The organism is Stenotrophomonas sp. AR029 (assembly GCF_047520695.2).
Taxonomy (GTDB): domain Bacteria; phylum Pseudomonadota; class Gammaproteobacteria; order Xanthomonadales; family Xanthomonadaceae; genus Stenotrophomonas; species Stenotrophomonas sepilia.
In genome coordinates this window covers 80,286-129,683 of record NZ_JAXBQQ020000002.1, presented here as the reverse complement: position 1 = coordinate 129,683, position 49,398 = coordinate 80,286, and the positions used below count along the sequence as shown (strand labels likewise).

The 49,398-nt window shown below is 66.7% G+C and carries 42 protein-coding genes; 25 read left to right on the top strand and 17 right to left on the bottom strand.

Features of this window, described 5'->3' with window-relative positions; translation table 11 throughout:
• Positions 1 to 53 precede the first annotated feature (53 nt).
• The 3 genes from ACM0PB_RS07025 to ACM0PB_RS07015 all read right to left on the bottom strand — a co-directional run bounded on the left by ACM0PB_RS07025 (position 54) and on the right by ACM0PB_RS07015 (position 3,944).
• Complete coding sequence (locus tag ACM0PB_RS07025; protein WP_005416205.1) at positions 54 to 2,123, bottom strand: EAL domain-containing response regulator; 2,070 nt, start codon at positions 2,121 to 2,123, stop codon at positions 54 to 56.
• A gap of 91 nt (positions 2,124 to 2,214) precedes the next feature.
• On the bottom strand, positions 2,215 to 3,399 hold the full coding sequence (locus ACM0PB_RS07020; protein ID WP_111129542.1) for a BaiN/RdsA family NAD(P)/FAD-dependent oxidoreductase: 1,185 nt from the start codon (positions 3,397 to 3,399) through the stop codon (positions 2,215 to 2,217).
• Positions 3,396 to 3,944, bottom strand: a complete 549-nt coding sequence (locus ACM0PB_RS07015) for a YaeQ family protein (protein WP_005416207.1) — start codon at positions 3,942 to 3,944, stop codon at positions 3,396 to 3,398. Before ACM0PB_RS07015 ends, ACM0PB_RS07020 begins: the two co-directional genes overlap by 4 nt.
• Positions 3,945 to 4,068: 124 nt before the next feature.
• Here ACM0PB_RS07015 and ACM0PB_RS07010 point away from each other — a divergent pair, with 124 nt between their 5' ends.
• Positions 4,069 to 4,938 carry a pseudouridine synthase gene (locus tag ACM0PB_RS07010; protein ID WP_171955981.1) on the top strand — a complete coding sequence of 290 codons (870 nt, stop codon included), beginning with the start codon at positions 4,069 to 4,071 and terminating at the stop codon, positions 4,936 to 4,938.
• A 13-nt stretch (positions 4,939 to 4,951) separates the two neighbouring features.
• Here the strand turns inward: ACM0PB_RS07010 and ACM0PB_RS07005 are convergent, their stop codons facing one another.
• Positions 4,952 to 5,440, bottom strand: coding sequence for a YaiI/YqxD family protein (locus ACM0PB_RS07005; protein WP_065185179.1), 489 nt, complete (start codon positions 5,438 to 5,440; stop codon positions 4,952 to 4,954).
• A gap of 302 nt (positions 5,441 to 5,742) precedes the next feature.
• Here ACM0PB_RS07005 and ACM0PB_RS07000 point away from each other — a divergent pair, with 302 nt between their 5' ends.
• From ACM0PB_RS07000 to ACM0PB_RS06985, 4 genes are all read left to right on the top strand, one after another.
• Complete coding sequence (locus ACM0PB_RS07000; RefSeq protein ID WP_005416210.1) at positions 5,743 to 5,952, top strand: cold-shock protein; 210 nt, start codon at positions 5,743 to 5,745, stop codon at positions 5,950 to 5,952.
• Positions 5,953 to 6,139: 187 nt separating this feature from the next.
• On the top strand, positions 6,140 to 6,829 hold the full coding sequence (locus tag ACM0PB_RS06995; RefSeq protein WP_065195926.1) for a glutathione S-transferase family protein: 690 nt from the start codon (positions 6,140 to 6,142) through the stop codon (positions 6,827 to 6,829).
• Positions 6,830 to 6,861: 32 nt separating this feature from the next.
• A complete protein-coding gene (locus tag ACM0PB_RS06990; RefSeq protein ID WP_065185178.1) occupies positions 6,862 to 8,427 on the top strand; it encodes a protein adenylyltransferase SelO in 1,566 nt (521 codons plus the stop codon).
• A gap of 381 nt (positions 8,428 to 8,808) precedes the next feature.
• On the top strand, positions 8,809 to 9,345 hold the full coding sequence (locus ACM0PB_RS06985) for an adenine phosphoribosyltransferase (protein WP_065185177.1): 537 nt from the start codon (positions 8,809 to 8,811) through the stop codon (positions 9,343 to 9,345).
• A gap of 92 nt (positions 9,346 to 9,437) precedes the next feature.
• Here ACM0PB_RS06985 and dbpA read toward each other — a convergent pair whose 3' ends face one another.
• Positions 9,438 to 10,814, bottom strand: coding sequence for an ATP-dependent RNA helicase DbpA (gene dbpA, locus ACM0PB_RS06980; RefSeq protein WP_065185176.1), 1,377 nt, complete (start codon positions 10,812 to 10,814; stop codon positions 9,438 to 9,440).
• A gap of 102 nt (positions 10,815 to 10,916) precedes the next feature.
• On the bottom strand, positions 10,917 to 11,996 hold the full coding sequence (locus tag ACM0PB_RS06975) for a YeiH family protein (RefSeq protein ID WP_414604761.1): 1,080 nt from the start codon (positions 11,994 to 11,996) through the stop codon (positions 10,917 to 10,919).
• A gap of 102 nt (positions 11,997 to 12,098) precedes the next feature.
• Here ACM0PB_RS06975 and ACM0PB_RS06970 point away from each other — a divergent pair, with 102 nt between their 5' ends.
• Both ACM0PB_RS06970 and ACM0PB_RS06965 read left to right on the top strand, forming a co-directional pair.
• Complete coding sequence (locus ACM0PB_RS06970) at positions 12,099 to 12,974, top strand: LysR substrate-binding domain-containing protein (protein WP_164093415.1); 876 nt, start codon at positions 12,099 to 12,101, stop codon at positions 12,972 to 12,974.
• Positions 12,975 to 13,384: 410 nt separating this feature from the next.
• Positions 13,385 to 15,259, top strand: a complete 1,875-nt coding sequence (locus ACM0PB_RS06965) for an ATP-binding cassette domain-containing protein (protein ID WP_095377734.1) — start codon at positions 13,385 to 13,387, stop codon at positions 15,257 to 15,259.
• Positions 15,260 to 15,420: 161 nt separating this feature from the next.
• Here ACM0PB_RS06965 and ACM0PB_RS06960 read toward each other — a convergent pair whose 3' ends face one another.
• Positions 15,421 to 15,882, bottom strand: a complete 462-nt coding sequence (locus tag ACM0PB_RS06960) for a c-type cytochrome (RefSeq protein WP_005416218.1) — start codon at positions 15,880 to 15,882, stop codon at positions 15,421 to 15,423.
• A gap of 9 nt (positions 15,883 to 15,891) precedes the next feature.
• On the bottom strand, positions 15,892 to 16,275 hold the full coding sequence (locus ACM0PB_RS06955; protein ID WP_061477913.1) for a c-type cytochrome: 384 nt from the start codon (positions 16,273 to 16,275) through the stop codon (positions 15,892 to 15,894).
• 205 nt (positions 16,276 to 16,480) lie between these two features.
• Between ACM0PB_RS06955 and ACM0PB_RS06950 the strand changes: the two genes are divergently transcribed.
• Genes ACM0PB_RS06950 through ACM0PB_RS06940 form a run of 3 tightly spaced genes read left to right on the top strand, consistent with a single transcriptional unit; the run spans position 16,481 to position 24,227 of the window.
• Complete coding sequence (locus ACM0PB_RS06950; protein WP_049411461.1) at positions 16,481 to 17,626, top strand: efflux RND transporter periplasmic adaptor subunit; 1,146 nt, start codon at positions 16,481 to 16,483, stop codon at positions 17,624 to 17,626.
• The gene (locus ACM0PB_RS06945) at positions 17,623 to 21,144 is read left to right on the top strand and encodes an efflux RND transporter permease subunit (RefSeq protein WP_414604760.1); all 3,522 of its coding nucleotides are present in this window, start codon (positions 17,623 to 17,625) and stop codon (positions 21,142 to 21,144) included. The genes ACM0PB_RS06950 and ACM0PB_RS06945 overlap by 4 nt, the downstream gene beginning before the upstream one ends.
• Entirely contained in the window at positions 21,141 to 24,227 is a 3,087-nt protein-coding gene (locus ACM0PB_RS06940; RefSeq protein ID WP_065185171.1) for an efflux RND transporter permease subunit, read from the top strand. Before ACM0PB_RS06945 ends, ACM0PB_RS06940 begins: the two co-directional genes overlap by 4 nt.
• Positions 24,228 to 24,479: 252 nt before the next feature.
• Here the strand turns inward: ACM0PB_RS06940 and ACM0PB_RS06935 are convergent, their stop codons facing one another.
• The 6 genes from ACM0PB_RS06935 to ykgO form a co-directional block, all read right to left on the bottom strand.
• Positions 24,480 to 25,700 carry a TraB/GumN family protein gene (locus ACM0PB_RS06935; protein WP_414604759.1) on the bottom strand — a complete coding sequence of 407 codons (1,221 nt, stop codon included), beginning with the start codon at positions 25,698 to 25,700 and terminating at the stop codon, positions 24,480 to 24,482.
• A 4-nt stretch (positions 25,701 to 25,704) separates the two neighbouring features.
• Complete coding sequence (locus ACM0PB_RS06930; RefSeq protein WP_005416225.1) at positions 25,705 to 26,235, bottom strand: GNAT family N-acetyltransferase; 531 nt, start codon at positions 26,233 to 26,235, stop codon at positions 25,705 to 25,707.
• A gap of 14 nt (positions 26,236 to 26,249) precedes the next feature.
• A complete protein-coding gene (locus tag ACM0PB_RS06925; RefSeq protein WP_005416226.1) occupies positions 26,250 to 27,137 on the bottom strand; it encodes a carbon-nitrogen hydrolase in 888 nt (295 codons plus the stop codon).
• 162 nt (positions 27,138 to 27,299) lie between these two features.
• Positions 27,300 to 28,337, bottom strand: coding sequence for an agmatine deiminase family protein (locus ACM0PB_RS06920; protein WP_005416227.1), 1,038 nt, complete (start codon positions 28,335 to 28,337; stop codon positions 27,300 to 27,302).
• A 39-nt stretch (positions 28,338 to 28,376) separates the two neighbouring features.
• The gene (locus ACM0PB_RS06915; protein ID WP_227837998.1) at positions 28,377 to 28,676 is read right to left on the bottom strand and encodes a hypothetical protein; all 300 of its coding nucleotides are present in this window, start codon (positions 28,674 to 28,676) and stop codon (positions 28,377 to 28,379) included.
• Between the two features lie 175 nt (positions 28,677 to 28,851).
• Positions 28,852 to 28,977 (bottom strand): type B 50S ribosomal protein L36, encoded by a 126-nt coding sequence (gene ykgO, locus ACM0PB_RS06910; RefSeq protein WP_005409283.1) that lies wholly within the window; start codon positions 28,975 to 28,977, stop codon positions 28,852 to 28,854.
• 197 nt (positions 28,978 to 29,174) lie between these two features.
• Here ykgO and cmk point away from each other — a divergent pair, with 197 nt between their 5' ends.
• The 8 genes from cmk (at position 29,175) to galU (ending at position 37,461) form a co-directional block, all read left to right on the top strand.
• Positions 29,175 to 29,852, top strand: a complete 678-nt coding sequence (gene cmk / locus ACM0PB_RS06905) for a (d)CMP kinase (protein WP_049411481.1) — start codon at positions 29,175 to 29,177, stop codon at positions 29,850 to 29,852.
• A gap of 198 nt (positions 29,853 to 30,050) precedes the next feature.
• Complete coding sequence (gene rpsA / locus ACM0PB_RS06900) at positions 30,051 to 31,736, top strand: 30S ribosomal protein S1 (protein WP_005416230.1); 1,686 nt, start codon at positions 30,051 to 30,053, stop codon at positions 31,734 to 31,736.
• A gap of 87 nt (positions 31,737 to 31,823) precedes the next feature.
• Positions 31,824 to 32,129, top strand: a complete 306-nt coding sequence (locus tag ACM0PB_RS06895; protein WP_005409286.1) for an integration host factor subunit beta — start codon at positions 31,824 to 31,826, stop codon at positions 32,127 to 32,129.
• Between the two features lie 77 nt (positions 32,130 to 32,206).
• A complete protein-coding gene (locus tag ACM0PB_RS06890) occupies positions 32,207 to 32,491 on the top strand; it encodes a lipopolysaccharide assembly protein LapA domain-containing protein (protein WP_005416231.1) in 285 nt (94 codons plus the stop codon).
• A gap of 6 nt (positions 32,492 to 32,497) precedes the next feature.
• Entirely contained in the window at positions 32,498 to 33,676 is a 1,179-nt protein-coding gene (lapB, locus tag ACM0PB_RS06885; RefSeq protein ID WP_005416232.1) for a lipopolysaccharide assembly protein LapB, read from the top strand.
• 3 nt (positions 33,677 to 33,679) lie between these two features.
• A complete protein-coding gene (locus ACM0PB_RS06880) occupies positions 33,680 to 34,669 on the top strand; it encodes an MraY family glycosyltransferase (protein ID WP_032954119.1) in 990 nt (329 codons plus the stop codon).
• Positions 34,670 to 34,672: 3 nt separating this feature from the next.
• On the top strand, positions 34,673 to 36,586 hold the full coding sequence (locus ACM0PB_RS06875) for a polysaccharide biosynthesis protein (RefSeq protein ID WP_032954120.1): 1,914 nt from the start codon (positions 34,673 to 34,675) through the stop codon (positions 36,584 to 36,586).
• Positions 36,583 to 37,461, top strand: a complete 879-nt coding sequence (gene galU, locus ACM0PB_RS06870; protein ID WP_032954121.1) for a UTP--glucose-1-phosphate uridylyltransferase GalU — start codon at positions 36,583 to 36,585, stop codon at positions 37,459 to 37,461. Before ACM0PB_RS06875 ends, galU begins: the two co-directional genes overlap by 4 nt.
• 477 nt (positions 37,462 to 37,938) lie before the next feature.
• On the opposite strand, the gene ACM0PB_RS06865 is transcribed toward galU, so the two are convergent.
• The 3 genes from ACM0PB_RS06865 to ACM0PB_RS06855 all read right to left on the bottom strand — a co-directional run bounded on the left by ACM0PB_RS06865 (position 37,939) and on the right by ACM0PB_RS06855 (position 42,282).
• Positions 37,939 to 39,147 carry an acetyl-CoA C-acyltransferase gene (locus ACM0PB_RS06865; protein WP_005409292.1) on the bottom strand — a complete coding sequence of 403 codons (1,209 nt, stop codon included), beginning with the start codon at positions 39,145 to 39,147 and terminating at the stop codon, positions 37,939 to 37,941.
• 69 nt (positions 39,148 to 39,216) lie between these two features.
• Positions 39,217 to 41,589, bottom strand: coding sequence for a 3-hydroxyacyl-CoA dehydrogenase/enoyl-CoA hydratase family protein (locus tag ACM0PB_RS06860; protein ID WP_414604920.1), 2,373 nt, complete (start codon positions 41,587 to 41,589; stop codon positions 39,217 to 39,219).
• A gap of 39 nt (positions 41,590 to 41,628) precedes the next feature.
• Positions 41,629 to 42,282 (bottom strand): TetR/AcrR family transcriptional regulator, encoded by a 654-nt coding sequence (locus tag ACM0PB_RS06855; protein WP_005409294.1) that lies wholly within the window; start codon positions 42,280 to 42,282, stop codon positions 41,629 to 41,631.
• Positions 42,283 to 42,651: 369 nt separating this feature from the next.
• On the opposite strand from ACM0PB_RS06855, the gene ndk reads away from it, so the two are divergent.
• The 7 genes from ndk to der all read left to right on the top strand — a co-directional run bounded on the left by ndk (position 42,652) and on the right by der (position 49,281).
• Positions 42,652 to 43,077, top strand: a complete 426-nt coding sequence (gene ndk, locus ACM0PB_RS06850) for a nucleoside-diphosphate kinase (RefSeq protein WP_005409295.1) — start codon at positions 42,652 to 42,654, stop codon at positions 43,075 to 43,077.
• Positions 43,078 to 43,087: 10 nt separating this feature from the next.
• Positions 43,088 to 44,293, top strand: a complete 1,206-nt coding sequence (rlmN, locus tag ACM0PB_RS06845) for a dual-specificity RNA methyltransferase RlmN (RefSeq protein WP_005409296.1) — start codon at positions 43,088 to 43,090, stop codon at positions 44,291 to 44,293.
• Positions 44,280 to 45,065 carry a type IV pilus biogenesis/stability protein PilW gene (gene pilW / locus ACM0PB_RS06840; protein ID WP_111201352.1) on the top strand — a complete coding sequence of 262 codons (786 nt, stop codon included), beginning with the start codon at positions 44,280 to 44,282 and terminating at the stop codon, positions 45,063 to 45,065. Before rlmN ends, pilW begins: the two co-directional genes overlap by 14 nt.
• 18 nt (positions 45,066 to 45,083) lie before the next feature.
• Positions 45,084 to 45,953: a RodZ domain-containing protein gene (locus ACM0PB_RS06835; protein WP_088496168.1), complete on the top strand. Its 870-nt coding sequence runs from the start codon at positions 45,084 to 45,086 to the stop codon at positions 45,951 to 45,953.
• A 65-nt stretch (positions 45,954 to 46,018) separates the two neighbouring features.
• On the top strand, positions 46,019 to 46,657 hold the full coding sequence (locus ACM0PB_RS06830) for a YfgM family protein (protein ID WP_014036903.1): 639 nt from the start codon (positions 46,019 to 46,021) through the stop codon (positions 46,655 to 46,657).
• Positions 46,657 to 47,865: an outer membrane protein assembly factor BamB gene (gene bamB, locus ACM0PB_RS06825; protein ID WP_005416243.1), complete on the top strand. Its 1,209-nt coding sequence runs from the start codon at positions 46,657 to 46,659 to the stop codon at positions 47,863 to 47,865. The genes ACM0PB_RS06830 and bamB overlap by 1 nt, the downstream gene beginning before the upstream one ends.
• Positions 47,866 to 47,883: 18 nt before the next feature.
• On the top strand, positions 47,884 to 49,281 hold the full coding sequence (gene der / locus ACM0PB_RS06820; protein WP_005413118.1) for a ribosome biogenesis GTPase Der: 1,398 nt from the start codon (positions 47,884 to 47,886) through the stop codon (positions 49,279 to 49,281).
• The last annotated feature ends 117 nt before the right edge of the window (positions 49,282 to 49,398 follow it).

The following is a 49,398-nucleotide window of genomic DNA, read 5'->3' as shown; positions in this document are numbered from 1 at the left end:
CCGGCAACCCCGGGTACCTGAGGCTGCCGGCCAGCGGCCGGCACTACCCTCGGTTACCCGAATTCGAACCCCATCTCCGGCAACGCCGGGCCGACAAAGTCGCCCTGCACGTAATCCACGCCGGCACTGAACAGCAGCGTCATCGAGTTGGCATCGCTGACGAATTCGGCGATGGTGCGGATGCCCGCTTCCTGAGCACGCGCAGTGATCTGGCTGATGCGGTCGATGTTCTCGCGGGTGGCAGCCAGGTCGCTGGTGAAGCCCCGGTCCAGCTTGAGGAACTGCGGCTGGAAGTGGGCCAGCAGCTGGAACGAGTCCAGCCCGGAACCGAACTGCTCCAGGCCGATGCGGCAGCCCAGTGGCGCCACTTCGGCAAGGAATTGCTGTGCACTGCGCAGGTGGGTGAACACCTTCGCTTCCGGTGCATGCAGCCACAGCCGTTCGCCGGGCACGCCCTGTGCCTGCAGTTCGCGGTGCAGGGTGGCGATCATCTGTGGGTCATCGAACGATTCCGGCGTGACCTTCACCAGCACCTGGGTGGCATGACCCGCACGTGCGCGTTCGCCCAGCACCGCGATCGCCTGCGAAACCACCCAGCGGTTGATGTCGGCCAGCAGGCCGTGTTCCTCGGCGATGCCCAGGAACGCGGTCGGGCTCAGCAGCTCGCCGTTGTTTTCCAGGCGCAGATAGGCTTCGTACAGTTCCAGTGGTTCGCCCTGCAGGTTCAGCACCGGCTGGTAGTGAAGCTGGAAACCGTCGCCGGCCAGCGCCTCGCGGATGCGCGCCACCCAGCGCTGCACACGCTCTTCCTCGACACGGTCGGCGGCAGCCGGGTCGAAGATGCGGCAGGTGTTACCCAGCTCGGCTGCAGCCTGGGTGCATTCGCTGGCGCGCGCCAGCACCTGGCCGATGCTGGCGATCTTCTCACCGACCTGTACGCCACCGATGCTGACCGTCACCGTGGCCGAGCGTGCGCCGATGCTGAAGACGTGCGCGGCGTAGGCTTCTCGGATGCGCTCGGCCAGCGCCACGGTCTGTGCGTAGGGTCCGGCCTGCAGCACGGCGAAATTGTGTTCGCCGAAACGGGCCAGTTGCGCGTCCTCGCCAACCACTTCGGCCAGCAGGGCGGCGAGGGCGCCGATCAGGGTATCGGCCGAGGCCAGGCCGATATCCGGCAGCAGGCGCGCGTAGTGGTCCGGCTCGATCAGCAGCAGGCCGAACTGGCCCTCGCTGCGCCCGGCCTGGGCCACCGCGCTTTCCAGCTGCAGCATGAAGGTCGGGCGATTGAGCAGGCCGGTGACCTGGTCGCGCTGGCGCAGGTCCTCGACCTCGCGTGCCAGCTCGGGGTCGAACTCCATGCGGCGGCGGAGCACCACCTGCAGGCAGGACTCGCCTTCGTAGGTGGCCGCCGCAAATTCCATCGTCGCCGGGAACGCACTGCCGTCCTGGTGGCGCGCGTCGAGCTGGTACTGCGGCGGCGGCGCCTCGCCACGGCTGAGGCCCTTCAGCAGCTGCTTGAAGCCCTCCACGTGTTGGGCAGCGACCATGTCCAGCAGCGAAATGCCTTCGATGTCGTCGAATTGCTCGTAGCCGAACATCTCCAGGTAGGCGTCGTTGGCGCGGATGTGCATGCCTTCATGCACGTAGGCGATGGGGTCGCGCGAGGAGGCGATCAGCGCGTCGCAGCGGCGCTCGGTCTCGCGCATCTGCGCCTCGATGCGGCGCAGGCCGCGGCGTGCCTGCAGGTCGACCCACTGGTCGCGGACCACGGCGAGCAGGTGCTCGGGGCGCTGGCGCAGGGCGAGGGCACGGATGCCATGGCTGCTGGCCTGCACCAGTTCGTCCTCGTCGATGCGCTCGGCCAGCAGCACCAGCGGGATGTCCTTGCCGCTGGCGGCGATGTGCTGGGCTGCCAGCTGCAGCGGAATGCCCTGCGACGGCGAGGCCAGCACCAGGTCGATGGCCTGGCTGGTCAGCACCTGGGCCAGCTCGGCCGCATCCTGCGGGCGCCACGGGCGTACCGCGATGCCGCTGTTGCGCAGGGTGCTGACGATGGCTTCGGCATTCTCGCCGCTGTCATCGACGATCAGCAGGCGGATGGTGATGTCGTTCGCGTTCTGCATGCACTGCTCCCCAATCTGCGAATCTAGATACACGATGCGCGGCGAACCGTCCATGCGCGTACCCCTTGCGCGCATGGAACGGCGAAGTGGTTCACACCACGCCGCCCGCTGCGTGGCCGCTGGCCCAGGCCCATTGGAAGTTGTAGCCGCCCAGCCAGCCGGTCACGTCCAGCACCTCGCCAACGAAGTGCAGGCCGGGGACGCGCTTGGATTCCATCGTTGAGGATGACACTTCGGCGGTGTCCACGCCGCCCAGGGTGACCTCGGCGGTGCGGTAGCCTTCGGTGCCGCTGGCCACCAGCGGGAATGCGCCCAGCAGCTGCGCAGCCTGGCGCAGCACCGGCTCGTCCAGCTGGCGCACGGGGCGGTTGGGCAGCCAGTGCTCGCACAGCCGCTGTGCCAGCCGCTTCGGCAGTACCTCGCCCAGCACCGTGCGCAGCTCGGCGGCGGGGCGGTCGCGCTTCATCTGGCGCAGCCACTCGCCGGCATCCTGGCCCGGCAACAGGTCCAGCTCCAGCGCATCGCCGGGCCGCCAGAACGAAGAGATCTGCAGGATGGCCGGACCGCTCACGCCACGGTGGGTCAGCAGCATGAAGTTCTGGAAGCTCTTGCCGTTGCAGCGCGCTTCGATCGGTAGCGCCACGCCGCTGAGGTCGGCCAACCGTTCCTGGTGCTTGCCGCTGAGGGTCAGCGGCACCAGCCCGGCGCGGGTCGGCAGCACCTGGTGGCCGAACTGGCGGGCCACTTCATAGCCAAAGCCGCTGGCCCCCATGCTGGGAATCGACAGGCCGCCGGTGGCAACCACCAGCGAGGCGCAATGGAACAGCCCGTGCGTGGTGTGCACGCGGAAACCATCGCTGCCATGCTCGATGCGCTGCACGCTGCAGTCGGTACGGATCTGCACGCCGGCCGCCTGGCATTCGTCCACCAGCATCTTCACGATCTGCTTGGAGGAGACATCGCAGAACAGCTGCCCCAGTTCCTTTTCGTGATACGCGATGCCGTGCTTGTGCACCAACTCGATGAAGTGCCAGGGCGTGTAGCGGGCCAGCGCCGACTTGCAGAAGTGCGGGTTGGCCGACAGGAAGTTGGCCGGGGTGGTGCCGGTGTTGGTGAAGTTGCAGCGGCCACCGCCGGACATCAGGATCTTCTTGCCGACCTTGTTGGCATGGTCGATCACCTGCACCTGGCGGCCGCGCTGGCCAGCCGTGATCGCGGTCATGAGCCCGGCTGCGCCGGCGCCGATGACCACCACGTCACAACGGATCGTGTTCATGCCTTGGCGCGCTTGCGCCAGGTCGGGATCACGTCGAGCTGCATCTGATCGTTGAGCAGCTGCACTTCACCGTCCTGGATCAGCACGCTCCAGCGCATCGCGCGCTGGATCTGCTGGCCCCACAGCTCTACGAAGGCACCGTCGAGATCGACCACCGAAAGATTGTCGAAGCGCGCCAGGCCCTTGCCCTGCTTGCCCCACCAGATCTCCGAGGCGTTGCCGCCATAGTTGACCACCTGCACCTGGCGGCTGCGGTTGCTGGCCTTGCGGATGCGCGATTCGTCCGGATGGCCCAGGTCGATCCACTGCAGGATGTCGCCGGTGTAGTCGTGTTCCCACAGGTCGGGTTCGTCATCGGTGCTCAGGCCGCGGCCGAACTCCAGGCGGTCGCCGGCGTTCAGCGCGAAGGCGAGCAGGCGCACCATCAGGCGCTCGTCGGTCTCGGACGGATGCTGGGCCAGGGTCAGGTTGTGGGTCGCGTAGTAGCCGCGATCCATGTCGCTGATCTGCAGTTCGGCCTTGCGGATGGTGGCGGTAAGAGCCATGGGGGGTCCGTGGACTAAAGACGACAATGATAGAGGTTTGCTCCGGGGGTGTCCGTGGCCGGGCTGTCTGCGCAGCGTCAACGGTGGCACGCTTGCGTTCTTTCCCGTGGCCGGAGTGGACGCCATGACCTTGCCCAGCCGACTGCAGTTGCCGCCCGGGCCCTGGGCCACCCTGCTGGATGGCCTGTGTGCACGTTTCCCGCGCATCGCGCCCGCGCAATGGCAGGATCGCTTCGCGCGTGGCCGTGTGCTGGATGCGCAGGGCAGGGCGCTCACTGCGGACACGCCCTGGCAGGTCGGGCGGGAGATCCAGTACTTCCGCGAGGTGGCCGACGAACCGGTGATTCCCTTTGTCGAGACCATCGTCCATCTGGATGCGCACCTGCTGGTGGCCGACAAGCCGCATTTCCTGCCGGTGACACCTGCGGGTGGGCATGTGCGCGAGACGCTGCTGGCGCGGCTGGTCGCCCGCACCGGCAATGCCGATCTGGTACCGCTGCACCGGCTGGATCGGCTGACGGCCGGGCTGGTGATGTTCTCGACCCAGCGAGCGTCGCGCGATGCTTACCAGCGCCTGTTCCGTGATCGGCGCATCGAGAAGGCCTATGAGGCCCTGGCACCGGCGCTGCCGGGGCTGGCGTTTCCGTTGCAGCGGGACAGCCGGTTGGTGCCGGGCGAGCCGTTCTTCCGCATGTCCGAAGTGCCCGGTGAGCCCAATGCGCGCAGCCGGATCGAGCTGATCGAGGCCGAAGGGGCGATCTGGCGCTACCGGCTGCTGCCGGAGACCGGCCGCAAGCATCAGTTGCGCGTGCACATGGCCATGCTGGGGGCGCCGATCTTGGGTGACGACCTGTACCCGCAGCTTCGGCAACGGCCACTGAATGTGGCCGAGTCACCGCTGCAGCTGCTGGCGCGGGGCCTGGCCTTCGACGACCCGTTGAGTGGCGCACGACGGATGTTCAGCAGCGGCCGCAGCCTGAGCCTTCCGGCATAGGGCGGCCAGGCGCTCAGCGGGCCGGGCGTCGCGCCAGCCAGCGGTCCAGCTCGGCGGCGAACAGCTGCCGGTCGCGGGGCCCCAGGGGCGGCGGTCCGCCGGTCTGGACCCCGGCGCCGCGCAGTTCCTCCATGAAATTGCGCATCGACAGCCGCTCGGCCATGTTGTTCGGGGTGTACAGCTGGCCGCGCGGGTTCAGCGCCACGGCCCTCTTCTCCAGCACCAGCGCAGCCAGCGGGATGTCCTGGGTGACGACCAGGTCTCCGGCGGCGACCCGCTCGACGATGGCGCTGTCGGCCACGTCCAGGCCCTGCGGTACCTGGATCGAGCGCAGCCAGCGCGACGGCGGGGTGCGGATCCACTGGTTGGCGACCAGGGTCAGCTCGATCCCGACCCGTTCGGCGGCCCGGAACAGGATGTCGCGAATGACGGTGGGGCAGGCGTCCGCGTCCACCCAGATGCGGGGAGACGCGTGTTCAGCGGGGATTTCAGCTTCAGTCATTTACCCAGTGTAGGGTAGGAAAAACCTGAATGGGGGCTCGGGGTTAGCCGCGATTGGCTGCCAACCCTTGTCACGCCTAGCGGGTGACGTGTTCCCATGAACGTCGGGACTATCGCTTTTTGCAGAAAACACGCGTATCGTGCGACCCACTGTGTTTGCTAGGGTCACCGTGAATCGTGGCCTGGTGCAGTTGATCTCACGATCCGCTCATCGATCCGCTTTACCAACGCCTGCAACTCAGTCTCGGCCCCGATACCCGGTGGCTGCGATTTTTTTCAACATGTGTTTCAGGAGTTAGTAAAATGTCTGAACGTCAGACCGGCACCGTCAAGTGGTTCAACGACGCCAAGGGCTTCGGCTTCATCACCCCGGAAAGCGGCCCGGACCTGTTCGTGCACTTCCGCGCGATCCAGGGCACCGGCTTCAAGACCCTGCAGGAAGGCCAGAAGGTTACCTTCATCGCCGTCCAGGGTCAGAAGGGTATGCAGGCTGACCAGGTGCAGGCGGTCTAATCCGTCTGCTACCGTTGGGTAGCCAGAACGCCGGAGGCGAGAGCTTCCGGCGTTTTTTATTGCCCGCTGTTTTTTGTAGAAATCGAGCCACGCTCGACTGTTCTCAAGGACAGTGGAGCAGGGCTCGACTCTACAAAGGGCATGCAGCCGGCGCGGTAGGATGGCGGCCTTCCCAAGGATCGTCCCCATGCGCATCGTTCATCACCTGGAAAACTCCCGTTCCCTGCGCGTGCTGTGGATGCTGGAGGAGTTGGGGCTGGACTACGAACTGCGCCGCTATCCGCGCGATCCGAAGACGCTGCTGGCGCCGCCGGAACTGCGCAACGTGCATCCGCTCGGCAAGTCGCCGGTGCTGCAGGATGGCGAGCTGGTACTGGCCGAGTCCGGGGCGATCCTCGACTATCTCGCTGACCGTTACGACACGCAGCGCCAGCTGTCGCCGTCACCGATGCCGGCCGACGGCACCGAACGCATCGCGTACCGCTACTGGCTGCACTATGCCGAAGGCTCGGCGATGCCGCCGCTGCTGCTGACCCTGGTGATGGGCCGCATCCGTAATGCGACCATGCCATTCTTCGCACGCCCGATTGCACGCAGCATTGCCGACAAGGCCGAGCGGGGCTTCGTTGGGCCGCAGCGGCGCCTGCACCTGGACTGGATGGAGCGCCGCCTGGCCGAAAGCCCATGGTTTGCCGGCGAGCGCTTCAGTGCGGCCGACATCCAGATGAGCTTCCCGATCCAGGCTGCTGCCGCGCGCGGTGGCGGTCTCGACGGCAAGCCGGCACTGCGTGGCTTCCTCAAGCGCATCAGCGAGCGGCCTGCTTACCAGCGCGCCGAGGCCCACGGTGGCCATCTGCAGGCGCTCAGCGGCAATTGAGGCCGGCGGCGGTCGCCCCCACCTCCAGAGTCATGGATACCGACAGCCCCCGTTTCGACAACCGCCTGCTGCATGCCCTGCCGGGTGACCCCGAATCCGGCCCGCGCAGGCGCGAAGTGCTGGGTGCCGCCTGGTCGCCCGTGATGCCGACCCCGGTGACGGCGCCCACGCTGTTGGCCTGGGCGCCGGACGTCGCCGAAATGCTTGGCTTCAGTACCGCTGAAGTCGAAAGCGAAGGTTTCGCGCAGGTGTTCGGCGGCAATACGCTGTACGCCGGCATGCAGCCGTGGGCAGCCAACTACGGTGGCCATCAGTTCGGTCACTGGGCCGGCCAGCTCGGCGATGGGCGTGCGATCTCACTGGGCGAGCTGGTGGCACCCGATGGCCGCCACTGGGAGCTGCAGCTGAAGGGGGCCGGGCCGACGCCTTACTCGCGCGGTGCCGATGGACGGGCAGTGCTGCGCTCGTCGATCCGCGAGTTCCTGTGCAGCGAAGCGATGCACCACCTGGGCGTGCCGACCACGCGCGCGTTGTCGCTGGTCGGTACCGGCGAGGAGGTGGTGCGCGACATGTTCTATGACGGCCACCCGCGTGCCGAGCCTGGTGCCATCGTGTGCCGGGTCTCGCCGTCGTTCCTGCGTTTCGGTTCGTTCGAGCTGCCGGCCTCGCGTGGCGAGACTGCCTTGCTGCAACAGCTGGTGGACACCTGCATCGCCCGTGATTTCCCCGGGCTGGAGGGGCAGGGCGAGGCACGGTACGGCGACTGGTTCGCGCAGATCGCGGTGCGCACCGCCGAGATGATCGCGCACTGGATGCGTGTCGGCTTCGTACATGGCGTGATGAACACCGACAACCTGTCCGTGCTCGGTCTCACACTGGATTACGGCCCCTATGGCTGGGTCGAGGATTTCGATCCGGACTGGACGCCGAACACCACCGACGCCCAGGGGCGCCGCTACCGCTTCGGCACCCAGCCGCAGGTGGCGTACTGGAACCTGAGCCGATTGGCCCAGGCGCTGTCGCCGCTGTTCGCCGATGTCGCACCGCTGCAGGCGGGCCTGGCGGCCTTCCAGTCCACCTTCGTGGCCTGCACGCGTCGCGATGCCGCGGCAAAGCTGGGGCTGGCCGCGGCCGACGATGACGACCTGCAGCTCTACCAGCGCTGGCAGCAGCTGATGCAGGAGGGTGCCATGGACATGACCCTGGCCTGGCGCGCACTGATGCGCATCGACCCGTCGGCAGCGGACGCTACGGTTCTGGACGCGGTGTACTACGACGAGGCGCGGCGACAGGCAGTGCAGGCACCGTTGCAGCACTGGCTGCAGGACTACGCGGAGCGCCTGCGCAGCGATCCGCTGCCGGCCAGCGAACGCGTGGCGAAGATGACGGCGGCCAACCCGCTGTACGTGCTGCGCAACTGGTTGGCGCAGGAAGCGATCGACCGCGCAGAGCAGGGTGACCTCGGCGGTGTGCATGCGCTGCAGGACGTGCTGCGAGACCCATACACCGAGCGCGCAGGGCTCGAGCACTTCGCTGGCAAGCGCCCGGCGTGGGCCGACAACCGCGCCGGTTGCTCGATGCTGTCCTGCAGTTCCTGAGGGTGGGTTTCGGCAGGGCTGCGCCCTGCACCCGCAGAGGCAAGGGCCGAATCCAAAGCCAAAGCCAAAGCCAAAGCCAAAGCGGCTCTGGATTGTTGATGGTCTGGCGGGGCGGTGTGGGGCTGCAGGACACGCCGTAAACCCCCAAACCGGCCCAGCCGCCAGCGGCTGGGCCGGGCCCCGGAGGGGTACTTGCAGCGTCCCCTGCAACCGGACCCACCCCGCCATCCCACAGAATGCACGCTGTTGCTGTTGCCGTTGAGGTTGCCGGCCAGCGGCCGGCACTACCGCAGGTGCAGGGCGCAGCCCTGCCGACACCCCCAACAGGCAGGCGGCGCCCGGAACGGGTACCCTATGCCGCCATCAGATAGCCAATGTGACATGACCGACGCCATCGTCGCTCCGCAGTGGGCCTCCCGCCTGCGCGACATCGCCGACTTCCCCAAGCCCGGCATCCTGTTCAAGGACATCATGCCGCTGCTCGCCCACGGCGAGGACTTCCGCGGCGCGATCACCGCGATGGCCGACCGTTGGCGCGACCAGAAGCTGGACGCGGTGGTCGGCATCGAATCGCGTGGTTTCATCCTCGGCGCCGCGATGGCGCTGGAGCTGGGCGTCGGCTTCGTGCCGGTGCGCAAGCCGGGCAAGCTGCCGGGCCAGGTGCTGCGCGAGGAATACACGCTGGAGTACCGCAGCGACTGCATCGAAGTGCACGCCGACGCGTTGCCGTCCGGTGCCCGCGTCGCGATCATCGATGACGTGCTGGCCACCGGCGGCACGCTGGTCGCTGCGTTGTCGCTGGTGCGCCGCCTGGGTGTTGAAGTGGTCGGCGCCGGTGTGCTGGTCGAGCTCGATGGCCTGGGCGGCCGGGCCCGCTGGGAGGCGGGCTTGCCACTGCACACCGAACTGGTGTTCTGATCGAAGGGTGAATGCCAACCAAGGTTGGCATCTACCAGAGCGAAGAGCCGGGAGCCGGTCGTTGCCAACCGTGGTTGGCAACCCGGCTTCAATCACATCATCCGCACGCGGAAGCGACGGCCCTTGATCTTGCCGGCTTCCAGCCTGGCGACGGCCTTGTTGGCCTGTTCACGCGCGATCGCCACGTAGGAGCGGGTCGGGAAGATCGCGATCTTGCCGATGAACTTGCTCGACAGGCCGGCATCGCCGGTCAGTGCGCCGAGGATGTCGCCCGGGCGCAGCTTGTCGGTCTTGCCGCCGTCAATCCGCAGGGTGCGCATCGCCGCCTGCGGCAACTCGGCCGGGCGCGAGGTCGCCAGTGGCGTCTTCTGCCAGTCCAGCGGTTGCCCCAGCTGCGCTTCGATGGCTTCGGCGCGGGTCTTTTCGCGGCCAGCCACCAGGCTGATCGCCAGGCCGCTGGCACCGGCACGACCGGTACGGCCCACGCGATGCTGGTAGCTCTCCACGTCGGTCGGCAGTTCGTAGTTGATCACCGCCGCCAGCTCTTCCACGTCCAGTCCGCGCGCGGCGACGTCGCTGGCGACCAGCACGTTGCAGCTGCGGTTGGCCAGCCGCAACAGCACTTCCTCACGGTCGCGCTGCTCCATGTCGCCGTGCAGGGCGAGTGCGGAGAAGCCGAACTGCTGCAGCGAGTTGGCCACTTCGTCCACGTCCTTGCGGGTGTTGCAGAACACCACCGCCGATTCCGGCGCGTACTTCAGCAGCAGGCCGGCCAGCGCCTTCTGGCGATGCACCGGTTCCACCTCGCAGAACAGGTGGCGGATGGCCGGTGCCTGGTCGGCACCTTCCACGGTCACCTCCACCGCGTCGCGCAGCAGGTCACGCGCCATGGCGCGGATGCTGTCGGGGAAGGTGGCGGAGAACAGCAGGCTCTGGCGATCCCTGTGGGTGCGGCCGGCGATCTCGCGGATCGGCTCCTCGAAGCCCATGTCGAGCATGCGGTCGGCCTCGTCCAGCACCAGCGTGCGCACCGCGCCCAGGTTCAGCGCGCGCTTGCGTGCCAGCTCCTGCACGCGGCCGGGCGTACCCACCACCACGTGCGGGTCGTGGCCTTCCAGCGAGGCCAGCTGCGGGCCCAGCGGCACGCCGCCTACCAGCAGCAACAGCTTCAGGTTGGGAATGCCGGTGGCCAGCTTGCGGATCTGCTTGCCGACCTGGTCGGCGAGTTCGCGGGTCGGGCACAGGACCAGCGCCTGCACGCGGATCAGGCTGGGGTCGACGGCCTGCAGCAGGCCCAGCCCGAAGGCGGCGGTCTTGCCGCTGCCGGTCGGCGCCTGTGCGATCACATCGTGGCCATCGAGGATGGCCGGCAGGCTCTGCGCCTGCACGGGGGTGAGGGTGGTGTAGCCGAGGGCGTCCAGGCCGGGCTGCAGGGCCGGGCTCAGCGGCAGGGTCGAGAAGTCAGTCATGGCGCATTGTACCTGCCTGCGCGGCAGCGCCCGTCCTGGGCCGCCATCCACGCATGGCGTGGATCTACGGGTGGGTGCCGACCGTTGGTCGGCACGCCCTGCTCAGCCCAGCACCGCCAACACACCCTGGTGGATCGCCAGGCCACCGAACAGCAGCCAGGCGAACAGGATCAGCGCCAGCAGCAGTGGCTTCAGGCCGGCCTGGCGCAGCGCCGAGACATGGGTGGTCAGGCCCAGCGCGGCCATCGCCATCGCCAGCAGCACGGTATCCAACTGCACCAGCCCGGCCTGCAGGCTGGCCGGCAGCAGGTGCAGCGAATTGAAACCGGCCACTGCCACGAAACCGAACGCGAACCACGGCACTACGATGCGCGCCTTGCTGCCGTCGGCGCCGGCCTTGCCGCTACGCGCCAGCCACAACGACAACACGACCAGGAACGGCGCCAGCAGCATCACCCGCACCATCTTGGTGATCACCGCAGTATCGGCGGCGGCTTCGCTGACCGTGCGGCCGGCGGCCACCACCTGCGCCACTTCGTGCACCGTCGCACCAGTGAACAGGCCGTACTGCCGCGCGTCCATCGCCAGCCAGCCGTGCGACTGCACCAGCGCATACAGCGGCGGGTACAGGAACATCGCCAGCGTGCCGAACACCACGACGGTAGAAACCGCGACAGTGACCTGCGCAGCGCGGCCACGCACCACCGGTTCGGCGGCCATCACCGCTGCCGCACCGCAGATCGCGCTCCCGGCGCCGATCAGCATTGCCGCCTCGCGTTCCATCTTGAACACACGTACGCCCAGCCAGCAGGCCAGGCCGAAGGTGCTGGCGACCACCAGCACGTCCATCAGCACGCCGCTGACGCCGACATGGCCGATGTCCTGGAAGGTCAGGCGCAGGCCGTACAGCACGATGCCGGCGCGCAGCAGCCAGTGCTTGGAGAAGCCGACACCGGCCGCGCTGCTCGGTGCCAGCCGCGGGTACAGGGTGTTGCCGACCACGATGCCGGCCACGATGGCGACGGTCAGTGCACTCAGGCCATGCGCCTGCAACCAGGGAAGCTCGGCCAGGTACAGCGATGCCGCCGTGATCAGGCCCACCAGCAGAAGGCCGGGCAGGCGCGGCTGCCAGCGTTGGCGCAGGGCGGGCAGGGACCAGGAGGAGAGAGCGGGGGCGTTCATGGCAGGGGTAGGGCTGTAGTGACGGGGCAAGCGTGTGCCTTCGTCCCTGACCTGTAAAACGAATAATATGGGTGAAACCTACCTATCAAGCGGGTAAATGCCATGCGCCTGACCTTGCGCCAGCTGCAAGTCTTCGTCGCCATCGCCGACCACGGCAGCACCACCGCCGCCGGCCAGGCCATCGCGCTCTCGCAGTCGGCCAGCAGCGCCGCCCTGCAGGAACTGGAGGCGCACTTCGGTACGCCGCTGTTCGACCGCATCGGCCGTCGCCTGGCGCTGAACGGGCACGGCCGCGCACTGCTGGAGCCGGCGCGCACCCTGCTGGTCAATGCCGCTGATCTGGAGCGGCAGCTGGCCGCCGGCGGAGACCCGTCGCAAGGGGCACCGCTGCGGTTGGTACTGGCCGCCAGTACCACCATCGGCAACTACCTGCTGCCGCAGCGCATCGCTGAGCTGCTGCGGCAGGCGCCGCAGGCCGAAGTCGACCTGCGCATCGACAACAGTGCTGGCGTAGTCGCCGCTGTGCAGCGCCTGGACGTCGACGCCGGCCTGATCGAAGGCCCGTGCCATGAGCGCGGTTTGCAGGTCACGGCATGGCAGCAGGATCCGCTGGTGATCGTCGGCGCCGCCGACGCCCCCCCGCGCTGGTCGTTGGACGAACTGCGCCGCGCCCGCTGGCTGCTGCGCGAACCCGGCTCCGGCACCCGCGAGGCAGTGGAACAGGCGCTGTTGCCGCACCTGCGCGGCTTCGCCCAGACCCTGCAGCTGGGCAATACCGAAGCGATCAAGCAGGCTGCGATCGCCGGCCTCGGATTGGCCTGCCTTTCGCGTCACGCGCTGGAAGAGCCGCTGGCGCTGGGCCGCCTGCGCGTGCTCGAGACGCCGCTGCCCGCCCTTCAGCGCACCCTGTGGCTGGTGCGCCACCCGGGCAAGCAATGGCTGCCGGGGTTGCAGGCGTTGCTGGGGGAGGTGGAGTAGCAGGGATCGGTCTTGCACTGCACGAATTCCACGAAGGAGTCAGAGCCCGTTGCGCAGCAACGGGATCCGACCCCGACAGATCGACAGGCCTTGCAGCGCTCATCCACGCGTGGCCTGGATCTGCCGTGTCGACCAAGGTCGACACCCACCCGCGCAGAATGCCGTTCCGACAGATCGCGGGAAACTGTCAGAGGCGGGGCGGTGTGGGTCTGCAGGACCGTTGGCGCCATGGATGGCGCCATCGAGCCCCCAAGGAGGGGTTTACGGCGTGTCCTGCAGACCCGCACCGCCCCGGCATCCCACAGGAAACCAGCTTTTGACGTTGCCGTTGAGGTTGCCGGCCAGCGGCCGGCACTACCGCGGGTGCCGGGTGCAACCCGGCCGACGCCCCCAACCCGTACAATATCCGGATGCCTCTGATTACTCTGCAGAACGTCGACTTCAGCGTCGGCGGCCCGTTGTTGCTGGAGAAGGCCGAACTGTCGATCGAGCCGGGCGAACGCATCGCCCTGATCGGCCGCAACGGCGCCGGCAAATCCACCCTGCTCAAGCTGCTGTCCGGCGATCACAAGCCCGATGACGGGGAAGTCCGCGTACAGCAGGGCGTGCGCGTCACCCGCCTGGAGCAGGAAGTGCCACATGGCGCCGCCGGCTCGGTGTTCGACGTCGTCGCCGATGGCCTCGGTGAACTGGGCCAGTGGCTGGCCGAATTCCATCACCTGAGCCACGCCGAAGTATTTGATGGCGAAGCACTGGGCAACGTGCAGGCCAAGATCGACGCCGCCAACGGCTGGGGCCTCGATCAGCGCGTCAGCGAAACCCTGACCAAGCTCGACCTGGACGGCGAGGCCGAGTTCGGCCGCCTGTCCGGCGGCATGAAGCGCCGCGTGCTGCTCGCCCGCGCGCTGGTGTCCAGCCCCGACGTGCTGCTGCTGGACGAACCGACCAACCACCTCGATATCGAAGCCATCGACTGGCTCGAAGCGTTCCTGAAGGGTTGGAGCGGCAGCGTGGTGTTCGTTACCCATGACCGCCGCTTCCTGCGTGCACTGGCCACCCGCATCGTCGAGATCGACCGTGGCCAGGTCACCAGCTGGCCGGGCGACTGGGCCAACTACGAGCGTCGCCGGGAGGAACGCCTCAACGCGCAGGCGCAGGAAAACGCGCGCTTCGACAAGCTGCTGGCGCAGGAAGAAGTCTGGATCCGCCAAGGCATCAAGGCGCGCCGCACCCGCGATGAGGGCCGCGTGCGCCGCCTGAAGGCGATGCGCGTGGAGCGTTCGCAGCGCCGTGATCTCAGCGGCAACGTCAAGATGGAAGCCGCACAGGGCATCAGCTCTGGCAAGAAGGTCATCGACGTCAAGGATATTTCGTTCGCCTTCGGTGAGCGCACCATGGTCCGCGACTTCACCACCACCATCATGCGCGGCGACCGCATCGGCCTGATCGGCCCCAACGGCAGCGGCAAGACGACGCTGCTGAAGCTGCTGCTGGGCGAGCTGCAGCCGGCCAAGGGCGAAGTCAACGCCGGCACCAACCTGCAGATCGCCTATTTCGACCAGTACCGCGCGGTGCTGCGCGAAGACTGGAGCGCGATCGAGAACGTGGCCGAAGGCCGCGATTTCCTCGAGTTCAACGGCAAGCGCAAGCACGTGCATGCCTACCTGCAGGACTTCATGTTCACCCCGGAACGCGCACGTGCGCCGATCACCCGCCTGTCCGGTGGCGAGCGCAACCGCCTGCTGCTGGCCAAGCTGTTCGCGCAGCCGTCCAACCTGCTGGTGATGGACGAACCGACCAACGACCTGGACGTGGAAACCCTGGAGCTGCTGGAAGAGCTGCTGGGCGAGTACACCGGCACCCTGCTGCTGGTCAGCCATGACCGTGACTTCATCGACAACGTGGTGACCTCCACGCTGGTGATGGAAGGCGACGGCGTGATCGGCGAGTACGTCGGTGGCTACAGCGACTGGCAGCGTTATGCGGCCAGCATCGCGGCGCCTGCCTCGGTCCCCGCAGCCAAGCCGCCGGCCGCCGCCCCGGCCGCTGCACCCCCGGCTGCCCCCAAGCGCAAGCTGGCCTACAAGGAAGCACGCGAGCTGGAGCAGCTGCCGAAGACCATCGAGAAGCTGGAAGGCGACGTCGAAGGGTTGACCTCGGCGATGAACGACCCGGCGTTCTATACCCGCAGCAGTGCGGAAGTGACCGCGCACACCCAGCAGCTGGCCAAGGTGCAGGCCGAGCTGGATGCCGCGTACGCGCGCTGGGAAGAGCTGGAAGGCTGAGTTCGCCGGGTTCGTGCGGACCAGCGGTCCGCACCTACCGACGCCGATGCCTGGTAGATCCACGCCATGCGTGGATATGCGGATCTGTGCGGACCAACGGTCCGCACCCACCAATCAACGGTCCGTGCGGACCAGGGTCCGCCCCCACCGGGGGGCGTCGGTCATTTGACCCCGTGCAGATCCCGCAACTGGCTCGGCCGGCTGCCGAAATACGCGGCCAGATCGGCGATGTCCTGATCACTCAGGTCCTTCGCCTGCGGCGTCATCAGCGCATGCTGGCGGTCGCCGGCGCGGTAGGCCTGCAGCGCATGCGCCAGATAGTCGCCGTACTGGCCACCCAGTTTCGGATAGGTCGGATCGATCGGCGCATTGCCGTCGGCCCCATGGCAGTCGATGCAGCTCTGGTTGGTGGCCTTGCCCTTCACCTTGGCGCGGGCTTCACCGGCGGCCTCGCGGCCTGCCGGCAGGCCGGCGGAGGACGAAGAGCCGTGTTCGCCGCTGGCATGGCCCGGGTCGGCGGCGGATTTCTCGCTGTTTTCCACCTGCGACTGCGAACAGGCCGCCAGCAGCAGGGCAACGGACAGGGCGATGGCGTGACGCATCGGATGCGCGGCTTTCGACATGGGCGGGCCTTACTTGACGGTGGACAGGTAAACAGAGAGATCGGCGATCTCCTGTTCGCTGAAACTCATCGACTGTGCCTGCATCGTCGGATGCCGGCGCTTGCCCTGGCGGTACTCGGTCAGGGCCTGGGCCAGGTACTGCTGGGTCTGGCCGCCGATCTTCGGCACCCGGTAGCTGGGGTAGGCGTTCTTGTAGCCGGTGATGCCGTGGCACCCCTGGCAGGTGTAGGCCAGGACACGGCCATTGTCGAAGTTGCCGGTGGGCGTGGCAGGCGCCGGCGCGGCGGCAGGCGCCGGGGCGGGTGTGGCAGGAGCGGGAGCGGGCTGTGCGGCGGCCCCAAGGGGCAGGAGGACGGCCAGAGCGAGACAAGCGGCGAGCGGCTGCGGGCGCATGGTGTCGTTTCCGGGGATTCGGGTCTGGTCGTTCCGGCGTGGGGTACGGAACGACCCGAGTATAGCCTCAGGTTTCATCTAGCTGAAATGGGGGCGGGCCGACCAGCGGCGTGAAGACACCATGACCTTTGGGATATGGTGTTGCCGTGAAGTGGTGCATTACTTTGCTACCACACCTGTCCACGCATCCTCCAGGGACCTGACGATGTCGCACCCAACTTTCCTGTCCGGCCGTCGCAGCGGAATCTGCGCTGCCGCACTGCTGATCTCCACCTCCCTGCTGCTGGGCGGTTGCGCCGCAGGGCCCAATTCCGAAGCCAAGGCTGCCGAGACCAAGGAGGAGAAGAAGGTCGACGCCGTCCCGGTCGAAGTGGCGGTGGCCAGCCATCGTGCCGTCGCGGCCAGCTACACCGGTACCGCTGCACTGGAGCCACGCGCCGAGTCGCAGGTGGTCGCCAAGACCTCCGGCGTAGCCCTGGCGGTGCTGGTCGAGGAAGGGCAGCGGGTCACCGCCGGCCAGCCGCTGGTGCGGCTGGACCCGGATCGTGCACGCCTGGCCGTGGCGCAGAGCGAAGCGCAGATGCGCAAGCTGGAAAACAACTACCAGCGCGCACAGAAGCTGGTCGGCCAGCAGATGGTCAGCGCCGCCGATGTCGACCAGCTGCGCTACGACCTGGAGAACGTCCGTGCGCAGTACCGCCTGGCCACGCTGGAGCTGTCCTACACCACGGTCGTGGCACCGATCTCGGGTGTGATCGCCTCACGCTCGATCAAGACCGGCAACTTCGTGCAGATCAATACACCGATCTTCCGCATCGTCGACAACTCGCGGCTGGAGGCCACCCTCAACGTACCCGAACGTGAGCTGGCCACCCTGCGTGCCGGCCAGCCGGTGACGCTGGCGGCCGACGCACTTCCGGGCCAGAGCTTCACCGGCACCGTTGACCGCATCGCGCCGGTGGTGGACTCGGGCAGCGGCACGTTTCGCGTGGTCAGTGCCTTCGATGGCGCCGCCCACGCGCTGCAGCCCGGCATGTTCGGCCGCATCCGCATCGATTACGACCAGCGTGCCGATGCGCTGGTGGTGCCGCGCCTGGCGTTGCTCGATGACGGTGAACCTGCGGTGTTCCGCGTGCGCGAAGGCAAGGTCGCACGCGTTCCGGTCAAGCTGGGTTACGCCGAGGGCCCGTGGGTGGAGATCCGTGATGGCCTGGCGGCCGGTGATCAGGTGGTCACCGCCGGCAAGGTCGCCCTGCGCGACGGCACCACGGTGCAGGTGATCGCCGATCCGAAGGCGAAGGCGGTCGCGGCGGCCGCCAAGCCCGCAGACAAGGCCGGGAGCAAGCAATGACTGCCCCGGGCCACGACCACGGTGCCTCGCCGGCGAGCGACGGCGCCGCCGCCGGCATGCGCGGCGGCCTGGTGGAATTCGCCACGCGCCGCCGCGTGACCATCGCCATGTGCACGGTCACCCTGCTGCTGTTCGGCCTGATCGCGCTCGGCAACCTCAAGGTCAACCTGCTGCCCGACCTGAGCTACCCGACGCTGACCGTGCGCACCGAATACACCGGTGCGGCGCCGACCGAAATCGAAACCCTGATCACCCAGCCGGTTGAAGAAGCGGTGGGCGTGGTCAAGAACCTGCGCAAGCTGAAGTCGGTCTCGCGCACCGGCCAGAGCGATGTGGTGCTGGAGTTCGCCTGGGGCACCAACATGGACCAGGCCAGCCTGGAGGTGCGCGACAAGATGGAAGCGCTGAACCTGCCACTGGAGGCCAAGGCCCCGGTGCTGCTGCGCTTCAATCCGTCCACCGAGCCGATCATGCGCCTGGTGCTGTCCAACAAGGTCGCGCCGACCAGCGATGCCGATGCGGTCCGCGAGCTGACCGGCCTGCGCCGCTATGCCGATGAAGACCTGAAGAAGAAGCTGGAGCCGGTCACCGGCGTGGCAGCAGTGAAGGTGGGCGGTGGCCTGGAAGACGAGATCCAGGTCGACATCGACCAGCAGAAGCTGGCGCAGCTGAACCTGCCGATCGACACCGTCATCAAGCGCCTCAAGGACGAGAACATCAACATCTCCGGCGGCCGCCTGGAGGAGGGCTCCCAGCGCTTCCTGGTGCGTACCGTCAACCAGTTCGCTGACCTCGAGGAAATCCGCAACCTGCTGGTGACCACCCAGGCCGCCAATGGCAGCGCAGCCGACTCGGCGTTGCAGCAGATGTTCAACATCGCCGCGTCGACTGGTTCGGCTGCAGCCATCGCCGCCGCGTCGGCGGCACAGAGCGCATCGTCCGGTGGTGGCTCCAGCGTGGTTGCCAATGGCGTGCCGGTACGCCTGAAGGACGTGGCCACGGTGCGGCAGGGCTACAAGGAGCGTGAAGCGATCATCCGCCTGGGCGGCAAGGAATCGGTCGAGCTGGCCATCTACAAGGAAGGCGACGCCAACACCGTGTCCACCGCCGAAGCGCTGCGCAAGCGCCTGGAGCAGATCAAGGGCACGTTCCCGTCCGATGTCGAGTTGACCACCATCGAGGACCAGTCGCGCTTCATCGAGCACGCCATCGCCGACGTCAAGAAGGACGCGGTGATCGGTGGCCTGCTGGCAATCCTGATCATCTTCCTGTTCCTGCGCGATGGCTGGAGCACGTTCGTGATCAGCCTGTCGTTGCCTGTATCGATCATCGCCACGTTCTTCTTCATGGGCCAGCTCGGCCTGAGCCTGAACGTGATGTCGCTGGGCGGCCTGGCCTTGGCCACCGGCCTGGTGGTGGATGACTCGATCGTGGTGCTGGAGAGCATCGCCAAGGCCCGCGAGCGTGGCCTGGGCATCCTGCAGGCGGCCATTGCCGGTACCCGCGAAGTGAGCATGGCGGTGGTTGCCTCAACCCTGACCACCATCGCCGTGTTCCTGCCGCTGGTGTTCGTCGACGGGATTGCCGGACAGCTGTTCCGCGACCAGGCGCTGACCGTGGCGATCGCCATCGCGATCTCGCTGCTGGTGTCGATGACCCTGATCCCGATGCTGAGCTCGCTGAAGGGGCGGCCACCGCTGGCGTTCCCGGAAGAGGCGCCGAACGAAGCGCGGCAGCCGCAGAAGCGCTGGCAGAAGCCGGTCGCGCTGGGCCGCCGTGGCGTGGTTGCCAGCGTGCGCTGGAGCTTCTATGCGCTGGCGTGGCTTGTCGTGCGCGTGTGGCGTGGCGTGGTGGCAGTGGTCGGCCCGGTGATGCGCAAGGCCAGCGACCTGGCGATGAAGCCCTATGCAGGCGCCGAGCGAGGCTACCTGCGCCTGCTGCCGAGTGCGCTGGCGCATCCCGGCAAGGTGCTGGGCGTGGCAGCCATCATCTTCGTGGCGACCATGGCGCTGGTACCGATGCTTGGCGCGGACCTGATTCCGCAGCTGGCGCAGGACCGGTTCGAAATGACGGTGAAGCTGCCGGCCGGCACGCCGCTGAAGCAGACCGATGCGCTGGTGCGCGAGCTGCAGCTGGCGCACGGCAAGGGGGAGGGCGTGGCCTCGCTGTATGGCGTCAGTGGCAGCGGCACCCGGCTGGATGCCAGTCCGACCGAAAGCGGCGAGAACATCGGCAAGCTGACTGTGGTGATGGAAGGCGGTGGCAACGCGCGCACTGAAGCGGCAATCACCGAACGCCTGCGCGGCACCATGAGCCAGCACCCGGGCGCCCAGGTCGACTTCGCGAGGCCGGCGTTGTTCAGCTTCTCCACGCCGTTGGAAATCGAACTGCGCGGGCAGGACATGGCGACCCTGGAAGTGGCCGGCCAGCGCTTGGCGGCGATGCTGCGCGGCAATGCGCACTACGCCGACGTGAAGTCGACGGTGGAAGAGGGCTTCCCGGAAATCCAGATCCGCTTCGACCAGGAGCGCGCGGGTGCGCTGGGCCTGACCACCCGCCAGATCGCCGACGTGGTGGTGAAGAAGGTGCGCGGCGACGTCGCCACCCGCTACAGCTTCCGTGATCGCAAGATCGACGTGCTGGTGCGTGCCCAGGAAGGTGACCGCGCCAGCGTCGAGAGCATCCGCCGGCTGATCGTCAATCCGGGCAGCACCCGCCCGGTCACCCTGGACGCGGTGGCCGACGTGGTCGCCACCACCGGCCCCAGCGAGATCCATCGTGCCGACCAGACCCGGGTGGCGGTGGTATCGGCCAACCTGCGCGACATCGACCTCGGCGCAGCCATGCGCGAAGTGCAGCAGATGGTGGCCGAGCAGCCGCTGGGTGCGGGCGTTGGCCTGCACATCGGTGGCCAGGGCGAGGAGCTGGCGCAGGCGGCGAAGTCGCTGATCTTCGCCTTTGGTTTGGCGATCTTCCTGGTCTACCTGGTGATGGCCTCGCAGTTCGAGTCGCTGCTGCACCCGTTCGTGATCCTGTTCACCATCCCGCTGGCGCTGGTCGGCGCGATCCTGGCGCTGATGCTGACCGGCAAGCCCATCTCGGTGGTGGTGTTCATCGGCTTGATCCTGCTGGTCGGCCTGGTCACCAAGAACGCGATCATCCTGATCGACAAGGTCAACCAGCTGCGCGAAGCCGGCGTGGCCAAGCATGAGGCGCTGGTGGAAGGTGCGCGCTCGCGCCTGCGCCCGATCATCATGACCACGCTATGCACGCTGTTCGGCTTCCTGCCGCTGGCGGTGGCCATGGGCGAGGGCGCCGAAGTGCGTGCACCGATGGCGATCACCGTGATCGGTGGCCTGCTGGTGTCGACGCTGCTGACGCTGCTGGTGATCCCGGTGGTGTACGACCTGATGGATCGTCGCGGCGACGCCTATTACCGTGAGCGCGGCCGCAAGCATGCCGGTGAAGGCCTGCATGGCGACGAGGGCGGCACGGCAGGTGTGGAGGAGCCGGCATGAGCGTTGCCGAGTTCTCCATCCGCCGCCCGGTCACCACCATCATGTGCTTCGTGTCGCTGGTGGTGATCGGCCTGATCGCTTCGTTCCGGCTGCCGTTGGAGGCGCTGCCGGACATCTCCGCGCCGTTCCTGTTCGTGCAGATCCCATACACCGGTTCGACGCCCGAGGAAGTGGAGCGGACCATCATCCGCCCGGTCGAGGAGTCGCTGGCGACGATGACCGGCATCAAGCGCATGCGCTCATCGGCCACCTCCGAGGCGGCGCTGATCTACATCGAGTTCAGCGACTGGGACCGCGACATCGCCATTGCCGCGTCCGACGCGCGCGAGCGTATCGATGCGATCCGCAGCGACCTGCCCGACGACCTGCAGCGCTACAACGTGTTCAAGTGGTCCAGCAGTGACCAGCCGGTACTGAAGGTGCGGCTGGCCAGCACCACCGACCTGACCACTGCCTATGACATGCTCGACCGTGAGTTCAAGCGGCGCATCGAGCGTATTCCCGGTGTGGCCCGCGTCGACATCACCGGTGCACCGCCGAACGAGGTGGAGATCGCCATCGATCCGAACCGGCTCAACGCGCATGGGTTGAGCATCAACGAGCTGAGCGAGCGCCTGCGCACGCTGAACTTCTCGATCTCGGCCGGTCAGATCGACGACAACGGCCAGCGCGTGCGCGTGCAGCCGGTGGGCGAGATCACCGACCTGCAGGAGATGCGCGACCTGGTGATCAACGCCAAGGGCCTGCGCCTGGGCGATATCGCCGACGTGCGCCTGAAGCCGGCGCGGATGAACTACGGGCGCCGCCTGGACGGCAACCCGGCGGTGGGCCTGGACATCTTCAAGGAGCGCAGTGCCAACCTGGTGGACGTCTCGCGTGCGGCGCTGGCCGAAGTCGAGGCGATCCGCGCGCAGCCGTCGATGCGCGACGTGCAGATCAAGGTGATCGACAACCAGGGAAAGGCGGTGACCTCGTCGCTGCTGGAGCTGGCCGAAGCCGGTGCGGTCGGCCTGATCCTGTCGGTGACGGTGCTGTTCTTCTTCCTGCGCCATTGGCCGTCGACGCTGATGGTGACCCTGGCCATTCCGATCTGCTTCACCATCACCCTGGGCTTCATGTACTTCGTCGGGGTGACGCTGAACATCCTGACCATGATGGGCCTGCTGCTGGCCGTGGGCATGCTGGTCGACAACGCCGTGGTGGTGGTGGAGAGCATCTACCAGGAGCGCGAGCGCATGCCGGGGCAGCCACGGCTGGCCTCGATCATCGGCACCCGCAACGTGGCCATCGCGCTCAGCGCCGGTACGCTGTGCCACTGCATCGTGTTCGTGCCGAACCTGTTCGGCGAGACCAACAACATCAGCATCTTCATGGCGCAGATCGCGATCACCATCTCGGTCTCGCTGCTGGCCTCGTGGCTGGTCGCGGTCAGCCTGATTCCGATGCTGTCCGCACGCATGGCCACACCCAAGCTGGTGCACTCGCAGACCGGCCTGATCGCGCGCCTGCAACGGCGCTATGCACAGCTGCTGGACTGGTCACTGCATCACCGCGGTTGGAGCCTGCTCGGCATCCTGCTGGTGGTGCTGGTCAGCCTGGTGCCGATGAAGCTGACCAAGGTCGACATGTTCGGTGGCGAGGGCGGCAAGGACATCTTCATCGGCTACATGTGGAAGGGCGCCTACACCTACCGGCAGATGTCCGAGGAAGTGGCGCGCGTGGAGAGCTGGATCGACCAGAACCGCGAGCGCCTGCACGTGAAGCAGGTGTACTCCTGGTACAGCGAGCAGGAAGGCAGCTCCACGGTGGTCACCCTGGACGAGAAGTACGCCAAGGACATCAAGGCGCTGCAGGAAGAGTTGCGCAAGGGCCTGCCGAAGTCCGCCCGCACCGACTATTTCGTCGGCAACCAGGGCGGCGATGGCGGGGGTGGCGGCAACCAGGGCGTGCAGGTGCAGCTGGTGGGCGATTCCAGCTCGATGCTGCAGGAGATCGGCCAGGAAGTGGTGCCGTTGCTGGCGCAGCGTGCCGAACTGCGGGACGTGCGCATCGACAACGGCGAGAAGGGCGGCGAGCTGAAGGTACGCGTCGACCGTGAGCGTGCCGCAGCGTTCGGTTTCAACGCCGAACAGGTGGCCAGCTTCGTCGGCCTGGCGCTGCGCGGCGCACCGATGCGCGAGTTCCGTCGCGGTGACAATGAAGTGCCGGTGTGGGTGCGCTTTGCCGGCGCCGAGCAGAGCAGCCCGGAAGACCTGGCCGGTTTCAGCGTGCGTACCGGCGATGGCCGCAGCGTGCCGCTGCTGAGCCTGGTCACCGTGGACGTTGGTTCGTCGGCCACCCAGATCGGCCGTACCAATCGTCAGACGACATTGACCATCAAGGCCAACCTGGCCGGGAAGGTCACCGCACCGGACGGGCGCAAGGCGATAGAGGCCGTGCTCAAGCCGATGAACTTCCCGGCCGGCTACGGCTTCACCTTCGATGGCGGCGACTACGGCAACGATGATGAAGCCATGCAGCAGATGGTGTTCAACCTGCTGATCGCGCTGGTGATGATCTACGTGGTGATGGCGGCGGTGTTCGAGTCGCTGCTGTTCCCGGCGGCAATCATGAGTGGCGTGCTGTTCTCGATCTTCGGCGTGTTCTGGCTGTTCTGGATCACCGGCACCTCGTTCGGGATCATGTCCTTCATTGGCATCCTGGTGCTGATGGGCGTGGTGGTGAACAACGGCATCGTGATGATCGAGCACATCAACAACCTGCGGCGCAGCGGCATGGGCCGTACCCAGGCGCTGGTGGAAGGCTCACGCGAACGCCTGCGCCCGATCATGATGACCATGGGCACGGCGATCCTGGCGATGGTGCCGATCTCGCTGACCGACACGCAGATGTTCGGCAATGGCCCGGAGTATTCGCCGATGGCGCGCGCGATTGCCGGCGGCCTGGCGTTCTCGACCGTGGTCAGCCTGCTGTTCCTGCCGACGATCTACGCGGTGCTCGATGACCTGCGCAATGCCGTGACGCGGCTGATCCGTCGCGCGCGTGGAGTGGAGATGGTAGAGCCGGGCGCTGCCCGGCTGTAATGCACGTCAACGTGTTGTGGTGTGGGGGAGGCCGGTCGTAGTGGGGCGGCCTCCCCCTTTTTTTGCTCGCCGAGTCTGCTTGCCTCTGTAGAGCCGAAGGCAGCGGCAGGAGCCGCTGCCAACGTCGCTTGCGACGGCCCGGAGGGTGTCGGCCAGGACGGCCGGCATAGCCATGCTCGGCTGCTGTTCGCCGCGTTGCGGCATCGCCCGGGCATGGGCTCGGGCGCTACAGATTCTGTGGCCGGTTGAGGCTTACCCCGCCACCTTGCCCCACACCTTGAACGTGGTCAGCCACAGGCCAAGCATGCTGCCGATGTTGGTCAGCATGAAGGTCAGCACCACGCGGGTAACGCGATTGCGGTACCAGCCCTTCAGGCTCTGCGCGTCGTCGCGCAGCTTCAAGAAGTCCTCGTAGGCTGGCTTGCGCACACGCGCTTCCACCAGTGCCGAGAAGGCGCCGGTCGGGATGCTCAGGCGGAACGGCTTGAACGGGGCCACCGCGATCGCGGTGAGGATGCTCAGCGGGTGACCACCGGCCAGCAGGCAGCCCAGGCCGGCCAGGCCGCCGGTATACATCGCCCAGGTTGCCAGCAGCTCGGTGCCTACGCCCAGGCCGCCGCGGTAGAAGCCTACGCCGATGCCGGTCGCCACGATCGCCAGGATGCCCAGCGTGAACCACGGGATGTTGCGCTTCTTCGGCACCGCCTCCAGCTCGGCGCGCAGCGGCGCCGGTGCCTCGGTGTCGGTTTCCAGGTGGCGTGCCAGACCCGCCAGGTGGCCGGCTCCGACCACTGCCAGCACTTCGCGCTGGTGCGGGTCGTGTTCTTCGCGCAGGCGGGTGGCCATGTAGCGGTCGCGCTCGCCGATGATGGTTTCGTACAGCGCCGGGCTCTCGCTGGCGAACTCACCGAAGCTCGATTCCAGCATGTCGCCCTGTTTGAGCTTCTCGATCTCGTTCTCGCCCACTTCCTCGGACGAGAACAGGCCGGCGCCGAGGCCGGCAACCAGCTTCAGCTTGCCGAAGAAGCCCAGCCGTTGCGACGCGCGGCGGAAGGTCAGGCCGACCTCGCGGTCGATCAGGTGCACCGGCAGGTTGCGTTCGCGGGCGAGTTCCACCGCACGTTTCAGCTCGGCGCCGGGCTCGATGTCGAGTTGCTCGGCCAGGCGGCGCTGATAGGCGGACAGAGCGAGGTTGGCGGCGAACAGGGCGACGCGGCCCTTGCGGATCACCTCGACCAGGTCGAGCTTGGCGAGCGTGTCAGGGTCGCTCAGCGCCTGCAGGCGCTGCGGGTCCAGCTCGACGGCAACGGCATCGAAGCGGCCGCTGTCGATGGCTTTTTCAACGGCCTCGACGCTGGCGCGGGAGACGTGGGCGGTGCCCAGCAGGGTGTAGAGCACGCCGTCGCGTTCGACGACGCGCACCGGCTGGCCGGCGAACAGGTCGTCGCCGGTCTCGGGAAGGGTTTCGGTCATGGGTTCATTCATTGGAGGGTGCGGTGTCGGCGCCATCGCCGAGCGCGCGCTGCATCTGTACGGTGTCCAGCCAGCGGCCATGCTTGCGGCCGAGGCCACGGAACACGCCCACCAGCTCGAAGCCGAAGCGTTCGTGCAGCTTGATCGAGGCGGTGTTGGTCGGTTCGCCGATCACCGCCACCATCTGCCGGTAGCCACGTGCCACGCAGGCGTCGATCAAGGCCTGCAGCAGGCCGGTGCCGACACCCTTGCCCTGGAACGCGGCATCGACGTAGACCGAGTTCTCCACGGTCCACTGGTAGGCAATGCGGGTGCGATAGGTGTTGGCATAGGCATAGCCAGCCACCTGGCCGTCGATCTCGGCGACCAGGTAGGGGAAGCCACGATCAATGATGTCGCGCATGCGGCGCAGCATCTCGGTCGCGTCCGGGATGTCGTACTCGTAGGTGTTGACGAAATCGGTCACTTCCACCGCGTAGATGGCGGTGATCGCGTCGATGTCGGCCGGGCCGGCATCACGGATGAGGACGGCCATGCGCGGGCTCCGGCTCAGTCGATGTAGCGCTTGAGCAGGTCGCCGTATGCATCGATGCGGCGATCACGCAGGAACGGCCAGATGCGGCGCACATGCTCGCTGCGCTGCAGGTCGACGTCGCACAGCAGCACGGTGGCCTCGGTGCCGGCCTCGGCCAGGAACTCGCCCTGCGGGCCGAGCACGTGGCTGTTGCCCCAGAACTGGATGCCCGACGCGCCCAGCGGCGACGCCTCGTGGCCGACGCGGTTGCAGCTCAGCACCGGCAGGCCGTTGGCCACGGCGTGGCCACGGTGGCTCAGCACCCAGGCGTCGCGCTGGCGGGTCTTCTCGTCCTGCACGTCGTCCGGGTCCCAGCCGATCGCGGTCGGGTACAGCAGCAGCTCGGCGCCGGCCAGCGCCATCAGGCGCGCCGCTTCCGGGTACCACTGGTCCCAGCACACCAGCACGCCAAGGCGACCCACCGACGTATCGATCGGCTTGAAGCCGATGTCGCCCGGGGTGAAGTAGAACTTCTCGTAGAAGCCCGGGTCGTCCGGGATGTGCATCTTGCGGTACTTGCCGAGCAGGCTGCCGTCCTTCTCGAACACCACGGCGGTGTTGTGGTACAGGCCGGCAGCGCGGCGCTCGAACAGCGAGCCGACCAGCACCACGCCATGCTTCTTCGCCAGTGCGCCCAGGCGCTCGGTGCTCGGGCCCGGAATGGATTCGGCCAGGTCGAATTCGTCCACCGATTCGTGCTGGCAGAAATACGGGCCGTTGTGCAGTTCCTGCAGCAGCACCAGCTTGGCACCCTGCGCAGCCGCCTCAGCCACGCGTGCTTCGATCACCGCCAGGTTGGCGGCGGCATCACCGTGGTTGCGCTCCTGGATCAGGGCGACGGTAAGGGGGCTGCGCGAGTTCATGCGGGGCGTTCCTGCGGGGGAAAACCTGCATGTTAGCGCGGATGGGCGGCGACGGCGTGTTGCGCGCTGAATGGGTGATGGTCGTGCCGGCCGCTGGCCGGCATCCCCATCAATCCGTCAGGCATTGCCTGGTTGCCGGCCAGCGGCCGGCACTCCCTTTTCTCAGACCTTCAACAACCCGGCCGGCAGCTGCATGGTGATGCAGTGCAGGCTGCCGTTCTGCCAGATCAGCGAGCGGCAAGGCACCTGCACGATCTCGCGACCCGGATGCGCCTGGGCCAGCACATCACGGGCCAGGTCGTCGGCCGGGTCGCCATAGGCCGGCATCAGCACCGCGCCGTTGACGATCAGGTAGTTGGCGTACGACGCAGCAAGACGGCGGCCTTCGTCGATCACCGGCCGCGCCCACGGCAGCGGGAACAGGCGATACGGCTGGCCGTCCTTGGTGCGCAGCGCGGCCAGCTCGTTGCCCATCGCCTGCAGCTCGGCGTAGTGCGAATCGCTTTCGTCGTCGCAGGCCTGATAGACGATGCTGTCAGCGGAGGCGAAGCGGGCGAGGGTATCGATGTGGGCGTCGGTGTCGTCGCCTTCCAGGTAGCCGTGGTCCAGCCACAGCACGCGGTCCTGCTGCAGCCAGTCGGCCAGGTCGGCGCTCAGGCTGGCGCGGTCGCGGTCCGGGTGGCGTTCGTGCAGGCACTTCCAGGTGGTCAGCAGGGTGCCTTCGCCGTCGGTTTCGATGCCACCGCCTTCCAACGCGAACGGAATGCTGCGCACCGGGGCGTCGTTGAACACGCCAGCCTGGTCGAGCACGCCCACCAGCTGGTCATCCAGGGTGGCGTCGAACTTGCCGCCCCAGCCAGTGAAGCGGAAGTCCAGAAGCTGGAAACCGCCGTCGGCGCGGCGCAGCGTGATCGGGCCGGAGTCGCGCAGCCAGGTATCGTCGTAGGCGGCCGTGGTGAAGTGGACCTTGTCCATGTCGATGCGGTTGGAGCGCAGCCGCATTTCGGCATAGGTCTCCACATCGTCGTCGGCCACGCAGATCAGCACCGGCTGGAAGCGGGTGATGGCCGCGACCAGGGCGATGTAGGTCTCTTCCACCTGGCCCAGGCGGTCGGCCCAGTCGGTGTCGGCGGTAGGCCAGGCAATCAGGACGCCGCTCTGGGCTTCCCACTCGGCAGGAAAACGAAGGGTCTGGTTCATGGTCTCGCTACACAGGCCCGCCCAGGGCGGGTAAAGGGATCAACGGATCGGTGGTTTCGGGCCGATTTCGTTCGGGTCCGCCTGGTTGGCCACCACGTCGATCACCTTCTGCTTCTCGAAGTAGACGGTGAACTGCGGGTACACCCAGCGGTTGATGGTCGGCCATTGCCGCTTCTGCCCGCCACGCGGCTGCAGTTGTTCGCTGGGCGCGCCGAACTGCGCCTGCACCTGCTGCATGCTCTGGCCGCGCACGGGCAGCGCACCGGCCGGCTTCTCGCGGGCACGGTCGACAAGCAGGGTATCGGCCAGTGCCGGTGTGGCGGCGGCCAGGGTGGCCATCACGGCCAGGGCGGACAGGTAACGCTTCATCTCGATCTACTCCCCAGTGGTCAAGAAAGGCGATTACAGCAAAAACGGCAGGAAAAAGCCGCATAAACAAAAAACCGCCCGAAGGCGGTTTCTTGCATCGGGTCGGCCCCGCGTAGGGCCAGCCGCAGCCGGACGGCTGTGAGGCTTAGCGCTGACGCGCCTTGAAACGCGGGTTCGACTTGCAGATGACGAAGATCTTGCCACGACGACGCACGACCTTGCAGTCACGGTGACGGGCCTTCGCCGACTTCAGGGAGGACAGGACTTTCATGGCATACCTCGGCGTAAACAGTAGTTGTTCGGGTGGAGCGTGGCCGCGATATGCGAAAGACAATCGGCAGTTGACGCTCGTTCAAGCCCGCCATTCTACCGGGCTTTTCCTCATGGTTTCAAGTGGTTGCACAAAAGATCCCGCTGGGGGCGTCTGGCAGGGGCTAGAATGGCCTCTTCACACGCTCTGGGACCCCCATGAATCCACTCGCTCCCGTCCTGACCATCGACGGCCCATCCGGGGCCGGCAAGGGTACCATCAGCCGCATCATCGCGCGCAGGATGGGCTGGCATTACCTGGATTCGGGCGCGCTGTACCGGGCGGTGGGCGTGGCCGCAAGCTGGGCCGACATCGACACCTCCGACGCCTCCGCGCTGGTCCGCTGCACCTTTGACACCCACGTTCAGTTTGTCGAGCAGGGCGATGCGATGCGGGTCATGGTCAACGGCACCGATGCCACCGACGAGCTGCGCCTGGAGACCACCGGGGCGCTGGCCTCGGCCATTGCCGCCATCCCGGAGGTCCGGGCCGCCCTGAAGGAGCGCCAGCGCGCATTCAGGGAACTGCCAGGCCTGGTCGCCGACGGCCGCGACATGGGCACGGTGATCTTTCCGGACGCCCCCTACAAGGTCTTCCTGACCGCCAGTGCCGAGGAGCGCGCCGAGCGCCGGCATAAGCAGTTGAAAGACAAGGGGGTTTCTGTTAACTTTGATGACCTCCTGCGCGAGATCATGGCCCGCGACGCCCGTGATGCTCAGCGTACCGTGGCGCCCCTGAAGCCGGCAGACGATGCTGTCCTCATCGACACCACAGGCATCGGCATCGATGATGTCGTTGCCCGAGTGATGGATCTGCTTCCGGTTCCGGCTGCCTGATCCGTTCGCGCGGGAGCACTGCCAGCAGCATCGGCGGTGGTCGCGCATAGCAGTGCTGTACCCGCTCCGTCGCGCAATGATGCGTGGCGGTTTTCCTACTACACACGACCTGCGTTTCCGGGGTCGACCAACAGGCGGGCGGTCGCCATTCCCCTGAAGGGGACGCCACCGACCCATGTGTCCAACAGAGTAAATCTAATGACCGAATCATTTGCCGAACTGTTTGAAGCCAGCCAGGCCAACCTGGCCAAGCTGAAGCCGGGCGCCATCGTCAGCGGTACCGTTGTTGAAGTCCGCGGCGACGTCGTGGTGATCAACGCTGGCCTGAAGTCCGAAGGCATCGTGCCGATCGAACAGTTCCGTAACGACGCTGGCGAAATCGACGTCGCCGAAGGCGATATCGTCAAGGTCGCCCTCGACTCGATCGAGAACGGCTTCGGCGAAACCGTCCTGTCGCGCGAGAAGGCCAAGCGCGCGATGGTGTGGGACGAGCTGGAAGAAGCGTTGGAAAAGAACGAAACCATCACCGGCCGCATCAGCGGCAAGGTCAAGGGTGGTTTCACCGTGGACATCAAGGATGTCCGCGCCTTCCTGCCGGGTTCCCTGGTCGATGTGCGCCCGGTGCGCGATCCGGCCTACCTGGAAGGCAAGGAACTCGAGTTCAAGCTCATCAAGCTGGACCGCAAGCGTAACAACGTCGTGGTCTCGCGCCGCGCTGTCGTCGAAAGCGAGCACTCGGAAGAGCGCGAGCAGCTGATGGACAAGCTGCAGGAAGGCGCGATCCTGAAGGGTGTCGTCAAGAACCTGACCGATTACGGCGCGTTCGTGGACCTGGGCGGTATCGACGGCCTGCTGCACATCACCGACATGGCGTGGAAGCGCGTGCGTCACCCGTCGGAAGTCGTGAACGTCGGCGACGAGCTGGACGTCCGCGTGCTGAAGTTCGACCGCGAGCGCAACCGCGTTTCGCTGGGCCTGAAGCAGCTGGGCGAGGATCCGTGGGACAACATCGGCCGTCGTTACCCGGCCAACAGCCGCGTCTTCGGCAAGGTCTCCAACGTCACCGATTACGGTGCGTTCGTTGAGATCGAGCCGGGCGTCGAAGGCCTGGTGCACGTCTCCGAGATGGATTGGACCAACAAGAACGTCAACCCGTCCAAGGTTGTCCAGGTGGGTGATGAAGTCGAAGTGATGGTGCTGGACGTCGATGAAGAGCGTCGCCGCATCTCGCTGGGCATGAAGCAGGTTGCCGCCAATCCGTGGGAAACCTTCGCTGCCACCCACAAGAAGGGTGACAAGGTGTCGGGCCAGATCAAGTCGATCACCGACTTCGGCATCTTCATCGGCCTGGACGGCGGCATCGACGGCCTGGTCCACCTGTCCGACATCAGCTGGAACACCACCGGCGAAGACGTCGTTCGCAACTTCAAGAAGGGCGATACCCTGGACGCCGTCGTCCTGGCCGTCGATCCGGAGCGCGAGCGCATCTCCCTGGGCGTGAAGCAGCTGGAGCAGGATCCGTTCGGCCAGTACATGGCTGCCAATCCGAAGGGTTCCAAGGTCGAAGGCGTGGTGAAGGAAGTCGACGCCAAGGGCGCGATCATCGAGCTGGCTGACGGCATCGAAGGTTACGTCTCGGCCCGCGACATCGCCAACGAGCGCGTTGACGACGCCACCCAGCACCTGAAGGTCGGCGACAAGGTCGAAGCCAAGTTCGTGGGCATGGACCGCAAGGGCCGTACCCTGCAGCTGTCGATCAAGGCCAAGGACGACGCTGAAATGCGCGAAGTGCTGGAGGAATACCAGTCCTCTTCGGCTTCCAGCGGCACCACCCAGCTGGGCGCGCTGCTGCGTGCACAGCTGAACGGCAACAAGTCCGAGTAATCGGCCTTAGGCTGTTCGTTGTTTCCTGGACGGCCCGGGCATTGCCCGGGCCGTTTCAGGCTGAGATGCCCCTGATGTGAGCCGGTAATGACCAAATCCGAACTGATCGAAATCCTTGCGCGCCGCCAGGCGCACCTGAAGGCCGATGATGTCGATCTGGCGGTGAAGTCGTTGCTGGAAATGATGGGCGGATCGCTGTCCGCCGGGGATCGCATCGAAATCCGTGGATTTGGCAGCTTCTCGCTGCACTATCGTCCGCCGCGCCTGGGTCGCAACCCGAAGACCGGCGAATCGGTTGCCCTGCCGGGCAAGCATGTCCCCCATTTCAAGCCGGGCAAGGAACTGCGCGAGCGGGTCAGCAGTGTGCTGCCGCTGGACGCCGATCCGGCCTGAGCCTGCCGTCGCGCCACCGCGTGCGAATCCAGCCGCGAGTCGGATAAGCTACGGACTCCTGCCACTGGAGCTGTCGCATGAAGGTTTTTCGTCTGCTGGTCCTGCTGGCGGTGCTGATCCTTGGATTGATCATCGGTGCGGTCAACATGACCGCAATGTCGATCAACCTGCTGTTTACCCAACTGCACACTTCGGTGGGCGTGGCCCTGATTGCCGCGCTGCTGGTCGGTGTCGTGGTCGGTGCCGGGCTGGTGCTGGTGAGCGTGGTCATTCCGCTCTACGGCCAGCTGCGTCGCGCCAACAAGTCCGCTGCCGCTTCGCCGGCACCGGTTGCTTCCCCCCAATCTTTTGATGGACGTTGATCGAAGATGGATTTCGTCACCGAGTGGTTCTGGTTCTTCCTGTTCGTACCGCTGGCCGCACTGGCCGGGTGGGTGATCGGGCGGCGTGGTGGCCAACGCCACGGTGACAGCCAGGTCAGCCGCCTGTCGAGCACCTATTTCCGTGGCCTGAACTACCTGCTCAACGAGCAGCCGGACAAGGCCATCGAGCTGTTCCTGCACATCGCCGAGCTGGACAAGGAAACCTTCGAGACCCAGGTCGCGCTGGGCCATCTGTTCCGCCGTCGTGGCGAAGTCGACCGCGCCATCCGCCTGCACCAGGGCCTGGTCAATCGCCATGACCTGAGTGACGCACAGCGCGTGCAGGCCCTGCTGGCCCTGGGCGAGGACTACATGAAGTCCGGCCTGCTGGATCGTGCCGAGACCGTGTTCACCGAGCTGGCCCAGCTGGATCAGCGCGCACCGCAGGCGCTCAAGCACCTGATCGGCATCTACCAGGCCGAGCGCGATTGGGAAAAGGCCATCGACAACGCCACCCGGTTCGAGGATGTCACCGGCGAGCCGATGGGCAAGCTGATCGGGCAGTTCGAGTGCGAACTGGCCGAGCGATTCCGTGGCGCCGGCAAGCTGGAAGAGGCGAGGGCAGCGATCGCCCGCGCCTACCAGGCCGATGCGATGTCGGTGCGCGCCGGCATCATCGAGGGCCGGTTGGAAACCGACGCGGGCAATCCTGAGGCCGCCGTGCGCGCCTTCGAGCGCGCCGCGCGCAACGACCCCGAATACCTGCCGGAACTGCTGCCGGCGCTGATGCAGAACTATCGCAAGGTGGGCGATCTGGCAGGTGCGCGCGCGTTCCTGTCGGAGATGACAGAGCATTACCGTGGCATTGCCCCGGTGCTGGCGCTGACCCGGTTGATGGAAGAGCAGGAAGGCGTGGCCCCGGCGCGTGCCTACCTCGGCCGCCAGCTGAAGGATCGCCCGTCGGTGCGTGGCGAGTCCGCGCTGATCGACCTCACCCTGGCCGAGGGCGCCGATTCCACAGCCACCCTGCATGACCTCAAGCACATCACTGACCAGTTGCTGGTGCGCAACCCGGCCTATCGCTGCACCCGCTGCGGCTTCGGGGCGCGTACCCACCACTGGCAGTGTCCGAGCTGCAAGGAGTGGGGGACGGTCAAGCCGCTGCTGAACTACGCGGTGCTCTGATCCATGCCCTGGCTTGTGATGGGCGCGCTGCTGGCGCTCGCCCTGCTGAGTGCGGTGCTGACCTGGGCGGCACGCGGCTATGCGCTGCGCCAGCAGTTGATGGACCAGCCCGGCGAACGCCGCAGCCATAGCGTCGCTACACCGCGCGGTGGCGGCATCGCCATCGTCATCAGCCTGCTGGTGACTGCAGCCGTGGCCATCTGGGCCTGGCCCGAGAGCACGCCGACAGTACTGGTGGCCAGCCTTGGGCTGGTGCTGGTGGCCGGTATCGGCTGGTGGGACGACCACAAGCCCCTGCCAGCGATGCGTCGCCTGCTGGTGCATTTCATCGCCGCGACGCTGCTGGCCGGCCTGGTGAAGGTGAATGGCGGCAGCTGGCTGTTGGCGGCGCTGGTGCTGCTGTTCACCGCCTCACTGATCAACATCTGGAATTTCATGGACGGCATCAACGGCATTGCCGCCAGCCAGGCCGTCGTGGCGATGCTGGGGCTGGCGCCGGTGCTGCCGTGGCCGTACTCGCTGGCTGCCGTGGCCCTGGGCCTGGCCTGCCTTGGATTCCTGCCGTTCAACTTTCCTCGGGCCCGGATCTTCATGGGCGATGTCGGTAGTGGAGCGCTGGGGTATGCGGTCGCAGCGGTGCTGGCACTCGCCAGCGTGCGTACCGATATCAACTGGATCCTGCTGCTGGTCCCGGTTTCGCCGTTCCTCGTGGACGCGGGCTTCACACTGCTGGCGCGCATCATTTCAGGACAACGCTGGATGGAACCCCACACCCAGCACGTCTACCAGCGCGCGGTGCAGGCAGGAGCCAGTCACCCCCAGGTGACAGGGATGTACTTTGCTTTGGGCCTGTTCAGTATTACAGTGTTCAATGTCTGCTCCAATTTGCAGCCGAGGTGGGAGGCTGCCGTGGCGATCGCGTGGTTCACCGCGCTGAGCGTCCTCTGGCTCCTCCTGCGCAATGGAATGCGCTACCGACAAGGAAATACCTGACTTATGGCTTCACCCTGGCGGGACAGAATCCTCGGCCTGATGCCGCGTTCGGCCATCGTCTGCCACGACCTTTTCATGGTCTGGGCATGCTGGCAGTTGCTCCATGCAGGGCGTTACTCGATCCTGCCCAACGCTCCGGCGCTGCCCCTGTGGAACGTCGATACCACCCTGGTCCTGCTGCTGCAGGGCCTGGTGTTCTGGCGCGTGGGCCTGTATCGCGGGCTGTGGCGGTTCGCCAGCGTCAGCGACCTGCTGAACATCTTCAAGGCCAGCTTCATCGGCATGGTCGCCATCGTCCTTGTGCTGATGTGGAAGCGCTTCGACGGCGTGCCGATGTCGGTGCTGGTGATCTACCCGTTCGCGCTGTCGGCCCTGCTGGGCGCACCGCGCCTGCTGTACCGGGCCTGGAAGGACTATCAGGCCCTGCAGTCCGATTCCAGCGCCCGCCGCGTGCTGATCCTCGGCGCCGGCCAGGCGGCGGAAACACTGGTGCGCGACCTGCGTCGTTCCGGCAACTTCGAGCCGGTCGGCCTGCTCGACGATGCACCGCACCTGCGGGGTGCCAAGCTGCAGGGCCTGCCGATCCTCGGCACCCTGGATGACGCCCCGACAGTGGTCCGCGAGACCGCTGCCAAGCTGCTGGTCATTGCCATGCCGTCACTGGACGCCGCAGGCATGCAGCGTGTTGTCGCGATCTGCGAAAGCACCGGCGTTCCGTTCCGTACCGTGCCCAAGCTCAGCGACATCCTGCAGGGCCAGTCGCTGCCGGGCCAGCTGAAGGAAGTGGCGATCGAGGATCTGCTGGGCCGCAAGCCGATCATGCCGGACTGGAACCTGATCCGCGGCTGGTTGGGTGGGCGCACTGTGATGGTCACCGGCGCCGGTGGTTCGATCGGCTCGGAGCTTTGTCGCCAGTGCGCGCGGCACGGTGCAGGTCGCATCATCCTGCTGGAGATCAGCGAGCTGCTGCTGCTGACCATCGAGGGCGAGCTGCGGCGCAGCTTCCCCGATGTCGAGATCGAGGCGGTGCTGGGCGACTGCGGTGACCCGGCGGTGATTCGCCATGCGTTGTCGCTGCACCCGGTCGATACCGCTTTCCATGCGGCCGCCTACAAGCACGTGCCCGTGCTGGAGCGCCAGCTGCGCGAAGCGGTGCGCAACAACATCCTGGCGACCGAAAACGTCGCCCGCGCGTGCCTGGAAGCCCGCGTGGAGCATTTCGTGTTCATTTCCACGGACAAGGCGGTCGACCCGGTCAATGCGCTGGGTGCGAGCAAGCGCTACGCCGAGATGATCTGCCAGAGCCTGGACCAGAAGTCCACGCACACCCGTTTCGTCACGGTGCGTTTCGGCAACGTGCTGGCGTCGGCCGGCAGCGTGGTGCCGCTGTTCCGCGAGCAGATCCTGCGCGGTGGTCCGGTCACGGTCACCGACCCGGAAGTCAGCCGTTACTTCATGACCATCCCCGAGGCCTGCCAGCTGATCCTGCAGGCGGCCGCGTCGGCGTCGCATGGTGCGATCTACACTCTGGACATGGGCGAGCCGGTGCCGATCCGCGTGCTGGCCGAACAGATGATCCGTTTGACCGGCAAGCAGCCGTACAAGGACATCCAGATCATCTATACCGGCCTGCGCCCGGGCGAGAAGCTGCACGAGACGCTGTTCTATTCGGACGAAGACTACCGTTCGACCGCGCACCCGAAGATTCTCGAGGCCGGCGTGCGTACGTTCTCGCGCGACCTGGTGCTGGGCAACGTTCCGCGCCTGCGTGAGGCGATTGCCAGCTACGACACTGCCAGCATCCAGGAAATCCTGTTTGCGACGATGCCGGAATTCTCGCCAATCGAACAGGATGCTTACATTTCATCCGCTAAAGTCGTGCCCTTTCCGGCACGTGAGGCGAACAGGCACCAATGAGCAAGCGAATTCGCAAGGCAGTTTTCCCGGTGGCAGGACTGGGAACGCGTTTTTTGCCAGCAACCAAGACTGTGCCGAAGGAGATGCTGCCGATCATTGATCGGCCGCTGATCCAGTACGCCGTTGATGAAGCCATCGAAGCCGGCTGCGACACGCTGGTGTTCATCACCAACCGCTACAAGCACGCGGTTGCCGATTATTTCGACAAGGCCTACGAGCTGGAGCAGAAGCTCGAGCGCGCCGGCAAGCAGGAGCAGCTGGAGCTGATCCGGCATGTGCTGCCCAACGGCGTGCGCGCGATCTTCGTGACCCAGGCCGAGGCGCTGGGCCTGGGGCACGCAGTGCTGTGTGCCAAGGCTGTGATCGGTGACGAGCCGTTCGCGGTGCTGCTGCCCGACGATCTGATCTGGAATCGCGGTGCCGGTGCGCTGAAGCAGATGGCCGACCTCAATGAGGCCAGCGGTGCCAGCGTGATCGCGGTCGAAGACGTGCCGCACGAAAAGACCGCCAGCTACGGCATCGTCGCCACTGAGGCGTTCGATGGCCGCAAGGGCCGCATTTCGCAGATCGTCGAGAAGCCGAAGCCGGAGGACGCGCCGAGTGACCTGGCGGTGGTCGGCCGCTACGTGCTGAGCCCGAAGATCTTCGAACTGCTGGAACAGACCCAGACCGGTGCCGGCGGCGAGATCCAGCTGACCGATGCGATTGCCGAGCTGCTGAAGACCGAAGAAGTCGATGCCTATCGTTTCGAGGGCACCCGCTTCGACTGCGGTACGCACCTGGGTCTGGTGGAGGCGACGATCCGCTTCGCGCTGGACAACCCGAAGCTGGCCGGCCCGGCGCGGGAGAAGCTGGCGGCGATGCTGGCGGAATAAGGGTTCTATCAAGCGCTCCGTCAGCGCCTTCCTGCCAAAGTGGGGGAGGCGCGGGCAGTCCGCTGCAGGACACGCCGTAAACCCATCCCTGGGGGCTCGATGGCGCCATCCATGGCGCCAACGGTCCTGCAGCGGACTGCCCGCGCCTCTCGACAGTTTCCTGCGGGCGCGGACGGGAAGGGCGGAATCAAAGGCAGAAGCAAAGCAAAAAAGGCAGCCAATGGCTGCCTTTTTTGCTTGTTGGGGTCAGATCCCCGTGCGCAGCAAAGGGCTCTGACCCCGGCTCTTGCCTTGCCTTTGCTCACCCTTCCGCCGAGCGCAATGCCGGGTGGCGCGGGTGGGTGAGGCTGACCGGGACTGTCAGCGGCATGGATGCCGCTGCCACGCCCCCAGGGACGGGTTTACGGCGTGTCCCGGGCAGCCTCACCCACCCGGGCCCCACAGCCAACCAACAATCAGCCGGCAACGCTTTGAACCTTACAGCGCCTCGAAAATACCCGCCGCACCCATGCCGGTGCCGATGCACATCGTCACCATGCCGTACTTCTGCTGGCGACGACGCAGGCCGTGCAGCAGGGTCGCGGTACGGATCGCGCCGGTCGCGCCCAGCGGATGGCCCAGGGCGATCGCGCCGCCCAGCGGGTTGACCTTGCTCGGGTCCAGGCCGCAATCGCGGATCACTGCCAGCGACTGCGCGGCGAAGGCTTCGTTCAGTTCAATCCAGTCCAGCTGGTCCTGGGTCAGGCCGGCCTGCTTCAGGGCCTTCGGGATCGCGGCGATCGGGCCGATGCCCATCACTTCCGGGCGCACGCCGGCCACCGAGAAGCTGACGAAACGGGCCAGCGGGGTCAGGCCGTAGTCCTTGATCGCCTGCTCCGAGGCCAGCAGCACGGCACCGGCGCCATCGCTCATCTGCGACGAGTTGCCGGCGGTGACGGTGCCGCCGAACTGGCCGTTGCGGAACACCGGGCGCAGCTTGGCCAGGCCTTCAGCGGAGGAGTCCGGGCGCGGGCCCTCGTCGGTGTCGGCGATCTTGTTGCGGGTGATGATGCGCTGGCCGTCGGCCAGGTCCGGCAGGTGCGAGACGATCTCGTACGGGCTGATTTCGTCCTTGAACTCGCCGTTCTGGATCGCGGCCATGGCCTTCTGGTGCGAGGCCAGGGCGAACGCGTCCTGGTCTTCGCGCGAGACCTTCCACTCTTCGGCCACCTTCTCGGCGGTGATGCCCATGCCGTAGGCGATGGCGACGTGGTCGTTGTCGAACACGCTCGGTGCCATGGCGATCTTGTTGCCCATCATCGGCACCATCGACATCGACTCGGTACCGCCGGCCAGCATCAGGTCGGCGTTGCCCAGGCGGATCGCATCGGCGGCCTGCGCCACGGCCTGCAGGCCGGAGGAGCAGAAGCGGTTCACGGTCTGCGCGGCGATGGTGTTCGGCAGGCCGGCCAGCAGCACGCCGATGCGCGCCACGTTCATGCCCTGCTCGGCTTCCGGCATGGCGCAGCCGATGATGGCGTCATCGATGCGGTTGACGTCCACGCCCGGGGCCTGGGCGACGACGCTGCGCAGCACGTGCGCAAGCATGTCGTCGGGGCGGGTGTTGCGGAACATGCCCTTGGGCGCCTTGCCCACCGGGGTACGGGTGGCGGCGACGATGTAGGCGTCCTGGATTTGCTTGGTCATTGCAGTGATCTCTTGAATAGGGTTTGGAAGAGGTTGCCGGCCAGCGGCCGGCACTACCGATGTCTTCCGTCAGTTCCGCAGCGGCTTGCCGGTCTTCAGCATGTGCGCGATGCGGGCCTGGGTCTTTTCCTGCTGGGCCAGTTCGACGAAGTGCTTGCGCTCCAGGGTCAGCAGCCACTCTTCGTCCACCAGGGTGCCGCGGTCGACCTTGCCGCCGCACAGCACGGTGGCGATGCGCTCGGCGATCTCGTAGTCGTACGGGCTGATGAAGCGGCCTTCCAGCATGTTGACCAGCATCATCTTGAAGGTGGCGATACCCACGTCACCGGCCACCTGGATGCGGCGTGCCGGCAGCGGCGGACGGTAGCCCGCTTCGGCCAGGGCGCGAGCTTCGGCCTTGGCGATGTGCAGCGCTTCGTAGCTGTTGAACACCACCTTGTCGGTGCTGCGCAGCAGGCCCAGTTCCTTGGCGTTGACCGCCGAGTTGGACACCTTGGCCATCGCTACGGTCTCGAAGGTCTTCTTCAGTTCGGCGAATACATCACCGCCCGGGCCTGCGGCCTGCGAGGCGCGCACGGCCAGTTCCTTCAGGCCACCGCCGGCCGGCAGCAGGCCGACGCCGGCCTCGACCAGGCCGATGTAGCTTTCCAGGAAGGCCACGGTCTTGGCGCTGTGCATCTGGAACTCGCAGCCACCACCCAGCGCCAGGCCACGCACGGCGGCCACCACCGGCACCAGCGAGTACTTGATGCGCTGGCTGGTGCGCTGGAAGTTGGCAACCATTTCTTCGAACTGGTCGACCTTGCCGGCCTGCAGCAGGCCCAGTGCACCGGCCAGATCGGCACCGGCAGAGAAGGGCTCCTTCTGCTGCCAGATCACCAGGCCCTGGAAGTCCTTCTCGGCGCGGCTGACGCATTCCTGCAGGCCGTCCAGCACCTGGTCGGACACGGTGTTCATCTTGGTCTTGAAGCTGACCACGGCGATGCCATCACCGTCGTGCCACATGCGCAGGCCGTCGTTCTCGAACACGGTTTCGCCCGGCGCGAACTGTTCGCCCAACAGCGGATCCGGGAAGCGCTGGCGCTGGTACACCGGCAGCGACGAACGCGGCAGCTTGGCGTTGCGCGACGGGCTGTAGCTGCCCTCGGCGGCGTGCACGCCATCGCGGCCATCGAACACCCAGTCCGGCAGCGGTGCGTTGCTCATGCTCTTGCCGGCCACGATGTCATCGGCGATCCACTGCGCGACCTGCTTCCAGCCGGCGGCCTGCCAGGTCTCGAACGGGCCCAGCGACCAGCCGTAGCCCCAGCGGATGGCCAGGTCGACGTCGCGCGCGGTCTCGGCGATGTCGGCCAGGTGGTAGGCGCTGTAGTGGAACAGCTCACGGAAAGTCGCCCACAGGAACTGCGCCTGCGGGTGCTGGCTCTCGCGCAGCTTGGCGAACTTCTCGGCCGGGTTCCTGATCTTCAGGATCTCGACCACTTCCGGGGCGGCGGTGCGGTCGGCCGGGCGGTAGTCCTGCTTCTCCAGGTCCAGCACGACGATGTCCTTGCCGACCTTGCGGAAGATGCCGGCGCCGGTCTTCTGGCCCAGTGCGCCCTTGGCAATCAGCGCGTCCAGCCACTTCGGCGACTTGAAGAATTCATGCCACGGGTCATTCGGCAGGGTGTCGCCCATGGTCTTGATGACGTGGGCCATGGTGTCCAGGCCGACCACGTCGGAGGTGCGATAGGTCGCCGACTTCGGGCGACCGACCAGCGGGCCGGTCAGGCCGTCCACTTCATCGAAGCCCAGGCCGAACTGCTGGGTGTGGTGGATGGTGGACAGGATCGAGAACACGCCGATGCGGTTGCCGATGAAGTTCGGGGTGTCCTTGGCGTACACCACGCCCTTGCCCAGGGTGGTGACCAGGAAGGCTTCCAGGCCTTCCAGCACGGCGGCATCGGTGGTGGTGGCCGGAATCAGCTCGGCCAGGTGCATGTAGCGCGGCGGGTTGAAGAAGTGCACGCCGCAGAAGCGGTGGCGCAGCTGTTCGGGCAGCACGTCGGCCAGCTTGTTGATGCCCAGGCCCGAGGTGTTGGAGGCCAGCACCGCGTGGTCGGCCACGAACGGCGCAATCTTCTTGTACAGGTCCTGCTTCCAGTCCATGCGCTCGGCGATGGCCTCGATGATCAGGTCGCAGTCCTTCAGCTGCTCCAGGCCGGACTCGTAGTTGGCCGGGGTGATGGCTTCGGCCAGCGACTTGCTGGCCAGCGGCGCCGGGCTCAGCTTGCCCAGGTTGGCGATCGCCTTCAGCACGATGCCGTCGGCCGGACCTTCCTTGGCAGGCAGGTCGAACAGCACGGTGTCGACGCCGGCGTTGGTGAGGTGGGCGGCGATCTGGGCACCCATGACGCCGGCACCCAGCACGGCGGCGCGGCGGACTAGCAGGGAATTGGACATGGTGTAGGGCCTTTGTTGGTCAGCAGTTACTGGGTGGAATCAAAGGGAAGCGGGCAGGGCGCTGGCGCGTGCGGCGGCGCGGAACCCGGCTTCGGCGAAATGGATCAGTTCGTGGGCGGCATGGGCACGATGCGCCGCTTCGGTGACACCGGCGGGACGCTTGATCAGCCCGAAATCGGCCATGGCATAGGTGAGCGAGCCGGCCAGGAAGTCGAGGCGCCAGTACAGTTCCTCCTTGCTCAGGTCCGGCACGCACTCGCCGATGGCCTTGCCGAACGCACGCAGCACGTGGCCGTAGTGGTCGGACAGGAACTTGCGCAGGTTGTCGTTCTTCTCGGCGTAGGCGCGGGCGATCACGCGCACGAAGGCGCCGCCGTTCTGGCGGTCCTGGGCCAGCGCCAGCGCCGGCTCGACGAAGGCGGCCAGCACCGGGCGCAGTTCGCCCGGGTGCTCGGCGCGGGCACGTTCGAGCTGTGACAGGCGGGCGCCGGTCATCTCGTCCATGCGGCGGCGGAACACCTCGTTGACCAGGTTTTCCTTGGAGCCGAAGTGGTAGTTGACCGCAGCGATGTTGACATCGGCCTGGCTGGTCACCTGGCGCAGCGAGGTGCCGGCGAAGCCGTGCTGGGCGAACAGCTCCTCGGCCGCGCCGAGGATCCGGTCCTTGGTCGAGAAGTGGGCGGGTTTGGCCATCGGCGGGCGGACCTTAATCAAACGATTGTTTGATACTAGGACCAGACGGTAGCGTATGGCATTTTGCAGTGCAGCAAAACTGCCCGGGCCGGTCAGATTTCACTCAGGTGGGTGAATGCGATGGGGTGGGGTCGGATCCCCGAATGGGGCTCCGACCCCAACGGTGGGCCCCGGAATGGGTCAGAGCCCCTGCGGGAATCCGACCCTTGGCCCGCGACGGGGTTGCCGGCCAGCGGCCGGCACTACCATGCCGCGGCTTTATCTTTTACAATTCGCCTACGTTTATCAGGCTAAGCCCGCGTCCCGACGCGGGTTTTTTTCATGTTACCCTTCGGGCCATCAGCGGCCCGATTCCATTGGAGACATCCCATGGCGCTGGAGCGCACCCTTTCGATCATCAAGCCGGACGCCGTTGCCAAGAACGTCATCGGCGAAATCTACGCCCGCTTCGAGAAGGCCGGCCTGAAGGTCGTGGCCGCCAAGTACAAGCAGCTGTCCCGTCGTGAAGCCGAAGGCTTCTACGCCGTGCACCGCGAGCGTCCGTTCTTCAACGCGCTGGTCGAGTTCATGATCTCCGGCCCGGTGATGATCCAGGCCCTGGAAGGCGAGAACGCCGTCCTGGCCCACCGCGACCTGCTGGGCGCCACCAACCCGAAGGAAGCCGCGCCGGGCACCATCCGCGCCGACTTCGCCGAATCCATCGATGCCAACGCCGCCCACGGCTCGGACTCGGTCGAGAATGCCGCGATTGAGATCGCCTACTTCTTCGCCGCCACCGAAGTCGTCTCGCGCTGAGAGTAATGCCGTGAACGAGGTCGTACAGTCCCCCGCCATCCAGCCGCTGCCGAAGTCGGCACCCACGGCTGGCAAGCAGAACCTGCTCGACCTTGATCGCGCGGGCCTGGAGAAGTTTTTCGTCGAGGTTCTCGGCGAAAAGAAGTTCCGTGCCCATCAGGTGATGAAGTGGATCCACCATCGCTACGTCACCGATTTCGATGAAATGACCGACCTCGGCAAGGTCCTGCGCGCCAAGCTGCAGGCCCATGCCGAGGTGCTGGTTCCCAACATCGTGTTCGACAAGCCCTCCGCCGACGGCACCCACAAGTGGCTGCTGGCAATGGGCGTGGATGGCAAGAACGCCATCGAGACCGTGTACATCCCGGACAAGACCCGCGGCACGCTGTGCGTGTCCTCGCAGGTCGGTTGCGGCCTGAACTGCACGTTCTGCTCCACCGCTACCCAGGGCTTCAACCGCAACCTGACCACCGCCGAGATCATCGGCCAGGTGTGGGTTGCCGCACGCCACCTGGGCAACGTGCCGCACCAGATGCGCCGCCTCACCAACGTGGTGATGATGGGCATGGGCGAGCCGCTGATGAACTTCGACAACGTCGTGCGCGCCATGAGCGTGATGCGCGACGACCTGGGCTACGGCCTGGCCAACAAGCGCGTGACCCTGTCGACCTCTGGCCTGGTGCCGCAGATCGACCGCCTGTCTGCCGAAAGCGACGTGTCGCTGGCGGTGTCGCTGCATGCGCCGAACGACGCGCTGCGCGAGACGCTGGTGCCGCTCAACAAGAAGTACCCGATCGCCGAGCTGATGGCCTCGTGTGCACGCTACCTGCGCGCCAACAAGCGCCGCGAGTCGGTCACCTTTGAATACACCCTGATGAAGGGGATCAACGACAAGCCCGAGCATGCCCGGGAGCTGGCCCGCCTGATGCGCCAGTTCGACAACGCGGTGCAGGCCAAGGATTCGGGCAAGGTCAACCTGATCCCGTTCAACCCGTTCCCGGGCACCCGCTACGAGCGTTCGGAAGAAGCGCACATCCGTGCCTTCCAGAAGATCCTGCTCGACAGCAACGTGCTGACCATGGTCCGCCGCACCCGTGGCGACGACATCGACGCCGCCTGTGGCCAGCTCAAGGGCCAGGTGATGGACCGCACCCGCCGCCAGGCGGAGTTCAACAAGACGCTGCAGGCGGGGAAGGGGAGCGATGCCGCGGCCTGACCGCCTCTGGCTGGTTCTGTTCGCAGGCATGCTGGCCGTTGCGGTCGGCGGCTGCAAATCCCATCCCAAGGCCAAGCTTGGGCCGAGCCAGGCGCCGGTCTATTCGGTGGCTGACCCGGAAAGCGTGCGGCGCGAAGTGCGCTGGCGCGACCTGTTGACTCTGGCGACCCGCGACCTGCAGGTCGGCAATCTCGACGCCGCCGAGCGCAAGGTGCGCGAAGCGCTGAAGCTGGCGCCCGAGGCGCCCGATGCGCTGGTGCTGCAGGCCGGCATCGATGACCGTCGTGGCCGCACCCGCCAGGCGGGCGAGAATTTCCGCAAGGCCGCCGAGCTGGCGCCGCAGCGCGGGGACGTGCTCAACAACTACGGTGCCTGGTTGTGCCAGCAGGGCCAGCCGGCCGAATCGCTGGTCTGGTTCGACCGGGCGCTGCAGGCGCCGGGCTATGCCACCCCGGGCGAAGCGCAGGCCAATGCCGGCAGTTGCGCACTGGACGCTGGGCAGCTCGAACGTGCCGAGCGCGACCTGCGCGCGGCACTCGTCGCGGCGCCGGCCAACCCGGTTGCGCTGGAGTCGATGGCCCAGCTGAGCTTCCGCCAGGGCCGCTACATGGAGGCCCGGGCGTTCGCCGAACGTAGGATTGCGGCTGCACCCGCAACGCGTTCCGTGTTACAACTTGCGTCTCAAATCGAAGCGAGGCTGGGCGATCGGGCGGCATCTGATCGCTATCTGCAGCGGATTCGACAGGAATTTCCGCAGGATGCGGGCTCCTAACTCCAGGGTTGATGCATTGTGATTGATGACCAGACTGTGAGCGCTCTCGAGACTGCGGCCGGCTGCGGCACCCGCCTGCGCCAGGCCCGTGAAGCGGCCGGACTGACCCTCGAAGATGTCGGCTCGCGCCTGCGCATGCCGGTCCAGGTGGTCAAGTCCCTGGAAGAGGAACAATGGCAGAAGCTGGGGGCGCCGGTGTTCGTGCGCGGCCAGCTGCGCAGCTATGCGCGCCTGCTCGACGTGGACGTGGGCGAGCTGCTGGAACAGGCCCAGGTCGGCCCGGTGGTTCCGCCCACCCTGGTCAGCCATACCCATACCCCGCGTGCGCGCCGCATTGCCGAGAACCTCGGCCGGCGCGCGCTGTATGTGGGCATCACCGCCGTGCTGGCGGTGCCGGTGTGGTTCGCCACCCGTGGCCACTTCGACGGCAGCGCGACCCCGTCGCCGAGCACCGCCTCGCTGGACGTGATCCCGGCCGCCGTGCCGGTCACGCCGTCCGCAGCCGGTAGCGAGACGGCCGCCCCGGCCGAAGCGGCCATGGCCCCGGCCAGCAAGCCGGCGGCCACCCCTTACGTCGCCTCGCTGGCCCCGGTGCCGCGCCCGGCGCCGGCCCCGGCTGCCGGCAATGCGCTGGAAATGCAGTTCAGCGGCGACAGCTGGGTCGACATCGGCGGCCCGGACGGCAGCACCGTCGAGAAGGCACTGATCAAGTCCGGCGAGACCCGCAGCTTCACGCCGGGCCAGGTGACCCGGGTGACCCTGGGCAACGCCTCGGCGGTCCAGGTTCAGCAGAACGGCGCTATCGTCGATCTGACCCCCTACCAGCGAGCCAACGTGGCACGCTTTCAGGTATCCTCTGAAGGCTCCGTAGTCCCGGTTTCGCACTGAGGCGCGGTTTCACCACCTTCGATTAAACCCAATGGTCCCTCCCGACGGGCGGGGCGAGAGTACGCATGGCGATCGACGATCTGCTCGACGAGCACGAACAAAGTGAACGCGTCCGCAGCTGGCTGCGGAAGAATGGCGCCAGCATCCTCGGTGGCGTAGTCATCGCCATCGGTGCCATTGCTGGCTGGCAGTGGTACCAGAAGGAGCAGGGCAGCAAGCTGGCCTCGGCCAATGTCGAGTACCAGAAGGCCCTGCAGGGCCTGCAGCAGAACAAGCTCGACGACGCCGCCAAGGCGGTCAAGGCGCTCGAAGCCGGTCCGTCCAGCATCTACGGCGACCTCGCGGCGCTGCAGCTGGCCAAGGCCCAGGTCGACGCCGGCAAGAACGAAGAGGCACTGGCCACCCTGCGCAACGTGAAGGTCGAAGGCGACCTGCAGCGCGTGGTCGACCAGCGTGTGGCCCGCCTGCTGGTGGCCACCGGCAAGAGCGACGAGGCCATCAAGCTGCTGGGCAGCGCCACCGACAGCAGCAGCCTGGAAATCCATGGCGATGCGCTGATGGCGCAGGGCAAGCGTGACGACGCCCGCGTACAGTACGAGAAGGCGCTGAAGACGCTGGACGTGGCAGCGCCGCAGCGGCGCCTGCTGGAAACCAAGGTTATGGACGCCGGCGGCACCGTTGCCGCCCCTGCGGAGTCGGTTTGATGAGTCAGAAGGTCATGATCACCCGCGTCGCCACCGTGCTCCTGATGGGCATGGCCCTGACCGGCTGCGGCACCATGAAGGGCTGGTTCGCTGGCAAGGACGCGGCGGCGAAGAAGGCACAGGAACCGGCTGAGCTGGTCAAGTTCGAGCCGACCGTGAAGGTCAGCAAGATCTGGTCGGTCAACCTCGGCAAGGGCGAGCGTCGCATCGGTGTGCGCCAGGGCCCGGCGGTGGCCAACGGCCACGTGTTCGCTGCGGCGATCACCGGTGGCGTGCACGCCATCGACCTGCAGACCGGCAAGAAGGTCTGGACCTGGGAGCCGAAGAAGGAAAAGAAGAAGGCCAAGCTGCGCCTGTCCGGCGGCCCGGGTGTCGGTGAGAACCTGGTCGTGATCGGCACGCTGGATGGCCAGGTCATCGCGCTGGACATCAACGACGGCAGCGAGAAGTGGCGCGCCCGTGTTCCGGGTGAAGTCATCGCCGCGCCGGCCGTTGCCCAGGGCATGGTCTACGTGCGCAGCAACGACGGTCGTGTGACCGCCTTCGATGTCGGCAACGGCACCCAGAAGTGGTTCAACCCCAGCGAGCTGCCGGCGCTGACCGTGCGCGGCAACGCGCCGGTGGTGACCGGCCCGGGCGTGTTGTTCATCGGCAAGGACGAGGGCGCGGTTGCGGCCCTGGCCCAGCAGGATGGCCGCACGCTGTGGGAACAGAACCTCGGCAACGGCGAAGGCCGCACCGAGCTGGAGCGCATGGCGGACGTCGACGGCGCACCGGTGCTCGATGGCAACACCCTGTACGTGAGCAGCTTCAAGAACCAGACCATGGCCATCGAAGGCCCGACCGGTCGCCCGCTGTGGGCGCGCGACCATGGCGGCGCAGGTGGCGTGGCGGTGTCGTCGGGCAATGTGTTCGTGACCGACAACAAGGGCGGCGTGTTCGGCCTGGACAAGGCCAGCGGCGCAGCCATGTGGTCGCAGACGGCACTGGCCCGTCGCTCCCTGACCGGCCCGGCACTGCACGGCGACTACGTCGTGGTCGGTGACTACAAGGGATACGTGCACTGGTTGCAGGCCTCCGATGGTGCGATGGCGGCACGGGCAAAAAGTGGCGGCGACGCCCTGCTGGCCCAGCCGGTCGTCGTAGACGGTGTGCTGCTGGTGCAGAACGTGGATGGCAAGCTGACCGCCTTCCGGTTGGCAAACTAAAAAATTGGAGTAATCGCGATGCTGCCTCTGGTCGCCCTGGTTGGACGGCCGAATGTCGGCAAGTCGACTATTTTCAATGCGCTTACGCGCACCCGTGACGCGCTGGTCCACGACCAGCCCGGCGTCACCCGCGACCGCAACTACGGTGTCTGCCGCCTCGACGAGGACAACCATTTCCTCGTCGTGGATACCGGTGGTATCGCCGGGGAAGACGAAGGCCTGGCCGGCGCCACCACGCGCCAGGCCCGTGCGGCCGCGGCCGAAGCCGACCTGATCCTGTTCGTCGTCGATGCCCGCGAGGGCACCTCGGCGCTGGACGACGAGATCCTGGCCTGGCTGCGCAAGCTGTCGCGCCCGACGCTGCTGCTGATCAACAAGATCGACGGCACCGACGAGGACAGCGTGCGTTCCGAGTTCGCCCGTTATGGCTTCGGCGAGATGCTGACCGTCTCGGCCGCGCATCGCCAGGGCCTGGACGACCTGCTGGACGAAGTGATCCAGCGCCTGCCGGAAGAAGGCAGCGGCGAAGAGCTGGACAACGACCCGAACCGCATCCGCATCGCCTTCGTCGGCCGCCCGAACGTGGGCAAGTCGACCCTGGTCAATCGCATCCTCGGCGAGGAGCGCATGATCGCCTCCGACGTGCCGGGTACCACCCGCGACTCGATCGCGGTGGACCTGGAGCGCGACGGCCGTGAGTACCGCCTGATCGACACCGCCGGCCTGCGCCGTCGTTCGCGCGTGGATGAGGTCGTCGAGAAGTTCTCGGTGGTCAAGACCATGCAGTCGATCGAGCAGTGCCAGGTGGCCGTGCTGATGCTCGACGCCACCGAAGGCGTGACCGACCAGGACGCCACCGTGCTCGGTGCCGTGCTCGACGCCGGCCGCGCGCTGGTGATCGCCATCAACAAGTGGGATGGCCTGACCGAGTACCAGCGCGAGCAGGCGGAAACCATGCTGTCGCTGAAGCTGGGCTTCGTGCCGTGGGCCGAGTCGGTGCGCATCTCGGCCAAGCATGGTTCGGGGCTGCGTGAGCTGTTCCGCGCGGTGCACCGCGCGCACGAATCGGCGAACAAGACCTTCACCACCAGCGAAGTGAACAAGGCGCTGGAAGTGGCCTACGAGACCAACCCGCCGCCGACCATTCGCGGCCACGTCTCCAAGCTGCGCTACGTGCACCCGGCCGGTTCCAACCCGCCGACCTTCATCGTGCACGGTACGCGCCTGAAGGAACTGCAGGAGTCGTACAAGCGCTACCTGGAGAACTTCTTCCGCAAGCGCTTCAAGCTGATCGGCACGCCGGTGAGCTTCATCTTCCGCGAGGGTACCAACCCGTACGAGGGCAAGAAGAACGTCCTCACCGAGCGGCAGGTCAAGGCCAAGCGGCGCTTGATGAAGCACGTCAAGGGCAAGTGATTCACAAAAAGGCGGCCGCAGGGCCGCCTTTTTTGTTCGCGCCCCTACCGGTAGTGCCGGCCGCTGGCCGGCAACCTCGGGTCGTCCGGTGCGTTCATGGCCGGCATGGCCATGAAC

Coding starts and splice junctions, on each gene's coding strand:
- ACM0PB_RS06925 (WP_005416226.1), bottom strand. CDS start 27,137: ATGAACTCGCGCAGCCCCCTTACCGTCGCCCTGATCCAGGAGCGCAAC.
- ACM0PB_RS07020 (WP_111129542.1), bottom strand. CDS start 3,399: ATGAACACGATCCGTTGTGACGTGGTGGTCATCGGCGCCGGCGCAGCC.
- ACM0PB_RS06920 (WP_005416227.1), bottom strand. CDS start 28,337: ATGAACCAGACCCTTCGTTTTCCTGCCGAGTGGGAAGCCCAGAGCGGC.
- ndk (WP_005409295.1), top strand. CDS start 42,652: ATGGCGCTGGAGCGCACCCTTTCGATCATCAAGCCGGACGCCGTTGCC.
- rpsA (WP_005416230.1), top strand. CDS start 30,051: ATGACCGAATCATTTGCCGAACTGTTTGAAGCCAGCCAGGCCAACCTG.
- ACM0PB_RS07000 (WP_005416210.1), top strand. CDS start 5,743: ATGTCTGAACGTCAGACCGGCACCGTCAAGTGGTTCAACGACGCCAAG.
- ACM0PB_RS06955 (WP_061477913.1), bottom strand. CDS start 16,275: ATGCGCCCGCAGCCGCTCGCCGCTTGTCTCGCTCTGGCCGTCCTCCTG.
- ACM0PB_RS06945 (WP_414604760.1), top strand. CDS start 17,623: ATGACTGCCCCGGGCCACGACCACGGTGCCTCGCCGGCGAGCGACGGC.
- cmk (WP_049411481.1), top strand. CDS start 29,175: ATGAATCCACTCGCTCCCGTCCTGACCATCGACGGCCCATCCGGGGCC.
- dbpA (WP_065185176.1), bottom strand. CDS start 10,814: ATGACTGACTTCTCGACCCTGCCGCTGAGCCCGGCCCTGCAGCCCGGC.
- ACM0PB_RS06890 (WP_005416231.1), top strand. CDS start 32,207: ATGAAGGTTTTTCGTCTGCTGGTCCTGCTGGCGGTGCTGATCCTTGGA.
- ACM0PB_RS06990 (WP_065185178.1), top strand. CDS start 6,862: ATGGATACCGACAGCCCCCGTTTCGACAACCGCCTGCTGCATGCCCTG.
- ACM0PB_RS06860 (WP_414604920.1), bottom strand. CDS start 41,589: ATGTCCAATTCCCTGCTAGTCCGCCGCGCCGCCGTGCTGGGTGCCGGC.
- ACM0PB_RS06930 (WP_005416225.1), bottom strand. CDS start 26,235: ATGGCCGTCCTCATCCGTGATGCCGGCCCGGCCGACATCGACGCGATC.
- ykgO (WP_005409283.1), bottom strand. CDS start 28,977: ATGAAAGTCCTGTCCTCCCTGAAGTCGGCGAAGGCCCGTCACCGTGAC.
- ACM0PB_RS06895 (WP_005409286.1), top strand. CDS start 31,824: ATGACCAAATCCGAACTGATCGAAATCCTTGCGCGCCGCCAGGCGCAC.
- pilW (WP_111201352.1), top strand. CDS start 44,280: ATGCCGCGGCCTGACCGCCTCTGGCTGGTTCTGTTCGCAGGCATGCTG.
- ACM0PB_RS06855 (WP_005409294.1), bottom strand. CDS start 42,282: ATGGCCAAACCCGCCCACTTCTCGACCAAGGACCGGATCCTCGGCGCG.
- ACM0PB_RS06940 (WP_065185171.1), top strand. CDS start 21,141: ATGAGCGTTGCCGAGTTCTCCATCCGCCGCCCGGTCACCACCATCATG.
- lapB (WP_005416232.1), top strand. CDS start 32,498: ATGGATTTCGTCACCGAGTGGTTCTGGTTCTTCCTGTTCGTACCGCTG.
- ACM0PB_RS06875 (WP_032954120.1), top strand. CDS start 34,673: ATGGCTTCACCCTGGCGGGACAGAATCCTCGGCCTGATGCCGCGTTCG.
- ACM0PB_RS06960 (WP_005416218.1), bottom strand. CDS start 15,882: ATGTCGAAAGCCGCGCATCCGATGCGTCACGCCATCGCCCTGTCCGTT.
- ACM0PB_RS06965 (WP_095377734.1), top strand. CDS start 13,385: ATGCCTCTGATTACTCTGCAGAACGTCGACTTCAGCGTCGGCGGCCCG.
- ACM0PB_RS06935 (WP_414604759.1), bottom strand. CDS start 25,700: ATGACCGAAACCCTTCCCGAGACCGGCGACGACCTGTTCGCCGGCCAG.
- ACM0PB_RS06970 (WP_164093415.1), top strand. CDS start 12,099: ATGCGCCTGACCTTGCGCCAGCTGCAAGTCTTCGTCGCCATCGCCGAC.
- ACM0PB_RS07005 (WP_065185179.1), bottom strand. CDS start 5,440: ATGACTGAAGCTGAAATCCCCGCTGAACACGCGTCTCCCCGCATCTGG.
- der (WP_005413118.1), top strand. CDS start 47,884: ATGCTGCCTCTGGTCGCCCTGGTTGGACGGCCGAATGTCGGCAAGTCG.
- ACM0PB_RS07025 (WP_005416205.1), bottom strand. CDS start 2,123: ATGCAGAACGCGAACGACATCACCATCCGCCTGCTGATCGTCGATGAC.
- ACM0PB_RS07010 (WP_171955981.1), top strand. CDS start 4,069: ATGACCTTGCCCAGCCGACTGCAGTTGCCGCCCGGGCCCTGGGCCACC.
- ACM0PB_RS06880 (WP_032954119.1), top strand. CDS start 33,680: ATGCCCTGGCTTGTGATGGGCGCGCTGCTGGCGCTCGCCCTGCTGAGT.
- ACM0PB_RS06975 (WP_414604761.1), bottom strand. CDS start 11,996: ATGAACGCCCCCGCTCTCTCCTCCTGGTCCCTGCCCGCCCTGCGCCAA.
- ACM0PB_RS06995 (WP_065195926.1), top strand. CDS start 6,140: ATGCGCATCGTTCATCACCTGGAAAACTCCCGTTCCCTGCGCGTGCTG.
- ACM0PB_RS06950 (WP_049411461.1), top strand. CDS start 16,481: ATGTCGCACCCAACTTTCCTGTCCGGCCGTCGCAGCGGAATCTGCGCT.
- galU (WP_032954121.1), top strand. CDS start 36,583: ATGAGCAAGCGAATTCGCAAGGCAGTTTTCCCGGTGGCAGGACTGGGA.
- ACM0PB_RS07015 (WP_005416207.1), bottom strand. CDS start 3,944: ATGGCTCTTACCGCCACCATCCGCAAGGCCGAACTGCAGATCAGCGAC.
- ACM0PB_RS06985 (WP_065185177.1), top strand. CDS start 8,809: ATGACCGACGCCATCGTCGCTCCGCAGTGGGCCTCCCGCCTGCGCGAC.
- bamB (WP_005416243.1), top strand. CDS start 46,657: ATGAGTCAGAAGGTCATGATCACCCGCGTCGCCACCGTGCTCCTGATG.
- ACM0PB_RS06865 (WP_005409292.1), bottom strand. CDS start 39,147: ATGACCAAGCAAATCCAGGACGCCTACATCGTCGCCGCCACCCGTACC.
- ACM0PB_RS06915 (WP_227837998.1), bottom strand. CDS start 28,676: ATGGCCACCCTGGCCGCCGCCACACCGGCACTGGCCGATACCCTGCTT.
- ACM0PB_RS06830 (WP_014036903.1), top strand. CDS start 46,019: ATGGCGATCGACGATCTGCTCGACGAGCACGAACAAAGTGAACGCGTC.